Genomic DNA, 57,148 nt, shown 5'->3' with positions numbered 1-57,148 from the left:
ACGGTGGGGATCAGGTCGCTTGGCCAGATGCCTTCGCGGAGATCGCCGAGATCGATCATCAGCATGATATCGTGGACGCGGCCCATGCGCTCGGCAATGCGCGATATCTCGCGGATGGTGGTCAGTTCCGACTGCAGGCTGATGTCGACGGTGCGCACGACCTCCTCTACGCGCGCCATGGGCGGGCTGCGCAGCAGCATGACCGGCGCATTGATGCCGCTGTCGCGCAGCCGGCGGATGTTTTCGAAGCGCGATTCCGCGATGCCGGCAACACCGCCGCGCAGCATGGCCCGCGCCACTTGCGGCATGCCGCATGTGCCCTTCGTAACTCCGAACACCTTGATGCCGGACAGCGCGCAGCGCTCGACGATGGTGCGGGCGTTGCGCTCGATGCGGCCAAGGTCGATAGCGACTTGCGGTCCCGACATTTCGTCACTCAGGGTTTGTAGAATCTGTCAGCCAGATGCATCTTCCAGATCGTCGTACGATATTTGTCAAACTTTGCGCAGTGACGGCCTCAATGTTGGAAACCAGAGCAATTGTATGTGGGCACGTCTTTCGATCGGAGAGGCCGGTGACGCTGGTCGTTCATCATTTCGATGGTGAGTGGCAACTGACCTGCGGCGAACATGATCATCCCGCGGACTGTGGAGATTTCGAAGTTATCGGTCTCGGCCATTTGACCTCCAGGCAGGAAAACTTGGCACAGATTGGCCAGCTTGAGCGCGGATGGCTTGCCGAATGGGTGCACGGCGAATGGACTCGATGCCAACACGACGACTAGAGCTCCCTCAGTTCCCGTAGACCAGCCCTTGCGGGTCGATCTCCGGCTTGCGGCCGGCGACGAGGTCGGCCAGGAACTTGCCCGAGCCGCAGGCCATGGTCCAGCCGACATGGCCGTGGCCGGTGTCGAGGTAAAGGTTCTTGTATTTCGCCTTGCCGATGACCGGCACCGAGTTGGGCATCATCGGCCGCAGACCTGCCCACAACAGCGCCTTCTTCTCGTCGAAAGCGCCAGGGAAAAGGTCTTTGCCGGTGCTCAGCATAGACTTGAAGTCGCTGGGCTTGAAGCTGCGGTCGAAGCCGGTGAACTCGGCTGTCGAGGACATGCGCAGGCGGTTTCCGAGCCTGGAGTAACCAACCAGCCGGTCCTCGTCGGCGCCGCCCATGGTCGGTCCCTTGCTCTCGTCCTCCAGCGGGATGGTCGCGCTATAGCCTTTAACCGGATAGACGGGCAGGTCGATACCGTAGCGGCGGCCGATCAGGCCGCTCTCGGGGCCCATGGCGATGACGACGGCGTCGCCCGTCACCGGGCCGGCCGACGTCATGACCGCACGCACCCAGTCGCCCTCTATGTCGAGCCCCTCGACCGTGGTGTCGAACAGGAATCTGACGCCGAGCTTTTCGGCGGCATAGGCGGCCAGCCCATCGACGAATATCCTGGAATCCCCGGTCTGGTCGATTGGCGAATAAACGCCGCCGGCGATCTTTACCTTCACTCCGGCGAGCCCGGGCTCAAGTTCGACCAGCCGGTCGCGGCCGACGATCTCGATCGGCAGGCCATGCTTTGCCAGAAACTGGTAGTTGTCGGTGCCGGTGTCGAGACTGTGCTGCGAGCGGAAGAAATAAAGAATGCCCTTCTTGCGCTCGTCATAGTGGATGCCGGTGGCGTCGGAGAGCGCGTTGATGCAGTCGCGCGAATAGAGCGCCAGGCGCAGTTTGACCTGGCTGTTGGCGCGCAGGCGCTCCACCGTGCACTGGCGCAGGAAGCGCAGGCTCCAGGCGAGGAAATAGGGGTCGAAGCGCAGCCTGACCTTGATGCCGAGATCATGGTTCCAGAGAGCGCGCAGGAAGGTCTTCAGCGCCGCCGGCGAGGCCCAGGCGGTGGCGTCGCCCGGCGACACCAGACCGGCATTGGACTGGCTGGTGCCGCGCGCCGGCGCCGGATGGCGCTCGATCACGGTGACCTCATGGCCGTCGGCGGCCAGATAATAGGCGGCCGCGGTACCGACAACGCCGGCTCCAAGCACCGTTATCTTCATGCCACCCCCTCTTCGCGGCACAGCGCCTCCACGCCGCACCGCCATTGCTTCAATAGCGCTTCGCCGCGCGCCTTGCGAGCCCTCGGAAGTGCCCGGCTCAGCCCCGCGCGGAGTTCTTGCCGGTGAGGATACGCTCCCAGGCGAGTGCATCGGCGACGATCTGGTCGAGGTCGTCGCGTTGCGGGGTCCAGCCGAGTTCGGCGCGTGCAAGGTCCGAATTGGCAACCACGGCGGCGGCGTCGCCGGGGCGCCGGTCGCCCATCTTGACCTCGAAATCCCGGCCGAAGGCGCGCCGCACGCTGTCGATGACCTCGAGCACCGAATAGCCGTGGCTGTAGCCGCAATTGGCGACGAGGCTGCCGCCGCCGGCGCGCAGGCGCTGCAGCGCCAGCCGGTGGGCCGCAGCCAGGTCGCTGACATGGATATAATCGCGCATGCAGGTGCCGTCCGGCGTCGGATAATCGGTGCCGAACACCTGCATGAAGGGGCGTTTGCCGAGCGCGGTCTCGCAGGCGACCTTGATCAGATGCGTGGCGCCAGGCGTCGACTGCCCCGTCCGGCCCCTGGGATCGGCGCCGGCGACGTTGAAGTAGCGCAGCGCCGTGTAGCGCAAGGGATGCGCAAGCGCTGCATCGCGCAGCATCCATTCGCTCATCAGCTTGGACAGGCCGTAGGGCGATTCCGGCGCCAGGCGGGCATCCTCACGCACCGGCTCCAGGCCGGCGCCGCCATAGACGGCGGCGGTCGAGGAGAAGATGAAATGCGGCACGCCCTCGCGCACGGCGGTTTCGATCAGCGTGCGGGTCTTGGAGGTGTTGTTCTCGTAATAGGCGAGCGGATCGGCAACCGATTCCGGCACCACGATGGAACCGGCGAAGTGGATGATCGCGTCGACCTTGTTATCCCGGATGATCTGGCCGACCAATTCCCTATCGGCGACATCGCCGACGACAAGCTTGGCTTCCGGCGCTACCGCCCATTCGAAGCCCGTGGAAAGGCGGTCGAGAACGACGACGCTCTCGCCGGCATCCAGCAGTTCCCAGACCATGTGGCTGCCGATATAGCCGGCGCCGCCCGTTACCAAAACTGTCATCCGCGTCCTCTTTTACTCATGATTTATCGGAAACTGTCTCAATCACCGCCTTACTGGAAAGCCTGCGGCAAGGCCATTAGAAACGCCTGAATGTTAAATCCGTAACAGTCTCACCGGCCTGTGGCATCGTACGGAAACAAAATTGATCCACATCAAGGGAATAGGCCACGATCTGGCATCGTTAGGAACAGGCTTGGGGCGTGGCATTTTGACCAAAACGGCCCGGTGGACGACGAATGGCCCAACGATTATGATCCCGCGCAAAACTGGGAAGGCGACATGAACTATCAGCGGTTCTTCGAGGAAGCGATCGACCAGCTCCACGCCGAGCGGCGCTACCGGGTTTTCGCCGATCTCGAGCGCATTGTCGGCAAGTTTCCGCGCGCCATCTGGCGTTCAAACGGCCGCGCCGAGGAAATCACCGTCTGGTGCTCCAACGACTATCTCGGCATGGGCCAGAACCCCGATGTCATTGCCGCGTTCCAGAATGCAGCCGGCAAGATGGGTTCGGGCGCCGGCGGCACCCGCAACATTTCCGGCACCTCGAACCCGCTCGTCGAGCTCGAGCTGGAACTGGCCGACCTGCACGACAAGGAAGCGGCGCTGGTCTTCACCTCCGGCTTCGTCTCCAACGAGGCTTCGATCTCGACCATTGCGCGGCTTTTGCCCAATTGCCTGATCATTTCGGACGAGTTGAACCATGCCTCGATGATCGAAGGCGTACGGCGCTCGGGCGCCGAAAAGAAGATTTTCCGCCACAACGACGTCGCGCATCTCGAAAGCCTGCTGCAGGTGGCGGGCCGCGAACGCGCCAAGCTGATCGTGTTCGAGAGCGTCTATTCGATGGATGGCGACATCGCGCCGATCAAGCAGATCGTCGAACTGGCCGAACGCTACAACGCCATGACCTATATTGACGAGGTCCATGCCGTCGGCATGTACGGACCGCGCGGCGGCGGCATCACCGAGCGCGAGGGGCTGGCCGACCGTATCGACATCATCGAAGGCACGCTGGCCAAGGCGTTCGGCACGCTGGGCGGCTATATCGCCGGCAACAGCGCCGTCATCGACGCGGTGCGCTCCTATGCTCCGGGCTTCATCTTCACCACGGCGCTGCCGCCGGCGATCGCCGCCGCCGCCACCACGTCCATCCGTCACCTCAAGCGCTCGCAAGCCGAGCGCGATGCGCAGCAACAGCAGGCATCGCGGACCAAGGAGGTTCTTTCTGCAGCCGGCCTGCCGGTGATGGAATCGCCGACGCATATCGTGCCGGTGCTGGTCGGTGACCCCGAACTCTGCAAGATGGCCAGCGACCGTCTGCTCGGCGTGCACGGCATCTACATCCAGCCGATCAACTATCCGACCGTGCCGCGCGGCACCGAGCGGCTGCGCATCACGCCGACGCCGTTCCATACCGATGCGCTGATTGCGGGACTTCAGGACGCGCTGGTCGAGACATGGGATGCGCTCGGCATTCCCTATGGCTCCGCAGGGCGGCCCACTGTCGCCAAGAGCGACCGGATTGTGCCGCTGCTTGTGCCGAAGTCGGGCGGCTGAAGCCGCCGCCCATTTATCTCAAACCGTCCTCATCCATCCCGCCAAGCGATGTGCCGCTTCCTCGAGCTGGTCGAGGCGGCGGTGGAAGCACAGGCGCAAAAACGCCTCTCCGCCAGGGCCGAAGGCGGTGCCCGGCGCCAGGCCGACATTGGCCTTGTCGACGATGTCGAAAGCGGCCCGGCGCGGATCGGTGATGCCGTCGACCGTGAAAAACAAATAGAACGCGCCTTGCGGCACGGTGAAGCGCGCTTTGCCGGTTGCGCCGAGAATATCGCAGACCAGGTCGCACGCCTTTCGCGCCCGCTCAACCTGTTCGACGATGAACGCATCACCGTGGTCCAGCGCCGCGACGGCGCCGCGCTGCATGAACTGGGCGACGCCTGAGGTCGAATACTGGATCAGGTTCTCGAACACCTGCTGCAGCTCGGGATGGGTCTTGATCCAGCCGACGCGCCAGCCGGTCATCGCCCAGTTCTTGGAAAAGGAGTTGACGAACAGGATGCGGTCTTCCGCGGTCGAAATGTCGAGGAAGGACGGCGCACGGCCGTGGCCGTAGTGGAACAGCGAATAGATCTCGTCGGCGATGATCCACAGGCCCTTTTGGCGGGCGAGATTCAGGATCGCCTGCAGCGTTTCCTTATCGGCCGTCCAGCCGGTGGGGTTCGATGGCGTGTTGACGAACAGCGCCTTGGTGCGCGGCGTCACCGCAGCTGCAATCTTGTCGACATCGCAGGACCAGCCATTGCCCGACTGGTCGAGCGTGACCGCAACCGGGGTAGCGCCGGAAATACCGGCGGCGGCGGCGAAATTCGGCCAGGCCGGGGAGAGATAGACCACCTCGTCGCCGCTGCCGGCGACCGCGGCTAATGCCAACTGAATGGCATGCATGCCGGAACCGGTGGCGATGAATTCCTCTTCGGCGAAGCTCTTGCCGAAATGCCTGGCATAGTAGCGAGAAAGCGCTTGCCTCAGCTCCGGAATGCCTTTCTGCCAAGTATAGAAGGTCTCGCCATTGGCGAGCCCCTTGGCGGCGGCTTCCGAAATGAAGGCAGGCGTCGGCAAATCGCCTTCACCGGCCCAGAGCGGGATCATGCCCTCGCGCGTACGGCCGTAATTGACGACGGCGACAATGCCGCTTTCGGGGGCGGCCACCGCTTCGCCGCGCAAGCTATCGATCAGGGTCATGGACAGATCCGTTTTGATGTCTGCTTTGATGCATGTCGTTATCCCAGAACCGCTGCACACTTCTGGGCGACATGCATTGGCGGATGGTCTTAGCAGATGCGGCAACAGAAAACCCCGGCCGCGAACGACCGGGGTTTTGGTCCAGAAATCTGGCCTTGTCTATTTCCTGGCGAGGAGATCGCGAATTTCGGTGAGCAGTGCGACGTCAGCCGGCGGCGGAGCCGCAGGTGCGGCCGGCTTCTCCCGCTCGAGCCGCTTGCGCATGTTGTTCACGGCCTTGACCATCAGGAAGATGATGAAAGCCAGGATGACGAAATTCAGCGCCACGGTGATAAAATTGCCGTAGGCGAACACCGCGCCTTCCTTACGCGCGTCGGCAAGATTGGTCGAATGCACTGTTGATGAGAGGCCTATGAAGTAGTTGGAAAAGTCGACGCCACCAAGTGCGCCGATGAAAGGCATGATGATGTCGTTGACAAGAGAATCGACGATCTTGCTGAAGGCCGCGCCGATGATGACGCCGACCGCAAGGTCCATCACATTTCCTTTGGAAATGAATTCCTGGAATTCTTTCAGCATTCGACCCTCCTTGTCATGACGGACCGCGCTGCCGCCGTCCCTCCGGCGTCGGCCCGTGCGCACCATAACAAAAACCTGCGGTTGCAACAGAAGCAAAAGCTGGAAAACACCGCTTTCTCCTTACCTTGGTTCACGGTTCGACAGGGCAGCGTCGCGACCATGCGCCGAAAGCCGCGATGGACTTGACCTTAGAGCTGTGATTGCCTCTGGGCAGGCCGGGGTGAAAGCTGGCCGAGGAGGATTTTCGGGCCGTGCAGGGCTGGTTCATCGTCATCATTGCCGTCGCCTATGTGACGCTGCTGTTCGCCATCGCTAGCCTTGGCGACCGGCGGTCGACGGCGTCGGGACCCGGCCACGCCCGGCCCTTCATCTATGCACTCAGCCTCGCCATCTACTGCACCTCCTGGACCTTTTTCGGCTCGGTCGGCCTGTCCTCCGAGCGCGGCCTCGAATTTCTCGGCATCTATACCGGCCCGGTGCTGGTGTTCGTGTTCGGCTTTCCGCTGCTCAATCGCATCGTGCGGCTGGCCAAGAGCGAGAAGATCACCTCGATCGCCGACTTCCTGGGCGCCCGCTATGGCAAGAGCTTTGCCGTCTCGGCGATCGCCACGCTGATCGCCACCATCGGCGCGGTGCCCTATATCGCACTGCAATTGAAGGCGATCTCCGGTTCGGTCGGCCTGATGGTCGAGCATTATACGGGATCGCCGCCCTCCTTCGATCCCTTCGTCAGCGACATCTCGCTGGTGGTGGCCATGCTCTTGGCGCTGTTTGCGGTGCTGTTCGGCACCCGCCATGCCGACGCCACCGAGCACCAGGACGGGCTGGTGCTGGCGGTGGCGGTCGAAACCGTGGTCAAGCTCGCCGCCTTCCTGGCGATCGGCCTGATGGTCACCTTCCTGATCTTCGGTGGCCCGGGCGACATGATCGACAAGCTGGCCGAAAACAGCCAGGTGCGGCAAGCCATGGGCTACAACACCTCGCTCGCCACCTGGCTGGTGCTGACTTGCCTGAGCGGCTTTGCCATTATCATGCTGCCGCGCCAGTTCTACGTCACCATCGTCGAGAACCGCGGCGAGGCCGAACTGCGCACCGCGACCTGGGTGTTTCCGCTCTATCTCGTGGCGATAAACCTGTTCGTGCTGCCGATCGCCTTCGCCGGCCTGGCGCTGGTCGGCGCCAAAACCACCAGTGACCTCTATGTGCTGGCGCTGCCCTTGTTCGGCGGCCATGACTTCCTCGCCATGGCCGCCTTCATCGGTGGGCTGTCGGCGGCGACCGCCATGGTGATCGTCGAAAGCGTGGCGCTGTCGATCATGATCTCCAACGACCTCGTCATCCCGCTGTTCGTGCGCCGCCTGCTCAAGACCACGACCTCTGAGAATGAGGATTGGTCGACGCTGATCCTCAACGTGCGGCGCGGCGCCATCTTCATCCTGTTGTTCATCGCCTTCCTCTACTACCGCGAAAGCACCAACTCGGCGCGGCTGTCGTCGATCGGCCTGATGTCGTTCGCGGCAATCGCCCAATTCGCGCCGGCGCTGATCGGCGGGCTGATCTGGCGCGGCGCCAATGGCCGCGGCGCGGCCCTTGGCATGGTCGCCGGCATCCTCGTCTGGGGCTATACGCTGCTTTTGCCGTCGCTCTCGGCAGCCGACGCGGACATCGTCGTGCAGGGGTTGTTCGGTTTCGAGGCGCTGCGGCCGCAGGCTCTGTTCGGCACCGTCGCCGAACCGTTGAACCACGGCGTGCTCTGGAGCCTGTCGGTCAACACGCTGTTCTTCGTGCTCGGCTCGCTGTCGCGCGCGTCAGTGCCGCTGGAGCGGATCCAGGCGTCGATCTTCGTGCCGCGCGAATCCGGCCCGATGCCCAGCCTGCGCCGCTTCCGCACCGCCATCACCGTCAACGTGCTGAAGGACACCATCTCGCGCTACCTCGGCGTCGAGCGCACCGAGCGCTCCTTCCAATCCTTCGAGAAAAGCAATGGCGTCTCGCTGCACGGCAATGAGCAGGCCAGCATGGATGTCATCCGCTTTTCCGAGCAGCTGCTGGCGAGCGCGGTCGGCTCGTCTTCGGCGCGGCTGATCCTGTCGCTGCTGTTTCGCCGCAACGACCGCGAGTCCAAGGACGCCTTTCGCCTGCTCGACGACGCCACCGAAGCGCTGCAGCACAATCGCGACCTGCTGCAGATCGCGCTCGACCAGATGGAGCAGGGCATCACCGTATTCGACCGCGATTTTCGTCTGATCTGCTGGAACAGACAATATCGCGCGCTGTTCGACCTGCCCGACGAGATGGGCCAGGTCGGCGTCTCGCTCGACCGCATCCTGCGCCACCTCGCCGAGCGCGGCGATATTCCGGCCGACCAGCGCGTGGCGATGCTCAACCGGCTGACCAGCTTCGTCAGCCCATGGCAGATGGAGTTGACGACCAGTGGCCGAATCCTCGAACTGCGTTCCAACCCGATGCCGGACGGTGGCATCGTTGCCACCTATGCCGACATATCAGGACGCGTCGAACAGGATTTGGCGCTGAAGCGGGCCAATGAATCGCTGGAGCAGCGGGTCAAGACGCGCACCATCGAACTGACTAGAGTCAACGAGGAGTTGACCCGGGTCAATGAGGAGTTGGCGCAGGCGCAGATGCTGGCCGAGGAGGCCAATCTGGGCAAGACGCGCTTCCTCGCCGCCGCCGGCCACGACATCCTGCAGCCGCTGAACGCCGCCCGTCTCTACTGCTCGTCGCTGATCGAAAAGGCCGGCAAGGGCCCGGCCGGGGAGGCTGCTATCAACATCGAATCCTCGCTCGAGTCGGTCGAGACGATCCTGGGCGCCGTGCTCGACATTTCCCGCCTCGACGCCGGCGCGATGAAACCAGACGACAGCGCCTTCCGCCTGGACGGGCTGCTGCGCCAGATCGGCAACGACTTCCAGCCGCTCGCCGCCGAAAAGAAACTCGATCTGAAGATCATGGCCTCGTCGCTCGGCGTGATGACGGACCGCAACTTGCTGCGCCGGTTGATCCAGAACCTGGTCTCCAACGCCATCAAATACACCCCCCATGGCCGCATCCTGGTCGGCGTGCGACGGCGCGGCGAACTCGCCGAGATCCAGGTGATCGACACTGGCATCGGCATTGCCGGCGACAAGCTGAACACGGTCTTCAACGAGTTCACCCGGCTGGACGAAGGCGTGCGCGAGGCCGAAGGTCTCGGCCTTGGCCTGTCCATCGTCGACCGCATCGCGCGGGTGCTGCGGCTCGAGATCCAGATCTTTTCCAACCCGGGCAAGGGTACGCGCTTTTCCGTTATCCTGCCGGTTGCGGCGGTTGAGGCGCCGCGGCGCGAGGTCGAGCCGAAGGCGCCTGCCCGCACCGCGAATTCGCTGGCCGGCCTGCGCGTCATGTGCATCGACAACGACGCCCGCATCCTCGACGGCATGCGGCTTCTGCTCGAGGGCTGGGGCTGCAGCATCGGCACGTTTTCGGGTCCGGAGGATTTTGGCAGGGCCGATCGTCCCGACATCGTGCTTGCCGACTATCATCTCGATGGCAGAAGCGGCCTCGACATCATCGCCCGCCTGCGTGACATCCATGGTTCGGACCTGCCGGCCGTGCTGGTCACCGCCGACCGCTCCACCGAGGTCCGTGCCGCTGCCGCCGCCCTGGACGTGCCGGTGATCAACAAGCCGCTGAAGCCGGCGGTGCTGCGTTCGATGATGGCAAGGGTCAGGCCGCTGGCGTCGGCGGCCGAGTAGAGTTTCTATCTTTTTGTTTTACGCAATTCCCAAGGGAAAGCGCTACGCACTTTTCCTGGAATAGCTTTAGCCCGCCGGCTGCAGCGGATCGCTGCCGATCTTGGACAGCTGGATCACCGCCTGGGTGCGGCTGTCGACGCCGAGTTTCTGCAGGATGGCCGAAACATGCGCCTTGACCGTCGCTTCGGAGACGCTGAGCTCGTAGGCGATCTGCTTGTTGAGCAGGCCTTCGGCCAGCATGCCGAGGACACGCGTCTGCTGCGGTGTCAGCGCCTGCAGCCGCTTGATCAGGTCGGATATTTCCGGGTCGCGCTCGACGCCGAGGTCGATGCCGACGGGGGCTGCGATATCGCCTGCCAGCACCGATTGCACAGCGCTGCGGATTTCCTCCATGCTGGCCGATTTGGAGATGAAGCCGGATGCGCCGAGATCGAGCGCACGCCGGATGGTCACCGGGTCGTCATGCGCCGACACCACCACAAGGGGCACCGCCGGGTGGATGCCGCGCAGCGCGATCAAGCCGGACAGGCCGCTGGCGCCCGGCATCGACAGATCGAGCAGCACGAGGTCGACATCCTCATGGGCCACGACCAGCGCCTTGGCGCTTTCGAAATCGCCGGCCTCGTGAATGGCGGCGACATCGCCGACGCCGGCAAGCGCCTCTTTCAAGGCGCCGCGGAACAGCGGATGGTCGTCGGCAATGACGAAGGTGTAGCCCGACGGCAAATGTTCCTCCCCAAATCCCTTATTGATTATCGGCTTTTACGGGACCGGACGATTATGCGGCGAAGCGCTTTGTTTCAAGCGGCAATGGCCGGACGGGGCATTTCCCCGCGGGCAGTTCAGGTCTTTTGCGAATTGAGATTGGCGCCGTCATCCTTGTCCATTTCCTTGACGATGCCCATGAAGCCGCGCAGCATGCGCTCCATATAGCTCATCGTCTTGTCGAAATCCTCCTCGCTCGGCAGCTTCGATTCGAGGCGGGCGGACAGCGAGTTCTCGAGCTTGGCGACGCGTTCGTCCATTGCCTTCATCGAGGCCTGCAAACGGTCGACTTCGTCCTGGAAGGCGGCGCGTTCGTCGGCGGCCATCTTGCAGACGAGCTGGCCGGAGCGCTCCTCGCAGATCGACATGGCGCCGGTCCGGGTGTCCATGCGGACATAACCGTTGGCGGATTTTTCCAGCCGGTAGCGGTCGGTCTCTTCGGACCAGGCCGATGCCGCAACCAGCGAGACCAGTGCGGCGGGGATCAGTATGTGCTGCAGACGCATGTTCCATCCTCCACGAGCCAGTATGCGCAACCTATCACAGCTTTGCGCCGTAAATGCGGACGAGTTGCCCTTCCCCGCATGATCGGTTCGGATTATAGCGCAACCATGTCTCAGATTATCTACAAGATCGCGCCCGAAGCGCTTTGGCGCGAGGCCGAGAAAAACGGCCGTTTCACCGGCGCTCCGATCGATATCGCCGACGGCTTCATCCATTTCTCCACCGCTGATCAGGCCAGGGAGACGGCGGCGAAGCATTTCGCCGGCCAGATGGATTTGCTGCTGATCGCCATCGACGGGGCGCTGCTCGGTGACGCGCTGAAATACGAGGTCTCGCGGGGCGGCGCGCTGTTCCCGCATCTCTATGGCGTGCTCGATATGAGCGCCGTGCTGTGGGTGCGGCCACTGCCGCTCGGGGCCGACGGCGCCCATCAATTCCCGGCGCTGGAGGCCGAATGATCGTGTTCGACCGCATCGGCCAGAAACTGCTGTTCACCTTCGATCCGGAAACGGCGCATGGCATGTCGATCGCGGCGCTGCGATGCGGTCTGCCGGTCGGCGCGCGAACGGTGCGCGACGACAGGTTGAAGGTCAGCCTCTGTGGCATCGCCTTCCCCAATCCGCTCGGCATGGCCGCCGGCTACGACAAGAACGCCGAAGTGCCCGACGCGCTGCTTGGCCTCGGCTTCGGCTTTGCCGAAGTCGGCACCGTGACGCCGCTGCCGCAGGCGGGCAATCCGAAGCCGCGCATTTTCCGGCTGACGGAGGATGATGCGGTGATCAACCGGCTGGGTTTTAACAATGGGGGCCACGAAGCGGCCGAGATGCGCCTTGCCGCGCGCAAGGGACGCGTCGGCATCGTTGGCGTCAACATCGGCGCCAACAAGGACAGCGCCGATCGTGTCCATGACTATGAGCTCGGCGTCTCCCGCTTTGCGAAATACGCCAGTTATCTCACCGTCAACATCTCGTCGCCCAACACGCCCGGCCTGCGCAACATGCAGGCGCGCGAACAGCTCGGCGAACTTCTGGCTCGCGTCATATCGGCCCGTGGCTCGGCATCGGCCCAGCCACCAATCTTTCTCAAGGTCGCACCCGATCTGGTCGAGGCCGAGCTTGAAGACATCGCCGCCGAAGTGACCGAAAAGCAGATCGACGGCGTCATCGTCTCCAACACGACGCTCTCGCGATCCGGATTGCGTAGCCCAAGCGGCGCCGGCGAGACCGGCGGTCTCTCGGGAAAACCGCTGTTCGAGCGTTCGACCATCGTGCTGGCCAAGATGCGTCGGCTGCTCGGGCCGGAGCGCGCCGTCATCGGCGTCGGCGGCGTCGATTCCGCCGAGACCGCGCTGGAGAAAATCCGCGCCGGCGCCGACCTCGTGCAGCTCTATACCGGCATGGTCTATGCCGGGCCGGCGCTGCCGGGGCGCATCCTTGCCGGGATGGTGCGATTTGCCGACAAGGAGCGGCTGAAATCATTGCGCGAACTGCGCGACAGCCGGCTCGATCAGTGGGCTGCCAGGCCGCTCTAAAACGCCGTGCGCAACCGGAGCCGCAGGATGGCCAGCAGGCTGAAGCCGCGCACCAGCAGGAAGACGTGCAGCGCCGCCCACAGGCCGTGATTGCCGAGAGACGGCGCCAAGCTGAACAATGCGGCGCTGAAGGCCAGGAACGACACCAGCATCATGTTGCGCATCTCGCGCGACCAGGTAGCGCCGATGAAGACGCCGTCCATCTGGAAGGCCAGCACGCCGCTCAGCGGTGTCAGTGCCGCCCACGGCAGATAGATGTCGGCAACAGCACGAACATCCGGCGACGTGGTGATCAACGAAATCAGGCCGGCGCCGCCGAGCCAGAAGATCAGCGTGGCGGTTCCGGCGAGGCCGAACCCCCAGAATAAGGTCAGACGTACCGCCCGGCGGAACGCCGTCTCGGCACGTGCGCCGATCGCGCGTCCCGCCAACTGTTCGGCCGCGGTGGCGAAACCGTCGAGAAAATAGCCGGCGACGAGGAAGAAGTTCATCAGCACGGCATTGGCGGCCAGCGTCAGCGTGCCGAACTGCGCGCCCTGGCGGGTGAACAGCGCGAAAGCGGCGAGCAGCGAGAACGAGCGGATCATGATATCGCGGTTGAGCGACAGCATGCGCAGGAAAGCGGGCATGTCGAGCAGGCGATGCCGCGGCAGGCGGGGTGCGGCCCGGAAGCGCCAAACAACGATGGCGAGACCCAGCAGCATGGCCAGACATTCGCCGGTGACGGTCGCCCAGGCCACGCCGGCGACGCCCCAGCCAAGCTTCAGGCCGAGCAGGATGCAAAGCACGATGTTGATGCCGTTGAGCACCGCCTGCAGCATCAGCCCAAGCCCGCCCTCGCCGCGTCCAAGGACATAGCCGAGGATGGCGTAGTTGATCAGCGTGAAGGGGGCGGCGAGCATTCTGATGTGGATATAGACGCCCATCGCCTCGCCGACGCGCGCTTCGCCGCCGATGAATTTCTGGCCGGCGATGGCAATCAGCGGCGCAAGGACGACAAGCACGATGCCGGCGGCGACCGCGATCAGCACGGCGCGCCAGAACACCGCCTGCTCCTCCAGTTCGTCGCCGCGCCCAAACGCCTGGGCGACGAGGCCGGTGGTGCCGGAGCGCAGGAAATTGAAGGTGCTGAAGACGACGTCGAAGACCAGGGCCCCGGCCGCCAGGCCGCCGAGCAGGGCGGCATCGCCGAACTGCCCGACCACCGCCGTGTCGACGATGCCGAGCAGCGGCGTCGTCAGATAGGCGAGCGTCATCGGCACGGCGATGGCGAGCACCGAACGGTTGGTGACGGCGAAGGGTCTCGCGTCGGCTGGGGTTGCACCCGTGTCCAGGGGACTGCTGCCTTGCTGGTTGCGGCTTGATCGAACAGCCGATGTGCCCCATTTTCCCGCCACCGCGCAATCACTCTTGCCGTGACGGCCAACCGAAATGTTCTTCTGGCGCGAGCCCGCCGGATCCCAGTACTGGTTTTAAGCAATTCCCAAAGGGAAGCGCTACGCGCTTCTCCCGGGAAAACCGCTGCACACTTTTCCTGGAATTGCTTTAGCCATGCCCCTGCAGATCGTCCATCATCCCGACTACGATGCCGGCTTCGCCGTCAATCATCGCTTTCCGATGAGCAAATATCCGCTGCTGATGCAGGCCTTGCATATCAGGGGCCTGATCCATGCCGGGGCGCTGTGGATGCCCGAGCCGGCGCCGGCCTCCTGGCTGAAGCTCGCCCATGCGGCTGATTATGTCGACCAGGTCATCACGTGTTCAGTGCCTGAAAAGATCGAGCGCGAGATCGGCTTTCCCGTGGGACTGCGCGTTTCGCTCAGGGCGCAACTCGCCGCCGGCGGCACGGTGCTGGCGGCGCGACTGGCGCTTATCAATGGCATTGCCTGCAACAGCGCCGGCGGCAGCCACCATGCGCGGCGCGCGCAAGGCGCGGGCTTCTGCACCTTCAACGATGTTGCCGTCGCTTCGCTGGTGCTGCTAGCCGAAGACGCGGTGAAAAACATCCTGATCGTCGATCTCGATGTGCATCAGGGCGACGGCACGGCGGATATACTGAGAGACGAACCACGCGCCTTCACCTTCTCCATGCATGGCGGACGCAATTATCCGGTGCGCAAGATTGCCTCCGATCTCGACGTTGCCCTGCCGGACGGCACCGGCGATGGCGCCTATCTCGAACGGCTGGGTGTCCTCCTGCCGGAGCTCTCGGCCAAGGCGCACTGGGACATCGTCTTCTACAATGCCGGTGTCGACGTGCATGCCGAGGACCGGCTCGGCCGGCTATCGCTCAGCGATGACGGCGTGCGTGCCCGCGACGCCATGGTGATCGGTCATTTCCGCGCGCTGGGCATCCCGGTCTGCGGTGTCATCGGCGGCGGCTATTCGACCGATGTCGCAGCGCTCGCGGCGCGCCACGCCATCCTGTTCGAGGTGGCGTCGGACTTTGCCTGAGTGGCCTTTGGTTTGAGCACAATCTTTTCCGAAAACCGGTTTCCACTTTTCGGGATCGTGGTCCGCTTCACTTCCGGTAGTTCGCGAGCCTGAGCAGGATGAACACCGGCACGACGATCGCGGCGCCGAGCAGGATATAGCCCAAGAAGCGATAGACCGCGTTGAAGCCGAGGTTCCAAAGATCGATGAAGAAACCCTGGATGCGGTAGAAGACGTCCATCGGCGTCCAGCCGAACGCATTCATGACCAGGCCGACCAGGAACGACACGACCAGCAGCTTGACGATCACCCTGACGGGCGAGTCACCGAGAAAGCGCGTCACTGTGGACAAGGGGCCTGCCTCCAGATTGGTTTGCCCGGATTCGGGGTACAAACCCACGAATACGCACTTGCTGCGCCCGCATCAAGGCGGGCGGACGGCGCAATCGGTCGGGTTTCCAACAGCCGTTTCCGAACAGCTGTCCAAGGGCGATTGCCCGAAGCACGCCCATCATGATATCGAGAGGCCGACGCGGGTATGATGTAATGGTAGCTTGTCAGCTTCCCAAGCTGAACGCGAGGGTTCGATTCCCTCTACCCGCTCCAGTTCCTATCCCACTTCCCGCAAGATAAAATCGTGCAGCATCTTGGCTGCCGGCGACAGCACGCGGTTCTTTACCGTGATCAGGCTGTAGGGGCGGACCTCGATGTCGAACTCGGTCTGGACGACATCGATGGCGCCGGCGAGACCGTCGGGGTTCTGGATGAATTTTGCCACCTGGATCGACACCGGGGCGATGGCGTCGGACTGCGCCACCATGACCAGTGTGAGCAGCAGCGACGAGGTGTTGAGGATGCGGTCCGGCAGGGCGATGTTGCGGTTCAGGAAATTGCTCTCCATCGCCTGGCGCAGCGGCGACCCGCCCGACTGGAACACCCAGTCGAAGGCGGCGGTGTCCTCCAGCCTCACCGCCTTCCCATTGTTTAGAGGATGGCCGTTGCTCAGCGGGTGGCCTCGGCGCACGATCAGGCAGGCCTTCTCGACGCCGATGACGCGCGATTCGAACAGGCGCGGATTGAGGTCTTCGGGGACACGGGCGATGATGAAATCATGGCGCGTGGCGATCAGTTCGCGCGCCAGCACATTCGACGTCTCGACCTGCATGGTAATCTCGATGCGCGGATAGAGGCGGCGTATCTCGCGGATCGCCGGGACCGCCAGTTCGATCGCCGGCGCCGTCACCGCGCCAAGGAACACCGAGCCGCCCTTGCCGGCCTTGAGCTCCGATATTTCGCGGTCGGCCTCGCGCATTTCGAGCAGGATCGAGCGCGCGCGCCGGGCCAGCGCCTTGCCGTAAGGGGTGAGTGTGATGCCGCGCGGCAGCCTTTCGCAGAGCTTCACCTCGAGCACCGCTTCCATCTCGGAAATCATGCGCGAGGCCGCCGGCTGCGAGATGTTCATCACCTGGGCGGCAGCACTCACCCGACCGTGATCGTCGAGTGCTGCGATCATGCGCATGTGACGCAGGCTCAAGCCGCTACGCAGAAGTGTCTCGCCATCGCCCGGCAATTCATCGTAACCGCTTGAAATTCCCTGAGGACCTCGTAAAGCCGCCATGCCTTTTCCCGCTTCCGCCACTGTTCCAGCCCGGTCTAGTCATATACCGGTTTTGGTATAGCAACCACCGAAGATCGCATTTGACAGTTATGGCAAAGGGTCACACTTTCGCGCGTCCTCAAGACTTGACGGTCGATGACGAGCAAAATCGTATCGATTTAAATCAAGACTGAGGGCCGATTGGGAGGATACCGGAGATCGATTATGACGGCGGCGGCGCTTTGGCGCATCCGCCCGACTGCGCGGCCCGCGGAGCCCCGAGGTGTCGCGTCCATCAACCAGGGAGAGTTTTACGTGAAAATCATCAAGACACTGGCCGCCGTCGCGGCCCTTGGCATCGCTGCCATGACCTACTCGGCGCATGCAGCCGACAAGGGTCTTGTCGGCGTGCTGATGCCGACCAAGACCTCGCAGCGCTGGATCAATGACGGCGATGCCGTCAAGTCCCAGCTCGAAGCTCTCGGCTACACGGTCGACCTGCAGTACGCTCAGGACGACATCCCCAACCAGCTCAGCCAGCTGGAAAACGAAATCACCAAGGGCCCGAAGGCGCTGATCATCGCTTCGATCGACGGCACGACCCTGTCGGACGCGCTGCAGAAGGCCGCTGACGCCGGCGTCGTCGTCGTCGCCTATGACCGCCTGATCAAGAAGACCGCCAATGTCGATTACTACACCACCTTCGACAATTTCGGCGTCGGCGTGATCCAGGCGAACTCGCTGGTCAAGGGCCTCAAGGAGCGCTTCCCGAACACCAAGCCGTGGAACGTCGAACTGTTCGGCGGCTCGCCGGACGACAACAACGCCTTCTTCTTCTACAACGGCGCAATCTCGGTGCTGCAGCCGCTGATCGATGACGGCTCGATCAAGATCAAGTCCGGCCAGACCGGCATGGACAAGGTCGGCACGCTGCGCTGGCTCGCCGCCACCGCCCAGGCGCGCATGGACAACCTGCTGTCGGCCAACTACTCGGACGGCAGCCGCGTCGATGGCGTTCTTTCGCCCTATGACGGCCTGTCGCGCGGCATCACCGCTTCGCTGCGCGCCGTGGGTTACGGCACCGACGCCCAGCCGTGGCCGATCGTGACCGGCCAGGACGCCGAGACTGCTTCGGTCAAGCTGATCATCACGGGCGAGCAATACTCGACCGTGTTCAAGGACACCCGCGAACTGGCCAAGGCCACCGTCGAACTCGTCGACAAGGTGCTCTCGGGCGGCAAGCCGGACGGCCTCGATGAAAAGACCTACAACAACGACGTCAAGGTCGTCCCCTCGATCCTTTTGACGCCGCATGAGGTCGACAAGTCGAACTACCAGGCACTGGTCGTCGACTCCGGCTACATCAAGGCCGACGAACTGAAGTAATCCGTTTATAAAGACAGGGGTCCTGCCCGACGCAGGACCCCTGTCCGTTCACAAGCGACCCCGGTATTGTTTCTACCGGACTTAGTTTGCGTGCATGTCGTTGTCTCAAACCGCAAGCACTTTGGAGCGACATGCAACAGGAGGAGCTTGCCCTGATGACGACGATTTTGGAGATGCGCGACATCACCAAGACGTTCCCCGGCGTGAAGGCGCTGTCGAACGTCAACCTCAGCGTCGAAGAAGGCGAGATCCACGCCGTGGTTGGCGAGAACGGCGCCGGCAAGTCGACGCTGATGAAGGTCCTGTCGGGCGTCTATCCCGCCGGCACCTATGACGGCCAGATCATTTTTCAGGGTCAGGAATGCCAGTTCAAAGGTATCCATGACAGCGAACATAAGGGCATCGTCATCATCCACCAGGAGCTAGCGCTGGTGCCGATGCTGTCGATCACCGAAAATATCTTCCTCGGCAACGAAAACGCCCGATACGGCGTCATCGACTGGGATGCCAACGAGGCGCGCACCGCTGCCCTGTTGAAGAAGGTGGGCCTCAAGGAGGACCCCAAGACACTGATCACCAATATCGGCGTCGGCAAGCAGCAGCTGGTCGAGATCGCCAAGGCGCTGAGCAAGGACGTCAAGCTTTTGATCCTCGACGAGCCGACCGCGTCGCTCAGCGAGAAAGACAGCCAGGCGCTGCTCGATCTTCTGCTCGAATTCAAGCGCCAAGGCATGACCTCGATCCTGATCTCGCACAAGCTCAACGAGATCAACCGGGTCGCCGACAAGGTAACCGTCATCCGTGACGGGCGCACCATCGAGACGCTGGCCAAGAAGGATATCTCCGAAGACCGCATCATCACCTCGATGGTCGGCCGTTCGCTAGACGACCGCTATCCGCCGCGCGAGCCCAAGATCGGCGAAGTCGTGTTCGAGGTGAAGAACTGGTCGGTCTATCACCCGCTCCATGCCGAGCGACAGGTGATCAAGGGCATCGACATCAATGTGCGCAAGGGCGAGGTGGTCGGCATCGCCGGGCTGATGGGCGCCGGCCGCACCGAATTCGCCATGAGCCTGTTCGGCCGCTCCTATGGCCGCCGCATCACCGGCGAAGTGCTGCTCAAGGGCAAGCCGGTCGATGTCTCCTCGGTAAGCAAGGCGGTCCAACACGGCATCGCCTATGTCACCGAGGACCGCAAAACCTACGGCCTCAACCTTATCGACCATATCAAGCATAACATTACGCTGGCCAATCTCGACGGCGTGTCGCGCCACAGCGTGATCGACGACATGCGCGAGCTTGCGGTCGCCAACGACTATCGCAAGAAGACCAATATCCGTGCGTCAAGCGTCTATCAGATGACCGGCAATCTTTCCGGCGGCAACCAGCAGAAGGTGGTGCTGTCGAAATGGTTGTTTGCCGACCCTGACGTGCTGATCCTCGACGAGCCGACACGCGGCATCGATGTCGGCGCCAAATATGAAATCTACACGATCATCGCGCGCCTTGCCTCGGAGGGTAAGGCGATCGTGGTCATCTCGTCGGAAATGCCGGAATTGCTGGGGATTACCGACCGCATCTACGTCATGAACGAAGGGCGCATGGTGGGCGAAATGCCGGCGGCGGAAGCAAGCCAGGAAAAGATAATGCGCGCCATCGTCCGGGGAGAAGGAAAAGCAGCATGAGCACCGAAAGCGCCCCCGCCCCGCAGGGCAACGTCGCCGACGAACAGCGCCCGCGCATCGCCGTCTCGGCGCTGGCGACGAATTTACGCGAATACGGACTGATCATAGCCCTGATCGTCATCATGCTGTTCTTCCAGTTCACCACGTCGGGGACGTTGTTCAAGCCGGTCAATCTCAGTAATCTGGTGCAGCAGAACTCCTTCATCATCGTGATGGCGCTCGGCATGCTGCTGGTGATCGTATCGGGCTATATCGACCTCAGCGTCGGATCGGTCGCCGGTTTCATCGGCGCGCTGGCGGCAAACATGATGGTTATCTGGCAGCTCGGACCGCTGAGCAATCCGCTGGTGGTTTCGATCGTCTGCCTGGTCGCGGGTGGCCTGATCGGCGCCGCGCAAGGGTATTGGATCGCCTATCACCGGATACCGAGCTTCATTGTCACGCTGGCCGGCATGCTGATCTTCCGCGGCATTTGCCAGGCGTTGCTTGGCGGCGGCTCGTCGGTGGGTCCGCTTCCCGACGACTTCAAGATGCTCAGCTCCGGCTTCATCCCGGATGTGATCGGCCCACTGACGCTCGTCCCGCCGGTCGTGAACGCAGCCGGCAAGACCATCATGGGCAGCGGCGTGACCCTGCACATGACGACGGTCGTGCTGGGGCTGATCGCCGTGCTCGCCTATGCCTATTTCGGGGTCCGCACCCGGCGCAAACGAGAACGCCATGGTTATGAGGCCGAGCCCTTCACCCTGTTCGTCGTCAAGACGCTGGTCGCCAGCGCGCTGGCGCTGTTCCTGGTCTATGAGTTTGCCAGCTACCGCGGCCTGCCCGTGGTGCTGCTGGTCATGGGCGTGCTGATCACGTTGTTCGTCTTCGTCACCAAGCGCATGACCATCGGGAGGCGCATCTACGCCATGGGCGGCAATCCCAAGGCGGCGCAGCTGTCGGGCATCAACACCGAGCGGCTGACGCTGATGGTGTTCATCAATATGGGCGTGCTGTCGGCGCTTGGCGGCCTGATCATCGCGGCTCGTCTCGGCCAGGCGGTGCCGGCGGCGGGTCTCGGCTCGGAGCTCGATGTCATCGCCGCAGTGTTCATCGGCGGCGCCTCGGCGATGGGCGGCGTCGGCCAGGTTATCGGGGCGGTCGTCGGCGGCTTCATCATGGGCGTGATGAACAACGGCATGTCGATCATGGGCGTCAATGTCGACTGGCAGCAGGTGGTCAAAGGCCTGGTGCTGCTCGGCGCCGTGATCTTCGACGTCTACAACAAGAACAAGGCCTGACAAGCTTCAGGCGAGGCAAGCAGGAGGCATACGATCGCGGCGCAGCCGGCAAATTGTCGGCATAAGAAGTCCCCCGAGGGATCAAGCTCGCGAGCGCAATCCGGACGAAGAGTTCAACCCGTGGCGCGGCTAGGTCCGAGCCGCGCAGGTCAAGGTTTGCCAAGAGGCATCCAAGGCCAAGCACATGAGAGAGGATTTCATCATGCTAATCTCCCAGATCCTCGACGACGCCGAGACCATCCGCGTCGTCGCCCGCAATGGCGGCGGCAAGACCAGGATCATCAACGGCGCCCGCAGCGTCTATTCGCTGGCCATGGAAGCCGCGCGCACCGGAACGGGCCTCGCCGCGCTGATCGAACGCAAGGGGTTCGGTGAAGCGATAGACCTCGACGCCATCTACAAGAAGGGCCGGCTGGAGTCGCCGATCAATCATCCCGATCCTGCGCATCTGCATCTGACCGGCACCGGCCTGACCCATCTCGGCTCGGCGGCGACGCGCGATTCCATGCACAAGAAGCTCAGCGATGGCGGCGAGGAGCAGCTTACCGATTCCATGAAGATGTTCCGCATGGGGCTCGAAGGCGGCAAGCCGGCCAAGGGCCAGACCGGCGTGCAGCCAGAATGGTTCTACAAGGGCAACGGCACCATGGCGGTGGCGCCGGGCGCCGCACTGATGTCGCCGGCCTTCGCGCAGGACGCCGGCGAGGAGCCGGAAATCGCCGGCATCTATGTCATCGGCGACGACGGCGCGCCGTTCCGCGTCGGCTTCACGCTGTCGAACGAGTTTTCCGATCATGTTACCGAGCGGGTGAACTATCTGTTCCTGGCACATTCCAAACTGCGCAACGCCTCGTTCGGGCCGGAAATCCTGATCGGCGACCTGCCGGCCGACGTCAGGGGCTCATCGCGAATCTATCGCGACAGCAATTTGCTGTGGGAAAAGCCGTTCCTGTCGGGCGAAGCGAACATGTCGCACACAATCGCCAATCTCGAACATCATCACTTCAAATATTCGGCCTTCCGCCAGCCGGGCGACGTGCATGTGCACATGTTCGGCACGGCGACGCTGTCCTTTGCCGACGGCATCAAGACTCAGGCCGGCGACGTTTTCGAGATCGAGGCCGCGGATTTCGGCCTGCCGCTGCGCAACCCGCTGGAGATTGAGCAGCCGGTTAAGGTGGCGGTGAAGGCGCTTTGAGGCAGCATCACAATTGGGAGCCGGAAATGAACGGAATGCGGCTTGTCATTGTGTTCACGGGCGTGGCCCTGTTCCTGACCCAACCGTCGGTGGCCTTTAGCGCCGGCCAGTGCAGCCCGAAGTCCTATCGTGAAGCCCGTTTGGCGATGACGAGCCGTCTTCTAGCAACCGGCTATTCGAAAGCCCAGGTGAGCTTTCTGATGCGCAACACGGATCACATGACATCAGCGCTTCGCGGCGACAGGCTGAACAACAATGGCAAGGTCTGCGGCATCGACTCCGCCAAGGCCCATGTCCTCGGTTGCCTCGACAAGCAGTTGTTCCCGTTGAAGCGCGGCTCAAACGCTTCGCTCGACGAGGTCAAACTGACCGAAGGCTTTTGGGGCAGGAAACGTTTGGCCGCACGCGAACTGCTGTTTATCGGCCATTTTCATGCCTGCCTTGGCGCCGCGAAATCGTATCTCTTTCGCGGCTGACGCCGGCGGACGGGACTCAATAGATATCGAAATCGAAATACTTGGCCTGGATCTTCTTGTAAGTGCCGTCGGCGACGATGGCGTCTATCGCCGCGTTGAGCTTGTCGCGAAGTGCCGTGTCCTCCAGGCGGACAGCGATGCCGGCTTGCGTCTCGGTGCCCTTGACGTCGCCGACAAGCTTGCAGCAGCCTTCGCTCGCCTTCTTCAGCCAGTCCATCAGCACGAACTTGTCGGAGATGACGGCGTCGAGACGGCCGTTCTGCAAGTCGGTGATCGCCTCTTCCTGGGTGGGGTAGAGTTTCGCCTCGGCGCCGGCCTTGCCATAGGCGTCCTGCGCATAGTCGGCCTGGGTGGTCGAGGCCTGCGCGCCCACCGTCTTGCCGGCAAGGGCTGCCGGTTCGGTGGAAGTGAGGTCGCTGTCCTTGGGCGCCACCAGCGCCAGCGGCGTCGTGTAGTATTTGTTGGTGAAGGCGACCTGTTTCTTGCGCTCCTCGGTGATGCTCATCGAGGCGATGATGGCGTCGAACTTTTTCGCCTGCAGCGCCGGGATGATGCCGTCCCAGTCCTGGGTGACGATCTCGCACTCGACCTTCATCTGCGCACACAGCGCATTGGCAATGTCGATGTCGAAGCCCTCGATCTTGCCGTCCGCGGTGATGGTGTTGAAGGGCGGATAAGCGCCCTCGGTGCCGATCTTCAATTTCTCCTGCGCCTCAGCCAGCGAGCCGGCCGATATCACCAGCATGGCAGCGCCCGCTGCCGATATGATCCATCTTGAAATCTGCATTTTGGTTCCCCTTGCGCGCCGTTCTCTTGCCGGCCACCGAAAGGCAGCCAAGCATGGTGAGGCAGCGCAGGCAAGTATTTTGCCTGACGGTGATCGAAGGTTCAGCCGGCGGGGCGGAAATGCTTGGAGAGCTTGAGGCCTTGCGCCTGGTAATTCGAGCCGAGATCGGTGCCGTAAAGCGCCTGCGGCCGCTTCAGCATGTGTTCGTAGACCAGCCGGCCGACGATCTGGCCGTGGTCGAGGATGAACGGCACTTCGTGGCTGCGCACTTCGAGCACCGCCCGGCTGCCGGTGCCGCCTGAGGCCGAATGGCCGAAGCCCGGATCGAAGAAGCCGGCATAGTGAACACGGAATTCGCCAACCAGCGGATCGAAGGGCGTCATCTCGGCGGCGTAGAGCGGCGGCACGTGCACGGCTTCGCGGCTGACCAGGATGTAGAACTCGTCCGGGTCGAGCACCAGTTCGCCGGCGCCGCTCTTATAGAGCGGCTCCCAGAAATCGACGGCATCCTGGGCGGCGCGCTTGTCGACATCGACCAAGCCGGTGTGATGCTTGCCGCGATAGCCGACCAGGCCGTTCTGGTCGCCGTCAAGATCGATCGACAGCGCAATGCCGCCGCCGGAAATGTTGGGCGGCTCGGTCGCCACCAGCATCTCGGCGCGGTGCAATTCGTTCAGTTCTGCCTCCGACAACAGCGCGTTGCCGGTGCGAAAGCGGATCTGCGACAGCCTCGATCCGGCGCGTACGACGATCGGGAAGGTGCGTGGACTGACTTCGAGATAAAGCGGCCCGTGATAGCCGGGGGCGATCTTGTCGAACTCATGGCCGCGATCGGTCATCACCCGGGTGAAGATGTCGAGCCGGCCGGTCGAGCTCTTCGGGTTGGCCGAGGCCGACACGTTTGCGGGCAGCGCCAGGCGTTCGAGCAGCGGCACGATGTAGACGCAGCCGGTTTCCAGCACCGCGCCCTCGGCGAGACTGAACTCATGCAATTTCAGCCGGTGAAGCTTGTCGGCCACCAGATGATCGGGACCCGGCAGGAAGGAGGCGCGCACGCGAAAAGCCTTGTCGCCGAGCCTCAGATCGAGGCTCGCCGGCTGCACCTGGTCGACATCGAGCGCGCGCGGCGACTTCAGCGCGCCGGACTGAAACAGCGCGGAAATGTCCTGATCGGGAAGAATGCCTGTCTGCCGCAAAAGGCTGGCTCCGCTCCAAGGTCGGTCTCTTTGTGGCAGGTTCTTGCCGCAAAACCGCTGGATATTATTGCGGAACCTGCCTGGTACAAACCTCTTAATGAAGCCGGCAATTGACGCAAGCGCAGGTGAGGTCTAAAGGGTCGTTATCCCGTGGTGATTTGGCCGGTCGGCTTGCAGCCACGTTAAACAAGTCGCTAAAGGACCGTCGGGCCGCAAGGCCATATGGACCGGTTGCGACTTTCGCGGCCGGTTTTTTTGTGTCTGGAACAAAAGCGATGAGCACCAAGAAGCGTAACTGGAAACCTCAGACCGCACTCGTGCACGGGGGAACGCTGCGTTCCCAGTTCGGCGAGACGTCCGAAGCGATGTACCTCACCCAAGGCTATGTCTACGAGACGGCGCAGGCTGCCGAGGCCCGTTTCAAGGGCGAGGAGCCGGGCTTCATCTATTCGCGCTATGCCAACCCTACCGTCGACATGTTCGAAAAGCGCATGTGCGCGCTGGAGGGTGCCGAAGATGCGCGCGCCACGGCGTCCGGCATGGCGGCGGTGACGGCAGCGCTCCTGTGCAGCGCCAAGGCCGGCGACCATATCGTTGCGGCGCGCGCGCTGTTCGGCTCCTGCCGCTGGGTGGTGGAGACGCTGGCGCCGAAATACGGCATCGAGGCAACGCTGGTCGACGGCACCGACATCGCCAACTGGGAAAAGGCGGTGCGGCCGAACACGAAACTGTTCTTCCTGGAAAGCCCGACCAATCCGACGCTGGAAGTGGTCGACATCGCAGCGGTGGCGGCGCTCGCCACCTCGATCGGCGCCAGGCTGATCGTCGACAATGTCTTTGCCACGCCCTTGCAGCAGAAGCCCTTGCAGCTCGGCGCCCATATCGTCGTCTACTCCGCGACCAAGCACATTGACGGCCAGGGACGCTGTCTCGGCGGCATCATCCTGTCCGACAAGAAATGGATCGACGAGAATTTGCACGACTATTTCCGCCACACCGGCCCGAGCCTGTCGCCGTTCAACGCCTGGACGCTGCTCAAGGGCCTGGAGACGCTGCCGGTTCGGGTGCGCCAGCAGACGGAAAGCGCGGCCAAGATCGCGGATTTCCTGGCAGGACGGCCGGAAATCGCCCGCGTCATCTATCCCGGCCGCGCCGACCACCCGCAGGCCGACATCGTCAAGAAGCAGATGACGGGCGGATCGACGCTGATCTGCCTCGACGTCAAGGGCGGCAAGCAGGCGGCCTTCGCCTTGCAGAACGCGCTCGACATCGTGCTGATCTCCAACAATCTCGGCGACGCCAAGAGCCTGATCACCCATCCGGCGACCACCACGCACAAGAACCTCAGCGACGAAGCTCGCGCCGAGCTTGGCATCGGGCCGGGAACGCTCAGGCTGTCGGTCGGTCTTGAGGATACGGACGATCTGCTGGAGGACGTTGCGCAGGCACTGAAGGCAGCCGGGTAGGCCGCGAGGCGTCACGCTCCCGACGAAGCCTCTTCCAGCTCGGCCGTCTTGGTGCCGATGGTCATGATGTTGCCGCGCCAGTCGACGGCGCCGCTCAGCCAGCCGCGCGCCCAGATGGCGGGAAGCATCATGTCGCGCACCATCATCGCCGGGACCATGCGCAGCGACAGGTGCCAGCCCTTGGCCGCGGCCAGCGCGCATTCGGGAATGTAGGCCGCCGTCAGCACGGCCAACACCGTGGCCGGCAGGCTGATGCCGGCACTTGCGGCCGCCACCAGCGCCAACGCCAACGGCACGGCGACGCCGGTCAGGATCTCGGGTGCGAAAAACAGCGGGAAGGTGACGCGGCGCAACCGCGCCCAGCGCGCCTGGCGCGACCAGATGTCGGCAAGTCGGCGCTGCCCCAGTGGTTGCTCGAAAGGCGAGGCAACGAGATTGACGCGCAGGCCCAGTCCATTGACCAGCTTGGTTGCAGCCGCATCCTCGGCGATCTCGGCGGCCAGCGCGCGGATACCGCCATTGGTATCGAGCATCGGCTTGTTCCACAGCATGCTCTTGCCCTGGGCAAAGCCGAGGCCAAGCGCCTCGCCGGCATATTGCCAGCGCGCCTGCAGCGTGTTGAGGAACGCGCATTCGACCTCGGCCCAGAAGCCATCCGGCCGCGAGCCGATCGGCGTCGAGCAGATAAGCCCGGTATTGATCCGCCAGGCCGCCATCAGGTGCTGGACGTAATCCCTAGGCATCAGCACGTTGGAATCCGCGAGAATAACCCAATGATAGTGCGCCGCTTCCCAGCCCTTGACGCAGTTGTTGAGCTTCGGGTTGCTGCTGACGCGGTCGTCGCCGATCAGCAGCCGGGCCGGCACGTTGGGAAACAGGACGATCGCCCTGTTTATCAGTTTGACGACCGGGTCGTCGGCGTGAGCGACGCAGAAGATCAGTTCGTAGATCGGCCAGTCAAGCGAGAAAGCTCGCTGCAGCGTCTCTTGTGTGAACGGCTCCACGCCGCGCGACGGCACGACGATCGACACCGGCGGCTGCTCGTTGGACGGCGGAGGGATGAGACGGCGCGCTTTCAGCTTCGACGATGCAAGCAGGATGCTGGCGAGATTGGAAAGAAGCAAAGCGGAGGAAGCGAAGGCGGCTGTGAGAGCTGGTTCCATCGAGATCTGGTCACTCCGGAAAGGCCGCTCGCGGCTGCTTTGTCAGTCGACAGATGGGCCTTGAGTCGCCGGCAAGGTTTGCGCACACCAACATTGTCATGTGTCACTTAAATGACATTGTTTGTCGGCACCTGCGCTTTGAGGCTGGCAGGACATGCCGCTCTGCGCGTATCAAACCGCATGGCGCGACAAATGTTCCCTGCCGCGCAACCGGAGCAGCCCATGTACCGCGCCGTCACGCGCAACATCGAAGTGCAGGTCAGACCGTTCTACCTGGAGGACCGCTCGGACCCGGCGGAGAACCGCTATGTCTGGGGCTACCAGGTGACGATCGACAACCAGTCGGACGATTTCGTGCAGCTTATGGCGCGTTACTGGCACATCACCGACGGCAGCGGCCGGGTCGAGGAAGTGCGTGGCGCCGGCGTGGTCGGCGACCAGCCTGAGCTCAATCCCGGCGACAGCTATCAATACACGTCAGGCTGCCCGCTCTCGACGCCGTCCGGCTTCATGGTCGGCCACTACACCATGCGCAACAAAAAGGGCGAGACGTTCGACGTCGCTATTCCCGCGTTTTCGCTGGATCTGCCGGGGACGCGGCGGACGGTGAATTAGGGGTTTTCTCCCCATCTCTATACGGGGAGAAATGCCCGGCAGGGCAATGAGGCGCCGCGGACTCATGAGGTTATCTTCCACGCACATGACGTAGGCTATGCGCGGCCATTCACCAAAGTTCGCGCTGCCCCTCATCCGCCCTTCGGGCACCTTCTCCCCGTGAACGGGGAGAAGGAAGAGATGCTACTGAGCTGCAAACTCCGCCGGGTCGAAGTCGTACTGCTTCGAGCAGAACTCGCAGGCGACGTGGATGCCGCCATCTTCGGTGCTGTCCTTGATCTCCTGCGCGGAAAACCCCTCGAGGATGCCGCGTATCTTGTCCCTTGAGCAGGAACATTGGTCGGCGACCGGCACGCCGCCGAAGACGCGCACGCCATGTTCGTGGAACAGCCTGTAGAGCAGCCGCTCGGCGCCGATGGTCGGGTCGATCAGCTCGGTCGGCTCGATGGTGCCGAGCAGCGCCACCAGCTCGCGCCACGAATTGTCGGCCGGCTCCTGCGTCACGTCACGCGGATCGCCGTCGCCGCCCGAAATGTCGGGCACGCGCATGCGCTCGGGCGACTGCGGCAGGAACTGCGCCAGGATACCGCCGGCGCGCCACTGCTCGCGCGCACCGCCGGGGCCGGGCGTCAGCAGCTTGGCCACCGACAGCCTGAGGTCGGTCGGGATCTGCTCCGACTGGCGGAAATAGGTGCGCGCGGCGTCTTCCAGCGTCTCGCCGTCGAGCTGGACGATGCCCTGATAGCGCTGCGTGTGCGCGCCCTGGTCGATGGTCAGCGCCAAAACGCCGCTGCCCAGCAGCGTCTGCTGCGAGGTCTGGCCTGCGGCCACCAGGGCCTCCAGCCGGTCGGCGTCGAAACGCGCATAGGCGCGCAATGACGAAGGCGTGGAGAAATCCGCGACCAGCATGTCGACCGGCCCGTCGGTGCGGGTCTGCAGGATGAACTTGCCTTCGAATTTGAGCGAGGTGCCGAGCAGCACCGTCAGCACACAGGCTTCCGCGAGCAGGCGGGCGACCGGCTCGGGATAGTCGTGACGGTTGAGGATGGCGTCGAGCATCGGCCCGAGTTGCACGGTGCGGCCGCGCACGTCGAGCGGGCCGACCTCGAAGGGTACGACATGATCGTCGCCGGCATAGCCGAACTCGCCGAGTTTGGGGTGATGTTCAGTCACTTGATGCGTTTCCAACATGACAAAGCTCCAGGGCGCGGCCATGCGGCCCGGAGGGGTGCATGCGTCCAAACGCGCTTGATTTGCGTGATGCGGCGCAAATAGGCATCACGCCGCCCCGGATCAAGCGCTTGGAGATCAAGCGCCTGGAGATCAAGCGCCCAGACACCAGGCCAAAACCGCCTTCTGGGCGTGAAGCCGGTTCTCGGCTTCGTCGAAGACCACCGAATGCGGACCGTCGATGACCTCGTCGGTCACTTCCTCGCCGCGGTGCGCCGGCAGGCAGTGCATGAACAGGGCGTCGGGCTTGGCCCTGGCCATCAGCGCCGCATTGACCTGATAGGGCGAGAAGACATTATGGCCGCGGGCGCGGTGTTCCTGGCCCATCGACACCCAGCAGTCGGTGACGATGCAGTCGGCCTGGTCGACGGCCTCTTCGGGCGAGCGGGTGAAGTGCAGCTTGCCGCCATTGGTCTTCGACCAGTCGATGTGCTTCTGCGCCGGCTCGCTGCCTTCCGGCACTGCGACGTTCAGGTTGAAGCGGAACCGCGCCGAGGCCTCGAGCAGCGAATGCAGCACGTTGTTGCCGTCGCCGGTCCAGGCGATGGTCTTGCCGGCAACCGGACCGCGATGCTCCTCGAAGGTCATGATGTCGGCCATCAGCTGACAGGGATGGGTGTCGTCGGTCAGCCCGTTGATGACCGGAATCGTGGCATTCTCGGTCAGCTCGAGCAGCCGCTCATGCGACGTGGTGCGGATCATGATGGCGTCGACATAGCGCGACAGCACCTTGGCGGTGTCGGCAATGGTCTCGGAGCGGCCGAGCTGCATTTCGGTGCCGGTCAGCATGATGGTCTCGCCGCCGAGCTGTCGCATGCCAACGTCGAAGGACACGCGCGTGCGCGTCGACGGCTTGTCGAAGATCATGGCCAGCACCTTGCCTTCGAGCGGTTTGGTCCGTTCGCCGGCCTTGAGGCGCGCCTTGCGCACCACCGCATCGTCCAGCATCAGGCGCAGATCGCCTTCGGAAACGGCGGAAAGATCGGTGAAATGGCGAAGGCTCATCGGGAATGGTTCTCGGGATTACTTCGCGGCGGCCGCGGCGATGGCGTCGGTCAGGCCCTTGGCGCCGGCGCGGATGCGATCGAGCGCTTCGCCAATCTCGGCGTCGGTGACGGTCAGCGGCGGCAGCAGACGAATGACGTTGTCGCCGGCCGGCACCGCCAGCAGATGCTGGTCGCGCAGCGCCATGTTGACCTTGGTGTTGGGCATGGCGCATTTCAGGCCAAGCATCAGGCCGCTGCCCCTGATGCCTTCGATGACATCGGGAAATTCGTCGGCGACCGCCGCCAGGCCCTGCTTCATCAGCAATGCCTTGCGCTGGACGTCTTCGAGGAAGCCGTCTTCCAGCACGACGTCGAGCACAGCGTTGCCGACCGCCATGGCCAGCGGATTGCCGCCGAAAGTGGTGCCATGCACGCCTGCCGTCATGCCGACGACAGCGTCGTCGGTGGCGAGGCACGCGCCCATCGGAAAGCCGCCGCCAATGCCCTTGGCAATCGCCATGATGTCGGGCGTCACGCCGGTCCATTCATGCGCGAACAGCTTTCCGGTGCGACCGATACCGCACTGGACCTCATCGAAGATCAGCAGCAGGCCATGCTGGTCGCAGAGCTGCCGCAGCCGCTTCAAGGATTGCGTCGGCACCGGGCGGATGCCGCCCTCGCCCTGTACCGGTTCGATCAGGATCGCGGCGGTCTCTGGTGTGATCGCCTTCTCGGCGGCGTCGATGTCGTCGAAGCCGACCTGGTCGAAGCCTTCGACCTTGGGGCCGAAGCCTTCGAGATATTTGTACTGGCCGCCGGCGGCGATGGTCGCCAGCGTGCGGCCGTGGAAGGCGCCTTCGAAGGTAATGACCCGGAAGCGCTCGGGATGGCCCTTGACGAACTGGTAGCGCCGCGCCGTCTTGATCGCGCATTCGAGCGCCTCGGCGCCGGAATTGGTGAAGAACACCTTGTCGGCGAAGGTGGCGTCAGCCAGCCGCTCGCCGAGCCGGGCCTGCCCCGGGATCTCGTAGAGATTGGAGACGTGCCAGAGCTTGGCCGCCTGTTCGGTCAGCGCCGAGACCAGATGCGGATGGCTGTGGCCCAACGAATTGACCGCGATGCCGCCAGCGAAATCGAGATATCGCTCGCCCTTGTCGGTAACCAGCCAGGTGCCTTCGCCATGGTCGAAGGCCAAAGGGGCGCGGGCAAAGGTCTCGTAAAGCGCCGAACCGCTCATTATATGCGTCTCCGGTACCGGAAAAATCAAAAAAGCCGCCAAAGCGGCGGCCTTTGCGGCTTATCGTGTTTTTCGGCCATGAAGTCAACGAAAACGTCGTGCAGAGGCGCGTGGCCAGCTCCCGACGAGACGCCGGCTCATAAGCGACCGGGCAAGTTGGGGAAAACCTAAAAAACCGATTCGTGTTGCACCTGGGACTCTTGTCACCGAGTCAACACATGAGGTAATTGTAGTCGGGAAATAACTAGATTTCGTGCGGCGGACCTAATCACCTAATATATGTGGTGTCTGCCCCGGCAAAGATTGCCGGGTCGGGAACGGATTCCGGCTGCCGCACACATAGCAGGAGCGCGGTCTCATGAACTGGACTGACGAGCGGGTCGAACTTCTCAGGAAACTGTGGTCGGAGGGCTTGAGCGCAAGCCAGATCGCCGCCCAACTCGGCGGGGTCAGCCGCAACGCGGTCATCGGCAAGGTGCACCGGCTGAAGCTGTCGGGCCGCGGACGCTCGACCGCAACGCCGGCGCGTCAGAAGAAGACAACGCAGGGATCTTCGATCCAGAAATCGGTGCCGCGCGCCGCAACCACGCAGCGCCATGTCACGACTTCGATCGGGGCGAACGCGCTGCAGGCGCAGTTCGACGCCGAGCCAGTGGCGCGCCACTACATCCGCCCGGTCGAAAACGTCGTCGTGCCGATCTCGCGGCATCTGCAGCTCACCGATCTCACCGAGCGCACCTGCAAATGGCCGAATGGCGATCCGCTGTCGGAAGACTTCAACTTCTGCGGCAACGAGGCGGCTGAAACCGGACCTTACTGCAAGTACCACGCAAGGGTGGCGTTCCAGCCAGCTTCAGAGCGGCGCAGGAGCCGGTAGTTAGGAATAGGGATTGGGGACTGGGCAGTAGGGAATGGGGTAGCGCTCGTGAGGCGCCACCTTATTCTGCCTACTGCCTACTGCCTACTGCCTACTGCCTACTGCCTACCATCACAGCCACCCACTCTTCCGAAATCGCCAATACAAAAACGAGCAGATCAGCGCGATCGAGACCAATACGACGGGATAGCCGTATTGCATCTTCAGCTCCGGCATGTCGTCGAAATTCATGCCGTAAATGCCGGCGAGCGCCGTCGGCACCGCCAGGATCGCGGCCCATGAGGCCAGCTTCTTGGTGTTCGCGGTTTCCTGGCTCTGGCCGACCAGCAGGCTGGCTTCGAAAGCGAAGGCCAGAACCTCGCGCAGGCTGTCGATCTTTTCCTGCACGGTGCGGATATGATCGGTGACATCGCGAAACAGCGGATGCATGGCGGTATGGATCTGCGGCAGGTCGGCGCTGGTCAGCCGGCGGCAGACCTCGACCAGCGGCAGCGCCGCATTGCGCAGGCGCAACAGATCGCGGCGCAGCATGTAGAGCCGCTCGATGTCGGGACCGGTCATCGGCTTCAGCAGCACCCTGTCCTCGATCGCCTCGACCTCGTCCTCGATCTGCTCGAGCACCGGCATGTAGTTGTCGACGATGAAGTCGAGAATGGCGTAGAGGACGAAATCCTCGCCCTTGGCCAGTGAGTGCGGACAGCTTTCCCAGTGCTGGCGCACGGCGGCGTATGAGGTCGAGGGACCATGCCTGACGCTGACGATATAGCCTGAGCCGACGAACAGATGCGTCTCGCCGAAGGTGACGCGTCCGTCGATCAGCTGTGCAGTGCGGGCAACGATGAACAGCGCATCGCCATATTGCTCGATCTTCGGCCGCTGGTGCGGATGTTCGGCGTCTTCGATCGCCAGTTCGTGCAGATGAAATTGCGCCTTGACGCGCAGCAGAAGCTCGCGGTCGGGTTCGAGCAGCCCGATCCAGACGACATGGCCCGACTTCTTGGCCCATTCGCCGGCTTCCTCGATCGGTATGTCGGCGATGCGCTTGCCGGCGGTGTAGACGCTCGACGCGATGATGCCGGACGATGCCGGCGCCGGCTTGAACTCTCGGACATATTCCATCGCAGCCTCCTGAGCGCCTGGCCTTGGCCAGGAACCGAGACGCTAACATCCGGGCAGTTTAGCGCAATATGATTAAGCGTTCGAGGGGCGCGCGATCACTTCACCGGCAGCACCGGCAGGGCAACCTTGTCGGTCTTGTCGCCCTTGGGACGCTCGGCCGGCAACTGCTCGCCGGTGACGATGTAGTAGATCGTCTCGGCAATGTTGGTGGCGTGGTCGCCGATGCGCTCGATGTTCTTGGCGCAAAACAGCAGATGCGTGCACGGCGTGATGTTGCGCGGATCTTCCATCATGTAGGTCAAAAGCTCGCGAAACAGCGAGGTGTACATGGCGTCGATCTGGTCGTCGCGGTCGCGAACGAAGCCTATTTTCTCGACCGAGCGCGAGGCATAGACGTCGAGCACTTCCTTGAGCTGGGTCAAAGCGAGTTCGGCAAGCGCCTCGAGGCCGCGAAACAGGCTGGTCGGCTGGCGGCCGTCAATGACGCTGACCACACGCTTGGCGACGTTCTTGGCGAGGTCACCGACCCGTTCGAGGTCGGCCGAAATGCGGATGGCGCCGACGATCTCGCGCAGATCCGTCGCCATGGGCTGGCGCTTGGCGATGATGACGATGGCTTTGTCGTCGATTTCGCGCTGGCCATCGTCAAGCACGATGTCGTCACGAATGACCTTCTGGGCGAGGCCGGGATCGGCATTGACCAGCGCCTGGATCGCCTGCTCGACCATGCGCTCGGCATGGCCGCCCATCGCAGCGATGCGCTTCGCCAGGTATTTCAGCTCTTCGTCATAGGCGCTGACAATGTGTACGGACTGCATGGGCGAAATGCCTTCCTTAAATCTTTGGCCTTTTGAGTCGTTTCCTCGACCCCTGTGCTGATACGCTAGCCGGATGACAGAAAGAAGAAACAGGCAGTTAGCAGATAGTACCGCCTCAGCCTGCCGGCAAATGGACCGTGAACGCCGCGCCCTTGCCAACCTCCGACTTGATCGAAAGCCGGGCGTTGTGGCGCGTCAGAATATGCTTGACGATGGACAGGCCAAGACCGGTGCCTTTCTGCGTGCGGCTGCTCTCCACGTCGACGCGATAGAAGCGCTCGGTAATGCGCGGTATGTGCTCTTCCGGGATGCCCGGGCCGTAGTCCCTGATGGTTACATCGATGCCCGGTTCCGGGCCGGCCTCGCCCCGCGCGATCGACACCGTGACGCGTCCGCCAGGCTGGCCGTATTTGCAGGCGTTTTCCAAGAGATTCTCGAACACCTGGAACAGCTCGTCGCGGTCTCCGGGCACGTCGAGCGGCCCCTCGGCGTAGTCGCGTTCGATGACGACGCCGTTCTCGCTGGCGAGCGGGCCTAGTGAATCGATGACGCTGTCGATGGTCTGGCGCAGATCGACCTCGGTTCCCGGCCTCAGGTAAGGCTTCATTTCAAGCCTCGACAGCGACAGGAGATCGTCGATGAGGCGCGCCATGCGGCCGGTCTGGTTCTGCATGATCTGCAGGAACTGCTCGCGCGCCGCCGGATCGTTGCGGGCCGGGCCGCGCAACGTCTCGATGAAGCCCGAGATTGAAGCAAGCGGGGTGCGCAACTCGTGGCTGGCATTGGCTATGAAGTCAGCGCGCATGCGGTCGATGCGGCGCGTGTCACTCTGGTCCTTGAATACCAGCACATAGAGATCGGTGGCGTGGCCGACCGAGGACGCGCTGACCCGGTAGGCCCGTTCAACCGGCAGCTTCTCGGTGTAGTCGACGGCATCGGAGGCGACGGTTCCCGACAGCACGCCGTCGAGCAAGGCCTGCATTTCCGGCGCGCGGAATTTTAGCGACAGCGACAGGCCGGGCGCGATACCGACAAAGGCGGCAAAGGCGGCGGCATTGGCGTGGACGATGGTGGCGGTGCGGTCGAAGATGATCAGCGGATCGGCAACGGCAGCCGCAAGATATTCGCCGGAAAGCCGCTGCAGCCCGCTCGCCTCGATCGTGGCAATGGTCTCAGCAGACCGGCTGGCGCCTCCGGTTGGCAGAAGCGCGGCGGCCAGCAGCACCGTCAACGCAGCCAGGACGACATAGGCGGAGATACCGGCAAAACCATAAACGGCCATGATGGCGATCGCACCGGCGGCAAGCAGCCATCGGCTGTTCCACAGCCGGCCGGCGACGGCCTGCCCCGTGGTTGTCCGCTCTGCGCCGGTGTCAGCCATTCGTGCTTTCCGTGCTTCTGCGCCGGTCCCGCCGAAACTTCCGCTGGACCGGGTTTGAGGCCCCCCATAGCATGAGTCCGCAAGCTGGAAAGGTTCGTCTCGATGAAAAAAGCCAAGGAAAGTCCCGCCGCAGAGCCGGCAGAGGGGCCGCTGAAGATCAAGGTGGACGGCAAGGAGCGGGAGTTCGACATCGAAAACCCCGAGCTTCCCAGCTGGATCGAGGACCACAAACTGACCGCAGGCGACTACCCCTACGACAAGAAAATGAAGACCGAGGAGTATGACGAGACGCTGGAGCGGCTGCAGATCGAACTGGTCAAGGCGCAGGCCTGGCTGCAGGCGACCGGCAGCAGACTGATGTCGCTGTTCGAGGGGCGCGATGCCGCCGGCAAGGGCGGCACCATCTCGGTGCTGCGCCAGTATCTCAATCCTCGAACCGCGCGCAATGTGGCGCTGACCAAGCCGACCCCAACCGAAGTCGGGCAATGGTACTACCAGCGCTACGTCGCCCATTTCCCGACATCGGGCGAATTCGTCACCTTCGACCGGTCCTGGTACAACCGCGGCGGCGTCGAGCCGGTGATGGGCTTCTGCACACCGGAACAGCATGCAAAATTCCTCGACGAGACGCCGCATTTCGAGCGGATGATCTCCAACGACGGCATCTATTTCTTCAAATTCTGGCTCAACATCGGCCGCGAAACCCAGCTCGAACGGTTTCACGACCGCCGCTGGTCTCCGCTGAAGAACTGGAAGTTCTCGCCGATCGATATTGCCGGCATCACCAAATGGGACGACTACACCAAGGCGCGCGACCAGATGGTCGAGCGCACGCACAAGCAGTTCGCGCCCTGGATCATCGTGCGGGCCAATGACAAGCGACGCTCGCGGCTGGCCGTCATGCGGCGCATCCTGTTGTCACTGCCCTATGATGGGCGCGATCTCGACGCCATCGGCAAGGAAGACAAAAAGATCGTCGGCGAAGGGCCGTCGTTTCTCGAGAAGTAGAGACTGGCCTCGATAGGCAGAGGCTGAAATTACAGAGCCCACCCCCACACGGAGGTGGGCTCTGTGGCCATTGTCTAAAGCGCATCGCATTTGAACGGATTCACGCGACGCGCTTTAGGTCTTTGTTTCATGCATGTCGTTCTCTCAAAACCGGGGCCACTTTGAGCGACATGCATTAAAGCGCGTCGGGTGAAGACAGTCTCACGACGCCTGCCGCATGCCGAGCATGTGGGGGGTGCCCCTGGCCAACACCGGGGCGTGATGGTTGCGGCGCGAACGCACGACATCCAGCGTATGCTCGTTGAAGGTCAGCAGTGTGGCGACGACCTGCTGGTTGCCATAGGTGCGCTGGTACCCGAGCGGCGTCGCCAGGAAGTGCAACTGCAGCGTCCGCAGCACCCACACCGGCTCGACCTCGATAATGACCTGATCGACATTGCGAGCAAGGCCCCATTCGACGAAGCCGGCGATCAGTTCGGTGCCGACCGTAGACACGCCGCGCTTGCCATCGCGAAAGCCTGGCGCCACCGCGTAACGGGTTAGCTCCCAGACATTCGGTCCCGAAGGGCGCTTTCCCTCGCAGAGTTCCGGCATCACATCGCTAAGGAGATGCGGCCGTGTGGTCGGCAGCATCCGATGATAGCCTGCAAGCTCGCCATTGCGTATGACAAGGTGGTGTTCGGCCTCATCATGGTCGAATTGATCGATTTCGAGGCCGTCCGGGCGATCGAGATCGGTCCACCGCATCTCATCGACGAAGACCTTGTAACGCAGGCGATGGACGGCCTCCCATAGGTCGGGACGTTCCATCAGTTGTTGAGTGGTAAGGGAAAATAGCATTAGCCGTCTCCTGGGCTTAAGAGGAAGATACGGCCGGGCTTTCCCGAAAAAATTGCGCGAAGGTGTTGGCAAGGATTTCCAGGCTGCCACAGCCGACATGGCTAATATAGCTGCGTCTAAACGCCTCCGCGATGGCGTGCACCCTGTTGGCGACGCCGAGTCTGCTTTTGGCGTTAAGAAAGCATTAGCCGTCTCAAGAGGACGACAGGGGCCGGTCTTTTCTGAAGATATGACGCCAACAATGCGGCCATAAATTTCGGGCCGCCAGAACCGGCCTAGCTGATATAGCCGTGCCTGACTGCTTCGGCGACTGCCTGCACACGGTTGGCGGCGCCTAGTTTGCTCTTGGCGTTGAGAAGGTGTTTCTCAGAGGTATGCTCCGAGATGCCGAGGATCTGCGAAATCTCCCACTCGGATTTTCCGACCGCCGCCCATTGCAGGCATTCGCGCTCGCGCGGCGTCAATTCAATGTGATCGATAGATTTGCCGGCCGTCGTTTGAAGCTGCATGGCGCGGCCGATGGCATAGGTGGAGGCCAGCGAGACCATTGCGAATTCGGCTTCGGACAGTTCGACCGCCTCACCGCCCAGCGAGACCAGCGCGATCTGGCCTTCGAGCGTGATCAGCGGGAAGGCGAGGCCGTCACGCAGCTTGAACTGGCGGGCGTCGCGCATTACCTCGGCGCTGCTCTTGTCGGCGGGCATGCTTTGAACGGCATCGCGCCATTGGAATGGCGCCCGAAACTGCTTCAAATGGCTGACGACCGGATCGTGGTCGACGTAGTTGCGCGATAAGTAACGCTCCAGCCATTCGGTAGGCCAATCGCAGAGCAGCACATGGTCCTTCGTCTGGCTGCTTGGTGTACCGGGCTGCGGCACCGTTGCGGCTATCAGGGCCGTCAATCCGAAATTCGAGGTGACACTAAGTAGCTGCTCGCACACCGCAGCCGACGTGTCGGCACGCTGCACCCGGTCAATATATTCAAGTGTCCGGTCAAAATAACCCATCGCAACATCTACCCCATGTTGCCTACCGCTCTTGAGACCGATGCTACGTGCCTGCCCCGCACTTAGCCATCAACCCCGGATTGCAAAGCCACATCCTTAGCTTTTCTAACGCCAGCGACCGCCAACCCCGGGCCGACTCTGTGCGGCTATTTGCAACCTCGCCAAAGCATAACCCGAAATTTGCCCTTTGAAATCAAAAACAATTGTGCCTGCGCCGTTTTCGTATCACAAGCCAACGGCCAAGACGGGCGGAGTTTTTTGTGACATCACGCTGGATAACCATCGCCTTGCTGTCGATGCTGATCGGAGTGCAGCCGTTTGCCGGCGCTGTGCGGGCAGCGGAACCGCAGGTGCCGGTGCTTTGGGATGCCAAGGAGCGGCTGCCGAAGCCGGACCTTGCGGCGCTGCCGAGGCTCAGGTTCCTCACCACAACCGATTTCCCGCCCTTCAATTTTCTCGACGGCACGGGCCGACTGTCCGGCTTCCACATCGACCTGGCGCGGGCGATTTGCGCCGAACTCGACATCGCCGACAAATGCCAGATCCAGGCGCTGCCCTGGGCCGAACTCGACGACGCGTTGCAGAAGGGCGAAGGCGAGGCGATCATCGCCGGCATCGCCGCAACGCCGGAGACGCGGGCGAAGTACAGCTTTTCGCGCTCCTATCTACAGTTTCCGGCGCGCTTCATCATGCCGAAGACCAAGGCCTTCGCCGAGCCGATCCTCGACAAATTGCGCTCGAAGCGGGTCGGCGTGCTGGCCGGCTCGGCGCATGAAAAGATGCTGCGCGATTATTTCGGCACCGTGCAGATCATCCGCTTTCAACGGCCGGAAGACCTCTACAGCGACTTGAAGAGCGCCAAGATCGATGCCGCCTTCGGCGACGGCATGCGCTTTTCCTTCTGGCTGGGCGGCACGGACGCCGCCGGTTGCTGCCGCTTCGCCGGTGGACCCTACCTGGCGCCGGAATATCTGGGGTCCGGCATGACCATTGCCACCCGGGCCAGCGACCCAGCGCTGGCCGCAGCCATGGACTACGCGCTGCAGGAGATATCGGTGAAAGGCACCTTTGCCGAATTCTACCTGCGCTATTTCCCGGTCAGTTTCTTCTGATCCGGTTCCCGGTCAGCTTTTTCTGATCCGGTCCCGGTCAGCTTCCTTTAGGGGCTGGATCAGGTCAGCGTGCGCAGGCGGGCCTTCGCCCCGCGCGCGATGGCTGCGGCGGTCAGCGTGTCGAGATCGAGCTCACGCCGGATCAACTGCAGCACCCGCAATTCCTCCATGCGCATTTCTAGATCGACGGCGGCAACCTCGAAGGCCGCGGCATAGGCGGTGTCGTGCAGCCGTTCGGGCAAAGTCTCGGCGATACGCTCGAGCACGCCTTCCAACCCATCCTTTTCATGCAGCATCTTCTGGCAGTCCTGCGCAATGGCGATCAGCCTGTCCTGCTTGAAATCCTCGAACACCGGCCAGCTGCGGACGACGTCGCCGATGCGCGCCAGTTCGATATCGGTCATGTCGCGATCGGAAGCCGAGGTGATGACCATCAGGTAGATCAGGGCTTCATGGGTGGACGGCAACGGCATTCAAAACTCCTTGATAGTGAGGGTCGAAGGTAGGGACGCCACGGCGCCGTCGCAACGAAAACGCCTGATATCGTTGACGCTCCGCCCTGTCGCGCCTAGAGACCCGGTTGAAAAATCTTACCAGCCGCGAAAGCCGGCCATGACTGGAACTTTGACATGACGGGATCAAACATCGCCGATCTCAACCCCGAAATGCTTGCGGCAGCCGCCGAAAGCAAGGCCTGGCCGTTCGAGGAAGCCAAAAAGATCATCGAGCGCTACAAGGGCGGCGACTTCCCGGAGATCGTCCTGTTCGAGACCGGCTACGGCCCGTCGGGCCTGCCGCATATCGGCACGTTCGGCGAGGTCGCGCGCACCTCGATGGTGCGCCATGCCTTTCACGTGCTGACCGGGAACAAGGTCAAGACCAAGCTGCTCTGCTTCTCCGACGACATGGACGGCATGCGCAAGATCCCCGACAATGTGCCGGATCGCGCAGCCCTCGAGCCTTATCTTCATATGCCGCTTTCGTCGGTGCCCAACCCGTTCGGCGGCGACTATGCGAGCTTTGCCGACCACAACAACGCGATGCTGTGCCGCTTCCTCGACACGTTCGGCTTCGACTACGAATTCGCCAGCGCCACGCAGTACTACAAGGCCGGCCGCTTCGATGCGATGCTGGTGCGCGCCGCCGAGCGCTATGAGCAGATCATGGCGGTGATGCTGCCGACGCTGGGGCCGGAGCGGCAGGCAACCTACAGCCCGTTCCTGCCGATCTCGCCGAAGAGCGGGCGCGTGCTCTACGTGCCGATGAAGCATGTCGACGCCAAGGCCGGCAACATCACCTTCGACGATGAGGGCACTGAGACCACGCTTTCGGTGACCGGCGGGAAGGTCAAGCTGCAGTGGAAGCCGGATTTCGGCATGCGCTGGGCAGCGCTCGGCGTCGATTTCGAAATGTTCGGCAAGGACCACCAGACGAACGCGGTGATCTACGACCGCATCTGCAACATTCTCGGCGGGCGCGCGCCCGAGCATTTCGTCTACGAACTGTTCCTGGACGAGAACGGCCAGAAGATCTCGAAGTCGAAGGGCAACGGGCTGACCATCGACGAATGGCTGCGCTACGCGCCGACCGAAAGCCTCGGCCTCTATATGTATCAACGGCCAAGGCAGGCGAAAAAGCTCTATTTCGACGTCATCCCACGCGCCGTCGACGAGTACTACACCTTCCTCAACGCCTATCCGCGCCAGGACTGGAAGGAGCGGCTGGGCAATCCGGTCTGGCACATGCATGACGGCAAGCCGCCTTCCATCGACCTGCCGGTGCCGTTCTCGCTGCTGCTCAACCTGGTCAGCGCCTCCAACGCGCAAAACAAGGATGTGCTGTGGGGCTTCATCTCGCGCCATGCATCTGGCGTGACGCCGGCGACGCATCCCGAACTCGACCAGCTGGTCGGTTTCGCCATCCGCTACTTCGACGATTTCGTGAAGCCGACGAAGACCTTCCGGCCGGCCGACGATGTCGAACGCGTGGCGCTGGAAGCGCTTGGCAACGCGCTTGCTGGCCTGCCGGCCGGCGCCGACGGCGAAGCGATCCAGAACGCTTCGCTCAACGTGGCGCGCAAGATCGAACGCTATCAGGACCATTCGAAGAAGAGCCCGGACGGCGGCCCTGGTGTCTCGGGCGCTTTCTTCCAGATGATCTACCAGGTGCTGATCGGCCAGGAACGCGGACCGCGCTTCGGTTCGTTCGCAGCCCTCTACGGCATCGCCGAAACCCGCGCGCTCATTGAGCGGGCGCTGGCTGGTCAGCTGGCGGCGTAATTTCCGTCCCGGCCGGCGGCGTGTCCATCGCCGGGGCATCGAGGATCGGTTGCGACGCCGTCGGTGCCGCAACAGGCGTTGGCGCCGGTGGCAGGCCGCCAAGATCGGGCGCGGCGCCGAAGACGCCCTTCTTGGCGGCGCGCGCCTTGTCGCCCGCTTCGACATAGGGGCCGCCTGCCGTGGCGCGCGCCCAGCCGTTTTCGACCAGCCACTGGCCGAGATCCAGCTTGCCGATGCGGCATTCGGCGGCGATCAGCGCACGGTCGGCCTCCGGCGGCACCTTGCAGGCAACGGCCCGGCCGCGCAGGAAAGACCGGAACGCGGTGCGCGCCCTGATACCGCAAGCCCAGGACTTGCCGCCCTCGGTGCAGGTCTCGTCTTGCCTGACGATGTCGATGCCGGAGACCGTCACGGAATAACCATTGGCTTCGATCAGGCCGGCGGCGGCCGCGAACGGCTGGAACAGTTTTGTTCCTCCCCAGTCGTCGACCGCTCTGCGCCCACGCGGCTTGGGCGGCCCGGCCAGCGCCAGGTCGCTCAGCGGCGCGCGTGGCTCAACCCGTTCAAGTTCTTCTACCGGCAGCGGCGGCGGAGCGATGGCCTCGGGATCGATCGCCCTCGAATGCACCTGAGGCGAGTGCGCCGGAGGCTTGACGGGCCGGACCTCGGGGATCGCCGACGTCGCCGGCTCCTCGGGCACGGCCTCGGTGTCCGGGTCGATCTGGTCGACGGTGATGGCGGGGCCGTCGCGATGCAGCGCGCGACCGCCGGCGACGACAATGGCGACCATCACCGGGATCGCCAGGAGGGCTATGAGGATTTGAAGCAGACGCACCGCGAGACCTACTGGCTTGCCCAGACGATCCGCGCCACCCATTCGACATCGCGCATCGCGATGTCGCGGTCCGGGTGGTCGGGGTTGAGCGAAATCAGCACGATCGATTTCGTCGTCTGGCGGTCGAGCACCTTGGCCATGACTTCGCCGGCATTGGTCTTGACGACGACGCGGTCGCCCTTGCGGGTAGCGGCGCCCGGCTCGACGATCAGCACATCGCCATTGCGGTACAGCGGCAGCATGGAATCGCCCTGCACCTTCAACGCATAAGAGGTTTCGGTCGCCCGTGCCGGAAGCTCGACAAGGTCCCAGCCCTGGCCTGAGGGATAGCCGGCATCATCGAAGAAGCCGCCGGCGCCGGCCTGGGCAAAGCCGAGCAGCGGCACCGCCGAACGCTGCGCGGCTACCGAGCCCGAAGCGGCCTTGGCACGGCCTTCGACCAGCCCGGTGAATTCGTCGAGCGAGGCGCCGGTCGCCTCGATGATCTTCGCCAGCGATTCGGTCGACGGCCAGCGCGGCCGTCCATCCGAGGACAGCCGCTTCGATTTGTTGAAAGCGGTGGAGTCCAGACCGGCTCGCCGGGCCAGGCCGGAGGCCGACAACGAATAGCGCTCAGCGAGAGCGTCGATGGCTGCCCAAACTCGGTCATGCGAGAGCAATTCGCTCTCCTCAAAACAGGAAAAAATACCTTTTCCTTCTAACGCGCGGTCATCCGATTGTCCACCGGCGCGCGGCCCGATCCCCTAAAAAGCTGTGTGCGGCGAAGTCGTCATGGATGCCTCAAACTGCCTTGGCAAGGCTGCGCAATCCCTGGTCGGAGCTCATGAAACCCCGCTCGGCCTAGGTCGGCGGTCGCGGTTGAACGGAGCGGGCAAGCGTACTGTTGGACGCGCCAAGGACGCTGTAGCATTTTGATTTGGCGCATGACGGCGAGCATCATGTAGCGGGCGTTGTTGAGATGGAGGTTGAAGTCGATCTCGGTCGGCAGGCAGCGAAAAGCCAGTCGGCTTTCGCTACCGACCGCATAAGGCCACGGCGCCTTGCCGTGGCCATCATGCGCGCAAGGCGCCCCCAGACGTACATGGGGCGCTAGCTCAAGCGGCCTTCTGCACCTCGCCTTTCGCATAGGGATCGAAGCGCTGGTAGAAGGTCTCGCCCTTCTCGGCCAGGTCGAGCAGCAGCTTGGGCGCCTTGAACTCGGCGCCGTATTTCTTCTGCAGGCCTTTGGCTATTCTGACGAACTCCCTGGCGCCGATGCCGTCAATATAGGACAGCGCGCCGCCGGTGAATGGCGCGAAACCAAAGGCGAGGATCGACCCGAGATCGGCCTCACGCGGATCGGTGACGATGCCTTCCTCCATCACCCGGGCCGCTTCCAGCGCAATGGTTACCAGCAGGCGCTGCTGCAGTTCCTCATAGTCGACCTTCTCGGCCTCCAGCTGCGGATAGAGATCCTTCAGGCCCGGCCACAGCTTCTTCTTGGCAGGCTTGGCGGGATAGTCGTAAAAACCCTTGCCGTTCTTGCGGCCGAAGCGGCCATGGGTGTCGACCAGCGTGTTGATCAACGCCATCTGCCTGGGGTCGACGGCCTTGTCGCCGAGGTCCCTGATGGTCTGCTTCATGATCTTCTGGGCAAGGTCGATCGCCGTCTCGTCGGTCAGCGCCAGGGGGCCGACCGGCATGCCGGCGGCCTTGGCGGCGTTCTCGATCATCGGCGCCGGAACGCCTTCGATCAGCATCTTGTAGGCTTCCGACATGTAGCGCAGCACGCAGCGGTTGACGTAGAAGCCGCGCGTGTCGTTGACGACGATCGGCGTCTTCTTGATGGCGCGCACGAAATCGATCGCGGTGGCCAGCGCCTTGTCGCCGGTCTTCTTGCCCAAAATGATCTCGACCAGCATCATCTTGTCGACCGGCGAGAAGAAGTGGATGCCGACGAAATTCTTCGGCCGCGCCGAATTCTTGGCCAGTGCGGTGATCGGGATGGTCGAGGTGTTGGAGGCGAAGATCGCCGACGATTTCAGCACGGCTTCGGCCTGCTCGGTGGCAGCCTTCTTGACGGCCGAATCCTCGAACACCGCCTCGACCACCAGATCGCAGCCGGCGAGATCGGCATAGTCGGCCGACGGCGTGATCAGCGACAGAAGTCTGTCCTTCTCCTCGGGCTTGACGCGGCCCTTCTTGACCTGATCGGAGATCAGGCTGTCGGAATGCGTCTTGCCCTTTTCGGCCGACGCCATGTCGCGGTCGAGCAGGACGACCGGGATGCCAGCCTTGGCGGTGACAAAGGCGATGCCGGCGCCCATGAAGCCGGCGCCGAGAATACCGATCTTCTTGAACTTGGTCTCCGGCACGCCGGCCGGGCGGCGGGCGCCCTTGTTGAGCTCCTGCAGCGAGACGAACAGCGAGCGGATCATCGCTGCTGCTTCCTTCGACTGCATGATTTCGGTGAAATAGCGCTGTTCGATCCGCAGACCGGTGTCGAACGGCACCAGCAGGCCTTCATAGACGCATTTCAGGATCGCCGCGGCGGCCGGATAATTGCCGTAGGTCTCGCGGCGCAGGATGGCGATGGCCGGCGGCCACAGATTGAAGCCGGCCGGCGTATAGATTTGGCCGCCAGGCAGCTTGAAGCCCTTCTCGTCCCAGGGCTGGACGGCTTTCAGGCCGTTCCTGATCATCGCCTTGGCGGTCTCGATCAGCTTGCCGGGTTCGGCGATCTCGTGGATCAGCCCCATCGCCTTGGCTTTCTGCGGCGACAGCGTCTGGCCGGTGGTCAGCATCTGCAACGCCTGCTGCTGGTCGGTCAGGCGCGGCACGCGTTGGGTGCCACCGGCGCCGGGGAAGATGCCGACCTTGACTTCCGGCAAGGCCATCTTGACCTTTTCGGAGTCAGCGGCAACGCGGCCATGACAGGCCAGCGACAGCTCGAACGCGCCACCCATGCAGGTGCCGTTGATCGCCGAGACCCAAGGCTTGCCCGACGTTTCGAGCTTGCGCCACAAGCCACCCATGCGGCCGGCATTGTCGAACAAAAGCTGTGCCGCCTTCTCCGGGTCCTTGGTCTTCTCCTTGGCAAATACGGCCAGCATCTTCTGCAGCATGGTCAGGTCGGCGCCGCCGGAGAAGCTGTCCTTTCCCGAGGTGATCACCGCGCCCTTGATGGCGGCGTCGGCCACCACATGGTCGATGATCTTCTCGAGCTCGTTCATCACCTCTTCGGTGAAGACGTTCATCGAGCGGTCCGGCATGTTCCAGGTGACCAGCGCGATGCCGTCTGCGTCGGTGTCGACCGTGAAGTTTGTATAAGTCATGTCTCTCTCCTTCCGGCCGAAAATCAGACGCGTTCGATAATCGTTGCGGTGCCCATGCCGGCGCCGATGCAGAGCGTCACCAGAGCGGTGTTCAAATCGCGGCGCTCGAGCTCGTCCAGCACCGTGCCCAGGATCATCGCGCCGGTGGCGCCGAGCGGATGGCCCATGGCGATGGCGCCGCCATTGACGTTGATCTTGTCGTGCGGGATTTCGAATGCCTGCATGTAGCGCAGCACCACCGAGGCGAAGGCCTCGTTAAGCTCGAACAGGTCGATATCCGACAGCTTCATCTTGGCGCGCTTCAGAAGCTTCTCGGTGACGTCGACCGGACCGGTAAGCATCAGCACCGGCTCGGAGCCGATGTTGGCAAAGGCGCGGATGCGGGCGCGTGGCTTCAGGCCCATCGTCTTGCCGGCCTTCTTCGAGCCGAGCAGTACGGCGGCCGCACCATCGACGATGCCGGACGAGTTGCCGGCATGGTGGACGTGGTTGACCTCTTCGACTTCCGGATGCTTCTGCACGGCGACCGCGTCGAAGCCGCCCATTTCGCCAGGCATGACGAAGGACGGGTTGAGCGAGGCCAGCGACTGCATGTCGGTCGACGGCCGCATATGCTCGTCATGATCGAGGATGGTGAGGCCGTTCTGGTCCTTGATCGGTATGACGGAGTTCTTGAAACGGCCATCGGCCCAGGCCTTGCCCGCACGCTTCTGGCTCTCGACCGCATAGGCATCGACGTCGTCGCGCGAAAAACCGTATTTGGTGGCGATCAGGTCGGCCGAAATGCCTTGCGGCACGAACCAGCCGGGCAGGCCGACGGACGGGTCCATGAACCACGCGCCGCCCGAGGCGCCCATGCCGACGCGCGACATCGATTCCACGCCGCCTGCAATGACGATCTCGTCGGCGCCTTGAGCGATCTTGGCGGCGCCGAAATTGATGGCGTCGAGGCCTGAGGCGCAGAAGCGCGAGATCTGCATGCCCGGCGCCTTGTTATCGTAGCCGGCCTCGAAGGCGGCGGCACGCGGAATGACGGAGCCGGCTTCGCCGACCGGATCGACGCAGCCGAAGATGATGTCGTCGACGTTTGCAGTGTCGAGGCCGTTGCGGTCGCGCAACGCTTCAAGCGTCCTGGCCGCAAGCCGCACCGCCGGCACCTCGTGCAGCGAGCCATCCTTCTTGCCCTTGCCGCGCGGTGTGCGCACGGCGTCATAGACATAAGCTTCAGCCATTTGCTTGCTCCTTGCTTTGCCGACGTCGCTCTCAGAGAGAGCGGCCGATCAGCAATTTCATGATCTCGTTGGTGCCGCCGTAGATGCGCTGGACGCGGGCGTCGCGGAACATGCGGGCGATCGGATATTCATTCATGTAGCCATAGCCGCCATGCAATTGAAGGCATTCGTCGACGACTTTTCCCTGCAGGTCCGAGAGCCAGTATTTCGCCATCGACGCCGTCACCGGATCCAGCCCGCCATTGATGTGGCGGGTGACGCAATCATTGTAGAAGACGCGGCCGATGGTGGCCTCGGTCTTCAGTTCGGCGAGCTTGAACTGGGTGTTCTGGAACTCGATGATCGCTTTGCCGAAGGCCTTGCGGTCCTTGACGTAGTCGATGGTCAGAGCAAGCGCGCGCTCGATCATGGCGATCGCGCCGGTGCCGATCTGCAGGCGCTCCTGCGGCAATTGCTGCATCAGCTGGATGAAGCCCTGTCCCTCTTCGTGGCCAAGCAGGTTCGAGGTCGGCACGCGCAGATCATTGAAGAACAGCTCCGACGTGTCGTTGGCCTTCAGGCCGATCTTGTCGAGGTTGCGGCCGCGTTCGAAGCCTTCGGCCTCGTCGGCCTCGACGACGATCAGCGAGGTCCCCTTGGCGCCTTTGGCCGGATCGGTCTTGGTGACGACGATGATGAAATTGGCCAGTTGGCCATTGGTGATGAAGGTTTTCGAGCCGTTGATCTTGTACTGGTTGCCGTCCTTCTCGGCGCGCGTCTTGACGCCTTGCAGGTCGGAGCCGGCGCCCGGCTCGGTCATGGCGATGGCGCCGATCAGTTCGCCGGTTGCCAGCTTCGGCAGCCATTTCTTCTTCTGCTCCTCGGAGCCGTAATGAAGGATGTAAGGGGCAACGATCGCATTGTGCAGGCCGATGCCGAAACCGTCGACGCCGACATGGCCGATCGCCTCGATGATGGCGCTCTCATGCGCGAAGGTGCCGCCGGAGCCGCCATATTCCTCCGGCATCGAGGCGCAGAGCAGGCCGGCGGAACCTGCCTTGCGCCAGCTCTCGCGGTCGACCATCTCGTTCTTCTCGAACTCGTCGTAGCGCGGCGCGATCTCTTCCGACATGAAGCGATGCGCCATGTCGTAGAGCATGCCGACTTCGTCCGCCGCCCAGGCTGGCTTCGGCAAAGAGAGCACTTCTGATGGATTTGTCATGCCGTTTCTCCCGCGCCAACGTCCCCCTCCCCCTTGAGGGGAGGGTGGCCGCGAAGCGGTCGGGTGGGGTCGCCGATGACGTGCTCGACCTTATCTTCGGAATTGACGCGGGTTTGGGGCATTGCGATCATCTCCTACCAAAGCGCCAACCAGCCGGCGCACTGCACGCAGGACCCCTCCCGGCCCTTCGGGCCACCCTCCCCTCAAGGGAGGGGGACGCCAGCCATTTCTAGAACGCTTCCGCAGGCAGCGCCATTAGCGTGTCCGCACCACTGGAAATGCGGGCCAGATGTGCCGACGTCTCGGGCATGATCCGCTCCATGAAGAAGCGCGCCGTCACCACCTTGTTGTCGTAGAAAGCCCCATTTTCGTGGACAGACTGCGAGCCGTTGGCGCCGGTCTTGCCGAGCGCGGCCTTGGCCATCTGCGCCCACATGTAGCCCAGCGCCACAAGGCCAAAGAGATGCATGTAATCGGTCGACGCGGCGCCGGCATTGTCGGGCTTGGCCATGCCGTTCTGCACCAGCCACATGGTCGCCGCCTGCAGATCGTTGAGGCCTTTCTTCAGCGCCTTGGTGAACGGCGCCAGCTTGTCGTCGGCACGGTTCTCCTCGCAGAACTCGCCGACGTCCTTGAAGAAGGCCTGCACGGCGCGGCCGCCATTCAGACCAAGCTTGCGGCCGACGAGGTCGAGCGCCTGGATGCCGTTGGCGCCTTCATAGATCATGGCAATGCGGGCATCGCGCACGAACTGGCTCATGCCGTGTTCTTCGATATAGCCGTGGCCGCCGAACACCTGCTGCGCCATGACGGCATGGTCGAAGCCCTTGTCGGTGAGCACGCCCTTGATCACCGGCGTCAGCAGGCCTGTATAGTCGTCGGCCGCCTGGCGATCCTTGTCGTCGGCGGAGCGGTGGGCGATGTCGGACTTGATCGCCGTCCACAGCGCCAGCGCGCGGCCGGCCTCGTTGAAGGCCTTCATGGTCATCAGCGAGCGGCGGATGTCGGGATGGACGATGATCGGGTCGGCTTGTCTGTCCGGCGCCTTGGCGCCCGACAGCGAGCGGCCCTGCAGCCGGTCCTTGGCATAGGAGACCGCGTTCTGGTAAGCGATCTCGGACAGCGACAGGCCCTGCAGGCCGACGCCGAGGCGGGCTTCATTCATCATCGTGAACATCGCCTTCAGGCCGCCATTGGCCTCGCCGAGCAGCGTGCCTTCGGCCTCGTCATAATTCATGACGCAAGTCGAATTGCCGTGGATGCCCATCTTCTCCTCGATCGACCCGCAGGAGAGCGTGTTCTTCTCGCCCGGATTGCCCGAGGCATCGAGCTTCAGCTTTGGCACGATGAACAGCGAGATGCCCTTCACGCCTGCCGGCGCGCCTTCGATGCGGGCCAACACGAGATGAACGATGTTTTCCGACATGTCGTGCTCGCCGGCCGAGATGAAGATCTTCTGGCCGGATATCTTGTAGGTGCCGTTGCCGTTCGGCACCGCCTTGGTGCGCAGCAGACCGAGATCGGTGCCGCAATGCGGCTCGGTCAGGTTCATGGTACCGGTCCAGGACCCCTCGACCAGCTTCGGAAGCCATGTCGCCTTCTGCTCGTCGGTGCCGTGTGTGATGATCGCCGCGATCGCGCCTTGCGTCAGGCCGGGATACATCATCAGCGCCATGTTGGCCGAAACCATGTATTCGGCAACCGCGGTGTGCACGGCATAGGGCAGCCCCTGGCCGCCGAACTCGACGGGCGCCGCCAGTCCCATCCAGCCGCCTTCGCGATACTGGTCGTAGGCTTCCTTGAAGCCCTTCGGCGTCCTCACCGAGCCGTCCTCATGGCGCACGCAGCCTTCCATGTCGCCGACGCGGTTCAGAGGATGCATAACGTTTTCGGCGAGCTTGGCGCCTTCGGCGAGGATCGCCTCGACAACGTCGGGCGTCGCGTCGGTAAATCCGGGAAGGTTGGAGTAGCGCTGATAACCCAGCACCTCGTTGAGCACGAACAGCGTGTCCTGGACCGGCGCCCTGTAGATCGGCATGTGTTTCCTCCACCATGCGGGTCTTGGCCGCGAGATTGGGCCCCGAAACATGAGGTTGGGGGCGGCATGCGGGCCAATGTTGAAAGCGGGATAGCAAAAATTGACGTTTGCGTAAACGTCAATTTGGTCGCCGCGACAATTTACTTATGCCAGCCTGTCGGCACGAGCGGTGCAGGGCTTTGCGCAAAGCTAGGGTGGTCAAACAAAAAGAGCCACGCGGGCGGGCCGCGCGGCTCTTCCGTTCAAAGCTTTCGCCGGGAGCTGCGGAGCGAAATCAGCTGGCGGCGCTGGCCGGGGCCGAACGCTCGGACAGCATCTGGCGCACGGCCGACATCGAGCCGCTCAACTCGTTGATGGCGTCGTCGATCAGCGCGCGCTGCTTCTGCAGGCGGGCAAGCTGCTTCTCCGACTTGTCGAGAGCCAGCCGCAGCTGCTTGGTGTTGGATCCCGTCGGATCGTAGAGATCCATCATCTGCTTGACGTCGCGTAGCGAGAACCCGACCTTGCGGCCGAGCAGGATCAGCTTCAGCCGCGCCTTGTCGCGACGCGTGTATAGCCGCGTCGCCCCATCGCGCTTTGGATTGAGCAGGCCCTTGTCTTCATAGAAACGCAGCGTGCGCAGCGTCACGCCGTGTTTCTTGGCCATCTCGCCGATGCGCACGAGCTCCTCACTGGCTTCGGCAGACATATTGTTGGTGTTGGCCGCGGCTTCGCCGGGCGAAACAAGTTTCATAGTCACTGGCTTTCCCCTGTCGTGGCATCGCGGTCTCGGACCTTGCAACGCCTGAGTGGAAGCGGGGGCATGCTTCCAGTCGTGGTTTCAACTAATTCATCGCAAAAGGCACGAACGGCGCCCTCTTACGTTTACGTCAATTCTATATCGATAGCCGCCGCATGACGCAAGGGCGTTCTGGGATTGCGAAACCTTATGCCGCACCCCCGGCGCCGGGTCCGAACGGGCACCGCCTGTATTTCAGCAATGCCGTAACTTCTTAAGCTTGGTTAACACCTTGTTTACCACGATGGGTGAAATGTGCGGATGTCGGTCACCCGTGTTTATCCTGTAGCGAATTTTTCACGGTTTTTCGGAGAGCGGGCCTGGCCCGGGAAGCTCGTCTTCCGCCGCAGCAGTGCCGCGCGGCCGCCTTCGTTCCCGACAAGGACTTGGGAAACTGGCAGCAAGCCGGCCATTCTGAAAAACGGACGCATCGATGAACAGCAAGCGGTCCTATCTCGATACACTCAACGCCGGCAGGCCGCGCAGGCCGAACACCACACTTGATGAATTGAACCGCTCGCTGGAAACGCTGGAGCAGCGGCTGGAGCGCAAGCGCGAGGACGCCGCCGAGCGCTTCGATCCGCGCCGGCCGCCGGCAGAGCCGCGCTACGCAAGCGCCCAGCCCTACGCCCCGCCGCGCTGGTACGAGGACCCGCAGCCCACGCCGCGGCCGAAAAGCCCTGTGACGGCCGGCTTCGACCAGAACTATCAGGCGATCGCGCGCGACATCGACCGCGTGCGCGGCCAGGAAGACAGCGTCGCCGTGGTCGGCAAGATCGCCGGCGAATTGCGTGGCCTGCGCGAGGAACTGCGCCATCAGATGACGGCCGGCCTGCAGCGCGAATTCGCCGCGTTGCGCAAGGACATCGAACGGGCCTTCCAGGCGAGCAACCAATCGGGTGGTCAGGCAGGCGGCTTGCCCGGCAAGGGCAGCGCCGAACTCGGCGTCGAATTCGAGCGGCTGTCCGGCGCCATCCAGACGCTGGCCGAGAAGAGCGACGACCGAAGCGTCAACATGCTGCGGCTCGAGCTCGAGCAGGTAAAGACGGCGCTCGACACATTGGCGCGCGAGGAAAGCGTGCTGAAGGTCGACCGCCGCTGGGACGATTTCGACCGCCGCTGGAGCGCGTTCGAGGACCGTGTCGACGCCGACCAGCGCAACCGCGCCGACGGCCCCGGATTTTCGGCCCTGACCGACCGGCTCGAACAGATCAGCAATGCGGTCCACAATCTGCCGGAATCGCTGTCGCTGCGCTCGATGGAAGAAAAGGTCCGCACGCTTGCCGGCGCCGTCGATCATTTCGTCAGCCAGCAGAGCAACCGCGGCGGCGACACGCTTGGCCTGATCGACGAACGGCTCGACGAGATTTCGCGCGCCATCGTCGCCTCGACCGTCGCCGCACAGGCCAATTCCTTCGACCCCGAACCCTTTGAACGCATCGAGAAGCGGATCGCCTCGCTGGCGCAGCAGATTGAGGAAGTCGTGCAGGTTCGTCCGAGCGGCGAGGTTCTCGACCGTCTCAGCACGCTGTCGAACAGGGTCGACGAGCTTGCCGGCCGCGCCAATCTGCCGGAACAGGCGATGGAGCGCCTCGGCAAGCAGATCGCGATGATCGCCGACAAGATCGACCACGCCCCGGCCATGCCCGACGCCGACTATATCTTCCAGGGTCTGGAACAGCGCTTCGACGTGCTGTCGGGCATGATGGAACGCCGGCAGGGCGACGCCATCGAACAGGGCAACATGCTGTTTCGCGATCTCGAGCGGCGGCTGGACGAGGTTGCCGACCGGCTGGACCAGCGCCAGCCGCAGGCTGACAGCGCCGGCATCATGGACGCCATCGACGCACGCTTCACCGCGCTCGCCCAACGCATGGAGACGCGCATTCCCGATCCTGCCAACGAGGCGGCGATCCGCGGCCTGGAAAGCCGGCTCGAAGACATTTCAAGCCGGCTGGAATCGTCGGCCGCGCAGGTCGCCGGCATCGATCCGGCACTGATCCGCAGCCTCGAGGCGCAGGTCTCCAGCCTATCGGCGCATCTGTCGAAGCCCGGCACGCCGCTGCCGGAATTCGAGGACATCAGCCCGCGCCTCAACGAAATCGAGAAGTCGCTGGCTGGAACCCGCGAATCCATCATGGGCGCGGCACGGGAAGCGGCCGAGAGCGCCGTGCGCTCGCTGGCAGATTCCAACGCCAACACCGCGGCCGTTACCGGCCTTGCCCAGGATCTGAAGACGCTGGAAGCGCTGACGCGCCGTTCGGACGAGCGCAATTCACGGACATTCGAGGCTATCCACGACACGTTGCTCAAGATCGTCGATCGTCTGGGCTCGCTGGAGACCAGCGAACCGGCCGAGGCGGTGAGCGAGCTTCTGGATGCCCAGGCCGAGCCGGCGCGGCAGGCCCGCGCTGCACGCGCCTCCAAGATTTCGGTGCAGGACGCGCCGTCGATGGATATCGACCAGCCGCTGCCGCTGACCGGAGACATGGCCGACCTGGACGGCCGCGCCGCCGCCATCATGCGCAGCGAGCCGGATATGCGCAGCGACCCGGTCATGGGCAGCGAACCAGTGCGGCGCTCGCCAGCCGAGGCTGCCGCGGCCGCTGCCCAGGCAGCGCTCGGTTCCGACAGGATTGCCGAGAAAGGCGAAGGCACGGCCAAGAAGTCGCTGTTCGGTGGATTGGCGCGCGCCTTCAGGGGCAAGAAGCCGGCTGACATGCCGCCGCTTGCCGGCTCGGGGCCTAATGTCGACATGCCGAGCGTCGATCTCGACGAGCCGCTCGATCCGAAGCTCGCCAACCGACCGTTGGAGCCGGGCTCCGGCGCGCCCGACCTCAACGCCATCATGAAGCGCGTGCGCGACGAGCGCGGCCCGCCGGTGCGCCAAAACTCCGGCGATGCGTCGAAATCCGACTTCATTGCCGCGGCCAGGCGCGCGGCGCAGGCCGCGGCCGCCGAGGCCGACGCGTTGAAACGCCAGTCTACCATGAAGGGCCCGGTCAAGGCGCTTCGTATCGGCGACCTGCTCAAGGCGCGGCGCAAGCCGATCCTGATGGGAGCGGTCGCGATCATGCTGGCGCTTGCCGGCCTCCAGTTGGGCAAGGCCTTCTTCGCCGACCCGGTCGAGGTCGCAAGCAACGATACAGCGCCGATCGTCGCCTCGCAGCCGGTCGAGACTGCCTCGGTCAACGCTGCCAGCCAACCCAAGGCAGATGCGCAGGTGACCATGCAGGACGCGCCGGCCCGGATCGTCAGGCAGGCGGAGCCCTCAGAGCCAGCAGGCGGCAACGATGCGCCAATGAATGCGGCCTCGGTCGCCGGGCCCGAAGTGCCGGCGGTGGAGCCCGCGCCAGCGCCGATGGCTCTGGCCGATCCGGCCCCCGCGCCAAATGCAATGCTGCCGACCACCGCCACTGCGGGACCGGCGGCTGCCGACGCGCAGCCTGCGGCCGCCGTCATGGCGCCCTCGGCCTCGGATACGACGGCCTCGGATACTACCGGCGCCGTTCCGCCGGCTGATGCCGCGGCAACACCTGTCGTGGCCAAGATAGACGTTCCGGCCGATGCCGGCCCGCAAGCCTTGCGCGACGCGGCTGCCGGCGGTGACGCCAAGGCGCTGTTCGAACTCGGTTCGCGCTATGCTGAATCGCGCGGCGTCAAGGAAGACATGGCGGCAGCGGCCAAATGGTACGAAAAGTCGGCCGAGCTCGGCTTCGCACCGGCGGAATACCGCATCGGCAATTTCTACGAGAAGGGCATCGGCGTCACGCGCGACGTCAAGAAGGCAAAGACCTTCTACCAGCTCGCCGCCGCGCAGGGTAATGCCAGCGCCATGCACAATCTGGCCGTTCTGTTTGCCATGGCCGCCGACGGCGTGACCGACAATGAATCGGCCGCGCACTGGTTTCAGGCGGCGGCCGATGTCGGCGTCAAGGACAGCCAGTTCAATCTCGGCATCCTGGCGGCAAAGGGCGTCGGCATGAAGCAGAGCCTGGAGGAATCCTACAAATGGTTCGCGCTCGTCGCCAAGACCGGCGACAAGGATGCGGCTGCAAAGCGCGACGAAGTCGCCACTGCGCTGCGCCCCGAACAGCTGGAGCGGGCGCGCGCCGCCACGGAACTGTGGAAGCCGAAGCCGCTCGACCCGGCGTCCAACTCGGCCGACATTCCTGAATCCTGGCAGGAAGGCACGCCGCAGACCACCGCCAGCGTCGACATGAAGAAGGCGGTCAAGAACATCCAGCTCATCCTCAACAAGAACGGCTACGATGCCGGCGGCGCCGATGGCGTGATGGGCGGCAAGACCAAGACCGCAATCATGGCTTTCCAGACCGACAACAAGATGCAGGCGACCGGCGAAATCGACGAAAAGCTGGTGAAGGCGCTGCTGGCGCACAAATAACGGCAGATGCGTCGCTAACGCGACGCCCTTGCCATACATTTGCCTGTTAACTGCTTGAGATGTTTTTTGTTTCGGTAGGGCGGCGGGGTTTGATCCCACTGCCCCGGCGGTGCAAGAAAGAATTGGCTTTTCGGTGCGACAATGCCCTGGAATGGCTGCAATCGCCGACAGGCAAACTGATCGAGACTGACGGGTGGGCATCTATCTCCCGATCGCGGAAATTTCCGTCAACGTCTTCGTGCTGCTGGCAATGGGCGCGGCGGTGGGTTTCCTGTCGGGCATGTTCGGGGTCGGTGGCGGCTTTCTGATCACGCCGCTCTTGATCTTCTACAACATCCCGCCGGCAATCGCCGTTGCCACTGGCGCCAACCAGGTTATCGCCTCCTCCTTCTCCGGCGCGCTGTCGCACATGAAGCGCGGCACGCTCGACTTCAAGCTCGGCGGGGTGCTGCTGGCCGGCGGCATCGTCGGCTCGACCGGTGGTATCTTTGTCTTTGCCTTCCTGCGCCGGCTCGGCCAACTCGATTTGTTCATTTCGCTGCTCTACGTCGTGCTGCTCGGCACCGTCGGCGGGCTGATGCTGGTCGAGAGCGTCAATGCGCTGCGCGCCACGCGCAGCGGTGCGGCGCCGGTCTTGAAGAAATCCGGCCAGCACAACTGGATCCACCGGCTGCCGCTGAAGATGCGCTTCAGGGCCTCGAAGCTGTTCGTCAGCGTCATTCCGGTGCTGGGGCTCGGCGCCGGCATCGGCTTCCTGTCGTCGATCATGGGTGTCGGCGGCGGCTTCATCATGGTGCCGGCGCTGATCTATCTCTTGAAAGTGCCGACCAACGTCGTCATCGGCACCTCGCTGTTCCAGATCATTTTCACCTCGGCCTACACCACGCTTGTCCACGCCACCACCAACCAGACGGTCGACGTCATGCTTGCCTTCCTGCTGATGGCGGGCGGCGTTGCCGGCGCGCAATATGGCGCCAAGGCAGGACAGAAGCTGCGCGGCGAACAGCTCAGGGCACTGCTGGCGCTGCTGGTGCTGGCGGTTGCCATCCGGCTTGCCATCGATCTCTTCGTCACGCCGCCAAACCTCTATTCGCTGACCGCCGCGGGCCTGAACTGATGCCGCGGTGGGGGATTTTTTCGGCCGCCGCTTTGCTT

At 63.3% G+C, this 57,148-nt stretch carries 49 protein-coding genes, 1 tRNA gene, 1 pseudogene and 1 riboswitch (2 of these 52 only partly in view); of the genes and pseudogenes, 21 read left to right on the top strand and 30 right to left on the bottom strand.

Annotation, left to right across the window (positions count from 1 at the left end; all coding sequences use genetic code 11):
• Positions 1-428 carry the 5' end (the start) of an alanine racemase gene (locus tag NKJ88_RS10520; RefSeq protein ID WP_023681929.1) on the bottom strand. Its footprint begins 1,399 nt before the window's first position, so 428 of the gene's 1,827 nt are visible here — the first part of the coding sequence; the start codon lies at positions 426-428; the stop codon falls past the left edge of the window.
• A 146-nt stretch (positions 429-574) separates the two neighbouring features.
• Between NKJ88_RS10520 and NKJ88_RS10515 the strand changes: the two genes are divergently transcribed.
• Complete coding sequence (locus tag NKJ88_RS10515) at positions 575-784, top strand: hypothetical protein (protein ID WP_031203497.1); 210 nt, start codon at positions 575-577, stop codon at positions 782-784.
• 7 nt (positions 785-791) lie between these two features.
• Here NKJ88_RS10515 and NKJ88_RS10510 read toward each other — a convergent pair whose 3' ends face one another.
• Positions 792-2,042, bottom strand: coding sequence for a D-amino acid dehydrogenase (locus NKJ88_RS10510; protein WP_023681930.1), 1,251 nt, complete (start codon positions 2,040-2,042; stop codon positions 792-794).
• A 97-nt stretch (positions 2,043-2,139) separates the two neighbouring features.
• Positions 2,140-3,135, bottom strand: a complete 996-nt coding sequence (gene galE, locus NKJ88_RS10505) for a UDP-glucose 4-epimerase GalE (protein ID WP_023669652.1) — start codon at positions 3,133-3,135, stop codon at positions 2,140-2,142.
• 279 nt (positions 3,136-3,414) lie between these two features.
• Between galE and hemA the strand changes: the two genes are divergently transcribed.
• Positions 3,415-4,692 carry a 5-aminolevulinate synthase gene (gene hemA, locus NKJ88_RS10500; RefSeq protein WP_023699526.1) on the top strand — a complete coding sequence of 426 codons (1,278 nt, stop codon included), beginning with the start codon at positions 3,415-3,417 and terminating at the stop codon, positions 4,690-4,692.
• 18 nt (positions 4,693-4,710) lie between these two features.
• On the opposite strand, the gene NKJ88_RS10495 is transcribed toward hemA, so the two are convergent.
• Together NKJ88_RS10495 and mscL are read right to left on the bottom strand one after the other, a co-directional pair.
• A complete protein-coding gene (locus NKJ88_RS10495; RefSeq protein WP_023699525.1) occupies positions 4,711-5,877 on the bottom strand; it encodes a pyridoxal phosphate-dependent aminotransferase in 1,167 nt (388 codons plus the stop codon).
• Positions 5,878-6,036: 159 nt separating this feature from the next.
• Entirely contained in the window at positions 6,037-6,456 is a 420-nt protein-coding gene (gene mscL, locus NKJ88_RS10490; protein WP_023681933.1) for a large conductance mechanosensitive channel protein MscL, read from the bottom strand.
• A 251-nt stretch (positions 6,457-6,707) separates the two neighbouring features.
• Here mscL and NKJ88_RS10485 point away from each other — a divergent pair, with 251 nt between their 5' ends.
• Positions 6,708-10,211 carry a PAS domain-containing hybrid sensor histidine kinase/response regulator gene (locus tag NKJ88_RS10485; protein WP_023823718.1) on the top strand — a complete coding sequence of 1,168 codons (3,504 nt, stop codon included), beginning with the start codon at positions 6,708-6,710 and terminating at the stop codon, positions 10,209-10,211.
• 66 nt (positions 10,212-10,277) lie between these two features.
• On the opposite strand, the gene NKJ88_RS10480 is transcribed toward NKJ88_RS10485, so the two are convergent.
• Both NKJ88_RS10480 and NKJ88_RS10475 read right to left on the bottom strand, forming a co-directional pair.
• The gene (locus NKJ88_RS10480) at positions 10,278-10,937 is read right to left on the bottom strand and encodes a response regulator transcription factor (RefSeq protein ID WP_023688678.1); all 660 of its coding nucleotides are present in this window, start codon (positions 10,935-10,937) and stop codon (positions 10,278-10,280) included.
• 116 nt (positions 10,938-11,053) lie between these two features.
• The gene (locus tag NKJ88_RS10475; RefSeq protein WP_023740730.1) at positions 11,054-11,482 is read right to left on the bottom strand and encodes a hypothetical protein; all 429 of its coding nucleotides are present in this window, start codon (positions 11,480-11,482) and stop codon (positions 11,054-11,056) included.
• A 105-nt stretch (positions 11,483-11,587) separates the two neighbouring features.
• Between NKJ88_RS10475 and NKJ88_RS10470 the strand changes: the two genes are divergently transcribed.
• On the top strand, positions 11,588-11,938 hold the full coding sequence (locus tag NKJ88_RS10470) for a DUF952 domain-containing protein (protein ID WP_352444015.1): 351 nt from the start codon (positions 11,588-11,590) through the stop codon (positions 11,936-11,938).
• Complete coding sequence (locus NKJ88_RS10465; RefSeq protein ID WP_352444014.1) at positions 11,935-13,011, top strand: quinone-dependent dihydroorotate dehydrogenase; 1,077 nt, start codon at positions 11,935-11,937, stop codon at positions 13,009-13,011. The genes NKJ88_RS10470 and NKJ88_RS10465 overlap by 4 nt, the downstream gene beginning before the upstream one ends.
• Here NKJ88_RS10465 and NKJ88_RS10460 read toward each other — a convergent pair.
• Positions 13,008-14,345 (bottom strand): MATE family efflux transporter, encoded by a 1,338-nt coding sequence (locus tag NKJ88_RS10460; protein WP_352444043.1) that lies wholly within the window; start codon positions 14,343-14,345, stop codon positions 13,008-13,010. The genes NKJ88_RS10465 and NKJ88_RS10460 overlap by 4 nt on opposite strands.
• A gap of 217 nt (positions 14,346-14,562) precedes the next feature.
• Here NKJ88_RS10460 and NKJ88_RS10455 point away from each other — a divergent pair, with 217 nt between their 5' ends.
• Positions 14,563-15,465 (top strand): histone deacetylase family protein, encoded by a 903-nt coding sequence (locus NKJ88_RS10455; RefSeq protein WP_023816194.1) that lies wholly within the window; start codon positions 14,563-14,565, stop codon positions 15,463-15,465.
• Between the two features lie 67 nt (positions 15,466-15,532).
• On the opposite strand, the gene NKJ88_RS10450 is transcribed toward NKJ88_RS10455, so the two are convergent.
• Positions 15,533-15,796, bottom strand: coding sequence for a DUF6460 domain-containing protein (locus NKJ88_RS10450; RefSeq protein WP_023696688.1), 264 nt, complete (start codon positions 15,794-15,796; stop codon positions 15,533-15,535).
• A 180-nt stretch (positions 15,797-15,976) separates the two neighbouring features.
• On the opposite strand from NKJ88_RS10450, the gene NKJ88_RS10445 reads away from it, so the two are divergent.
• Positions 15,977-16,050: transfer RNA gene (locus NKJ88_RS10445), tRNA-Gly, on the top strand.
• Positions 16,051-16,054: 4 nt separating this feature from the next.
• Here the strand turns inward: NKJ88_RS10445 and NKJ88_RS10440 are convergent.
• Positions 16,055-17,062, bottom strand: a complete 1,008-nt coding sequence (locus NKJ88_RS10440; protein ID WP_023681942.1) for a LysR family transcriptional regulator — start codon at positions 17,060-17,062, stop codon at positions 16,055-16,057.
• A gap of 294 nt (positions 17,063-17,356) precedes the next feature.
• Between NKJ88_RS10440 and chvE the strand changes: the two genes are divergently transcribed.
• From chvE to NKJ88_RS10415, 5 genes are all read left to right on the top strand, one after another.
• Positions 17,357-18,427 (top strand): multiple monosaccharide ABC transporter substrate-binding protein, encoded by a 1,071-nt coding sequence (gene chvE / locus NKJ88_RS10435; RefSeq protein WP_023681943.1) that lies wholly within the window; start codon positions 17,357-17,359, stop codon positions 18,425-18,427.
• Positions 18,428-18,579: 152 nt separating this feature from the next.
• The gene (mmsA, locus tag NKJ88_RS10430; protein ID WP_027049369.1) at positions 18,580-20,112 is read left to right on the top strand and encodes a multiple monosaccharide ABC transporter ATP-binding protein; all 1,533 of its coding nucleotides are present in this window, start codon (positions 18,580-18,582) and stop codon (positions 20,110-20,112) included.
• Positions 20,109-21,395: a multiple monosaccharide ABC transporter permease gene (mmsB, locus tag NKJ88_RS10425; protein ID WP_023669637.1), complete on the top strand. Its 1,287-nt coding sequence runs from the start codon at positions 20,109-20,111 to the stop codon at positions 21,393-21,395. The genes mmsA and mmsB overlap by 4 nt, the downstream gene beginning before the upstream one ends.
• Positions 21,396-21,597: 202 nt before the next feature.
• The gene (araD1, locus tag NKJ88_RS10420) at positions 21,598-22,593 is read left to right on the top strand and encodes an AraD1 family protein (RefSeq protein WP_023818779.1); all 996 of its coding nucleotides are present in this window, start codon (positions 21,598-21,600) and stop codon (positions 22,591-22,593) included.
• Between the two features lie 26 nt (positions 22,594-22,619).
• Positions 22,620-23,069 (top strand): hypothetical protein, encoded by a 450-nt coding sequence (locus NKJ88_RS10415; protein WP_031208887.1) that lies wholly within the window; start codon positions 22,620-22,622, stop codon positions 23,067-23,069.
• Between the two features lie 16 nt (positions 23,070-23,085).
• Here NKJ88_RS10415 and NKJ88_RS10410 read toward each other — a convergent pair whose 3' ends face one another.
• Positions 23,086-23,856 (bottom strand): ABC transporter substrate-binding protein, encoded by a 771-nt coding sequence (locus NKJ88_RS10410; protein ID WP_023669635.1) that lies wholly within the window; start codon positions 23,854-23,856, stop codon positions 23,086-23,088.
• Between the two features lie 101 nt (positions 23,857-23,957).
• A complete protein-coding gene (locus NKJ88_RS10405) occupies positions 23,958-25,052 on the bottom strand; it encodes a 2'-deoxycytidine 5'-triphosphate deaminase (protein WP_023669634.1) in 1,095 nt (364 codons plus the stop codon).
• Between the two features lie 140 nt (positions 25,053-25,192).
• Positions 25,193-25,270, top strand: a riboswitch (SAM riboswitch).
• Positions 25,271-25,327: 57 nt separating this feature from the next.
• Here NKJ88_RS10405 and NKJ88_RS10400 point away from each other — a divergent pair.
• On the top strand, positions 25,328-26,518 hold the full coding sequence (locus NKJ88_RS10400) for an O-succinylhomoserine sulfhydrylase (protein WP_023669633.1): 1,191 nt from the start codon (positions 25,328-25,330) through the stop codon (positions 26,516-26,518).
• Positions 26,519-26,529: 11 nt separating this feature from the next.
• On the opposite strand, the gene NKJ88_RS10395 is transcribed toward NKJ88_RS10400, so the two are convergent.
• Positions 26,530-27,681 (bottom strand): glycosyltransferase, encoded by a 1,152-nt coding sequence (locus NKJ88_RS10395; protein WP_352444013.1) that lies wholly within the window; start codon positions 27,679-27,681, stop codon positions 26,530-26,532.
• 222 nt (positions 27,682-27,903) lie between these two features.
• Here NKJ88_RS10395 and apaG point away from each other — a divergent pair, with 222 nt between their 5' ends.
• Positions 27,904-28,296: a Co2+/Mg2+ efflux facilitator ApaG/CorD gene (gene apaG, locus NKJ88_RS10390; protein ID WP_023669631.1), complete on the top strand. Its 393-nt coding sequence runs from the start codon at positions 27,904-27,906 to the stop codon at positions 28,294-28,296.
• A 183-nt stretch (positions 28,297-28,479) separates the two neighbouring features.
• On the opposite strand, the gene NKJ88_RS10385 is transcribed toward apaG, so the two are convergent.
• The 3 genes from NKJ88_RS10385 to NKJ88_RS10375 form a co-directional block, all read right to left on the bottom strand.
• Complete coding sequence (locus tag NKJ88_RS10385; RefSeq protein ID WP_031204268.1) at positions 28,480-29,511, bottom strand: Hsp33 family molecular chaperone; 1,032 nt, start codon at positions 29,509-29,511, stop codon at positions 28,480-28,482.
• Between the two features lie 108 nt (positions 29,512-29,619).
• Positions 29,620-30,531, bottom strand: a complete 912-nt coding sequence (argF, locus tag NKJ88_RS10380) for an ornithine carbamoyltransferase (RefSeq protein WP_023681949.1) — start codon at positions 30,529-30,531, stop codon at positions 29,620-29,622.
• 18 nt (positions 30,532-30,549) lie between these two features.
• Positions 30,550-31,749: an aspartate aminotransferase family protein gene (locus NKJ88_RS10375; RefSeq protein WP_023681950.1), complete on the bottom strand. Its 1,200-nt coding sequence runs from the start codon at positions 31,747-31,749 to the stop codon at positions 30,550-30,552.
• A 358-nt stretch (positions 31,750-32,107) separates the two neighbouring features.
• On the opposite strand from NKJ88_RS10375, the gene NKJ88_RS10370 reads away from it, so the two are divergent.
• A complete protein-coding gene (locus NKJ88_RS10370; protein ID WP_023669627.1) occupies positions 32,108-32,626 on the top strand; it encodes a GcrA family cell cycle regulator in 519 nt (172 codons plus the stop codon).
• A gap of 111 nt (positions 32,627-32,737) precedes the next feature.
• On the opposite strand, the gene NKJ88_RS10365 is transcribed toward NKJ88_RS10370, so the two are convergent.
• From NKJ88_RS10365 to NKJ88_RS10355, 3 genes are all read right to left on the bottom strand, one after another.
• Complete coding sequence (locus tag NKJ88_RS10365) at positions 32,738-33,745, bottom strand: magnesium and cobalt transport protein CorA (RefSeq protein ID WP_023669626.1); 1,008 nt, start codon at positions 33,743-33,745, stop codon at positions 32,738-32,740.
• A 95-nt stretch (positions 33,746-33,840) separates the two neighbouring features.
• The gene (gene phoU / locus NKJ88_RS10360) at positions 33,841-34,563 is read right to left on the bottom strand and encodes a phosphate signaling complex protein PhoU (protein WP_023696693.1); all 723 of its coding nucleotides are present in this window, start codon (positions 34,561-34,563) and stop codon (positions 33,841-33,843) included.
• Positions 34,564-34,678: 115 nt separating this feature from the next.
• Positions 34,679-35,944 (bottom strand): ATP-binding protein, encoded by a 1,266-nt coding sequence (locus NKJ88_RS10355; protein ID WP_023696694.1) that lies wholly within the window; start codon positions 35,942-35,944, stop codon positions 34,679-34,681.
• A gap of 102 nt (positions 35,945-36,046) precedes the next feature.
• Here NKJ88_RS10355 and ppk2 point away from each other — a divergent pair, with 102 nt between their 5' ends.
• Positions 36,047-36,952: a polyphosphate kinase 2 gene (gene ppk2 / locus NKJ88_RS10350; protein WP_023711408.1), complete on the top strand. Its 906-nt coding sequence runs from the start codon at positions 36,047-36,049 to the stop codon at positions 36,950-36,952.
• Between the two features lie 201 nt (positions 36,953-37,153).
• Here the strand turns inward: ppk2 and NKJ88_RS10345 are convergent, their stop codons facing one another.
• Entirely contained in the window at positions 37,154-37,792 is a 639-nt protein-coding gene (locus NKJ88_RS10345) for an acyl-homoserine-lactone synthase (RefSeq protein ID WP_023681954.1), read from the bottom strand.
• A 275-nt stretch (positions 37,793-38,067) separates the two neighbouring features.
• Positions 38,068-38,799 (bottom strand): helix-turn-helix transcriptional regulator, encoded by a 732-nt coding sequence (locus tag NKJ88_RS10340; RefSeq protein ID WP_023696696.1) that lies wholly within the window; start codon positions 38,797-38,799, stop codon positions 38,068-38,070.
• A 296-nt stretch (positions 38,800-39,095) separates the two neighbouring features.
• Between NKJ88_RS10340 and NKJ88_RS10335 the strand changes: the two genes are divergently transcribed.
• Complete coding sequence (locus NKJ88_RS10335) at positions 39,096-39,911, top strand: ABC transporter substrate-binding protein (RefSeq protein ID WP_050586840.1); 816 nt, start codon at positions 39,096-39,098, stop codon at positions 39,909-39,911.
• 59 nt (positions 39,912-39,970) lie between these two features.
• Here NKJ88_RS10335 and NKJ88_RS10330 read toward each other — a convergent pair whose 3' ends face one another.
• Positions 39,971-40,384: a tellurite resistance TerB family protein gene (locus NKJ88_RS10330; protein WP_023696697.1), complete on the bottom strand. Its 414-nt coding sequence runs from the start codon at positions 40,382-40,384 to the stop codon at positions 39,971-39,973.
• 156 nt (positions 40,385-40,540) lie between these two features.
• Between NKJ88_RS10330 and NKJ88_RS10325 the strand changes: the two genes are divergently transcribed.
• Positions 40,541-42,190, top strand: coding sequence for a lysine--tRNA ligase (locus NKJ88_RS10325; protein WP_023696698.1), 1,650 nt, complete (start codon positions 40,541-40,543; stop codon positions 42,188-42,190).
• Here NKJ88_RS10325 and NKJ88_RS10320 read toward each other — a convergent pair.
• The 8 genes and pseudogenes from NKJ88_RS10320 to NKJ88_RS10290 all read right to left on the bottom strand — a co-directional run bounded on the left by NKJ88_RS10320 (position 42,153) and on the right by NKJ88_RS10290 (position 51,543).
• Entirely contained in the window at positions 42,153-43,025 is an 873-nt protein-coding gene (locus NKJ88_RS10320; RefSeq protein WP_352444042.1) for a thermonuclease family protein, read from the bottom strand. The two genes, NKJ88_RS10325 and NKJ88_RS10320, sit on opposite strands and share 38 nt — an antisense overlap.
• A gap of 8 nt (positions 43,026-43,033) precedes the next feature.
• On the bottom strand, positions 43,034-43,684 hold the full coding sequence (locus NKJ88_RS10315; protein ID WP_023681959.1) for a S24 family peptidase: 651 nt from the start codon (positions 43,682-43,684) through the stop codon (positions 43,034-43,036).
• A gap of 239 nt (positions 43,685-43,923) precedes the next feature.
• Positions 43,924-44,108, bottom strand: a pseudogene (locus NKJ88_RS33000) (thioesterase family protein); the annotation flags it as partial.
• 11 nt (positions 44,109-44,119) lie between these two features.
• On the bottom strand, positions 44,120-46,339 hold the full coding sequence (locus NKJ88_RS10310; RefSeq protein WP_352444012.1) for a 3-hydroxyacyl-CoA dehydrogenase NAD-binding domain-containing protein: 2,220 nt from the start codon (positions 46,337-46,339) through the stop codon (positions 44,120-44,122).
• Between the two features lie 23 nt (positions 46,340-46,362).
• Complete coding sequence (locus tag NKJ88_RS10305) at positions 46,363-47,571, bottom strand: acetyl-CoA C-acetyltransferase (protein WP_023669613.1); 1,209 nt, start codon at positions 47,569-47,571, stop codon at positions 46,363-46,365.
• Positions 47,572-47,602: 31 nt separating this feature from the next.
• On the bottom strand, positions 47,603-48,772 hold the full coding sequence (locus NKJ88_RS10300; RefSeq protein ID WP_023751947.1) for an acyl-CoA dehydrogenase family protein: 1,170 nt from the start codon (positions 48,770-48,772) through the stop codon (positions 47,603-47,605).
• 229 nt (positions 48,773-49,001) lie between these two features.
• Positions 49,002-50,810: an acyl-CoA dehydrogenase gene (locus tag NKJ88_RS10295; protein WP_023823730.1), complete on the bottom strand. Its 1,809-nt coding sequence runs from the start codon at positions 50,808-50,810 to the stop codon at positions 49,002-49,004.
• A 274-nt stretch (positions 50,811-51,084) separates the two neighbouring features.
• The gene (locus NKJ88_RS10290) at positions 51,085-51,543 is read right to left on the bottom strand and encodes a MerR family transcriptional regulator (RefSeq protein WP_023823731.1); all 459 of its coding nucleotides are present in this window, start codon (positions 51,541-51,543) and stop codon (positions 51,085-51,087) included.
• A gap of 478 nt (positions 51,544-52,021) precedes the next feature.
• Here NKJ88_RS10290 and NKJ88_RS10285 point away from each other — a divergent pair, with 478 nt between their 5' ends.
• The 3 genes from NKJ88_RS10285 to NKJ88_RS10275 form a co-directional block, all read left to right on the top strand.
• Positions 52,022-55,993 (top strand): SEL1-like repeat protein, encoded by a 3,972-nt coding sequence (locus NKJ88_RS10285; protein WP_023823732.1) that lies wholly within the window; start codon positions 52,022-52,024, stop codon positions 55,991-55,993.
• Positions 55,994-56,186: 193 nt separating this feature from the next.
• Entirely contained in the window at positions 56,187-57,110 is a 924-nt protein-coding gene (locus NKJ88_RS10280) for a sulfite exporter TauE/SafE family protein (protein ID WP_023669608.1), read from the top strand.
• Positions 57,110-57,148: the beginning of a TIGR02186 family protein gene (locus NKJ88_RS10275; RefSeq protein WP_023736135.1), read on the top strand. It continues 753 nt past the right edge of the window; 39 of the gene's 792 nt are visible here — the first part of the coding sequence; its start codon is at positions 57,110-57,112; its stop codon lies beyond the right edge, outside the window. Before NKJ88_RS10280 ends, NKJ88_RS10275 begins: the two co-directional genes overlap by 1 nt.

This window comes from Mesorhizobium sp. M0016 (assembly GCF_040324035.1).
Taxonomy (GTDB): domain Bacteria; phylum Pseudomonadota; class Alphaproteobacteria; order Rhizobiales; family Rhizobiaceae; genus Mesorhizobium.
The sequence above is the reverse complement of the archived record's forward strand: the minus strand, read 5'-3'. Positions and strand labels throughout refer to the sequence as shown.

What these genes read in the sequence shown, in the direction of transcription:
- NKJ88_RS10510 (WP_023681930.1), bottom strand. Translation starts at nt 2,042, where the DNA reads ATGAAGATAACGGTGCTTGGAGCCGGCGTTGTCGGTACCGCGGCCGCC.
- galE (WP_023669652.1), bottom strand. Translation starts at nt 3,135, where the DNA reads ATGACAGTTTTGGTAACGGGCGGCGCCGGCTATATCGGCAGCCACATG.
- hemA (WP_023699526.1), top strand. Translation starts at nt 3,415, where the DNA reads ATGAACTATCAGCGGTTCTTCGAGGAAGCGATCGACCAGCTCCACGCC.
- NKJ88_RS10495 (WP_023699525.1), bottom strand. Translation starts at nt 5,877, where the DNA reads ATGACCCTGATCGATAGCTTGCGCGGCGAAGCGGTGGCCGCCCCCGAA.
- mscL (WP_023681933.1), bottom strand. Translation starts at nt 6,456, where the DNA reads ATGCTGAAAGAATTCCAGGAATTCATTTCCAAAGGAAATGTGATGGAC.
- NKJ88_RS10475 (WP_023740730.1), bottom strand. Translation starts at nt 11,482, where the DNA reads ATGCGTCTGCAGCACATACTGATCCCCGCCGCACTGGTCTCGCTGGTT.
- NKJ88_RS10470 (WP_352444015.1), top strand. Translation starts at nt 11,588, where the DNA reads ATGTCTCAGATTATCTACAAGATCGCGCCCGAAGCGCTTTGGCGCGAG.
- NKJ88_RS10465 (WP_352444014.1), top strand. Translation starts at nt 11,935, where the DNA reads ATGATCGTGTTCGACCGCATCGGCCAGAAACTGCTGTTCACCTTCGAT.
- NKJ88_RS10455 (WP_023816194.1), top strand. Translation starts at nt 14,563, where the DNA reads ATGCCCCTGCAGATCGTCCATCATCCCGACTACGATGCCGGCTTCGCC.
- NKJ88_RS10440 (WP_023681942.1), bottom strand. Translation starts at nt 17,062, where the DNA reads ATGGCGGCTTTACGAGGTCCTCAGGGAATTTCAAGCGGTTACGATGAA.
- mmsB (WP_023669637.1), top strand. Translation starts at nt 20,109, where the DNA reads ATGAGCACCGAAAGCGCCCCCGCCCCGCAGGGCAACGTCGCCGACGAA.
- araD1 (WP_023818779.1), top strand. Translation starts at nt 21,598, where the DNA reads ATGCTAATCTCCCAGATCCTCGACGACGCCGAGACCATCCGCGTCGTC.
- NKJ88_RS10415 (WP_031208887.1), top strand. Translation starts at nt 22,620, where the DNA reads ATGAACGGAATGCGGCTTGTCATTGTGTTCACGGGCGTGGCCCTGTTC.
- NKJ88_RS10410 (WP_023669635.1), bottom strand. Translation starts at nt 23,856, where the DNA reads ATGCAGATTTCAAGATGGATCATATCGGCAGCGGGCGCTGCCATGCTG.
- NKJ88_RS10400 (WP_023669633.1), top strand. Translation starts at nt 25,328, where the DNA reads ATGAGCACCAAGAAGCGTAACTGGAAACCTCAGACCGCACTCGTGCAC.
- NKJ88_RS10395 (WP_352444013.1), bottom strand. Translation starts at nt 27,681, where the DNA reads ATGGAACCAGCTCTCACAGCCGCCTTCGCTTCCTCCGCTTTGCTTCTT.
- apaG (WP_023669631.1), top strand. Translation starts at nt 27,904, where the DNA reads ATGTACCGCGCCGTCACGCGCAACATCGAAGTGCAGGTCAGACCGTTC.
- NKJ88_RS10385 (WP_031204268.1), bottom strand. Translation starts at nt 29,511, where the DNA reads ATGGCCGCGCCCTGGAGCTTTGTCATGTTGGAAACGCATCAAGTGACT.
- argF (WP_023681949.1), bottom strand. Translation starts at nt 30,531, where the DNA reads ATGAGCCTTCGCCATTTCACCGATCTTTCCGCCGTTTCCGAAGGCGAT.
- NKJ88_RS10375 (WP_023681950.1), bottom strand. Translation starts at nt 31,749, where the DNA reads ATGAGCGGTTCGGCGCTTTACGAGACCTTTGCCCGCGCCCCTTTGGCC.
- NKJ88_RS10370 (WP_023669627.1), top strand. Translation starts at nt 32,108, where the DNA reads ATGAACTGGACTGACGAGCGGGTCGAACTTCTCAGGAAACTGTGGTCG.
- NKJ88_RS10365 (WP_023669626.1), bottom strand. Translation starts at nt 33,745, where the DNA reads ATGGAATATGTCCGAGAGTTCAAGCCGGCGCCGGCATCGTCCGGCATC.
- phoU (WP_023696693.1), bottom strand. Translation starts at nt 34,563, where the DNA reads ATGCAGTCCGTACACATTGTCAGCGCCTATGACGAAGAGCTGAAATAC.
- NKJ88_RS10355 (WP_023696694.1), bottom strand. Translation starts at nt 35,944, where the DNA reads ATGGCTGACACCGGCGCAGAGCGGACAACCACGGGGCAGGCCGTCGCC.
- ppk2 (WP_023711408.1), top strand. Translation starts at nt 36,047, where the DNA reads ATGAAAAAAGCCAAGGAAAGTCCCGCCGCAGAGCCGGCAGAGGGGCCG.
- NKJ88_RS10345 (WP_023681954.1), bottom strand. Translation starts at nt 37,792, where the DNA reads ATGCTATTTTCCCTTACCACTCAACAACTGATGGAACGTCCCGACCTA.
- NKJ88_RS10340 (WP_023696696.1), bottom strand. Translation starts at nt 38,799, where the DNA reads ATGGGTTATTTTGACCGGACACTTGAATATATTGACCGGGTGCAGCGT.
- NKJ88_RS10335 (WP_050586840.1), top strand. Translation starts at nt 39,096, where the DNA reads ATGCTGATCGGAGTGCAGCCGTTTGCCGGCGCTGTGCGGGCAGCGGAA.
- NKJ88_RS10330 (WP_023696697.1), bottom strand. Translation starts at nt 40,384, where the DNA reads ATGCCGTTGCCGTCCACCCATGAAGCCCTGATCTACCTGATGGTCATC.
- NKJ88_RS10325 (WP_023696698.1), top strand. Translation starts at nt 40,541, where the DNA reads ATGACGGGATCAAACATCGCCGATCTCAACCCCGAAATGCTTGCGGCA.
- NKJ88_RS10310 (WP_352444012.1), bottom strand. Translation starts at nt 46,339, where the DNA reads ATGACTTATACAAACTTCACGGTCGACACCGACGCAGACGGCATCGCG.
- NKJ88_RS10305 (WP_023669613.1), bottom strand. Translation starts at nt 47,571, where the DNA reads ATGGCTGAAGCTTATGTCTATGACGCCGTGCGCACACCGCGCGGCAAG.
- NKJ88_RS10300 (WP_023751947.1), bottom strand. Translation starts at nt 48,772, where the DNA reads ATGACAAATCCATCAGAAGTGCTCTCTTTGCCGAAGCCAGCCTGGGCG.
- NKJ88_RS10295 (WP_023823730.1), bottom strand. Translation starts at nt 50,810, where the DNA reads ATGCCGATCTACAGGGCGCCGGTCCAGGACACGCTGTTCGTGCTCAAC.
- NKJ88_RS10290 (WP_023823731.1), bottom strand. Translation starts at nt 51,543, where the DNA reads ATGAAACTTGTTTCGCCCGGCGAAGCCGCGGCCAACACCAACAATATG.
- NKJ88_RS10285 (WP_023823732.1), top strand. Translation starts at nt 52,022, where the DNA reads ATGAACAGCAAGCGGTCCTATCTCGATACACTCAACGCCGGCAGGCCG.